Annotated in this window: 54 protein-coding genes, 2 tRNA genes and 1 pseudogene (1 of these 57 running past the window's edge); 19 read left to right on the top strand and 38 right to left on the bottom strand. The window is 65.3% G+C overall.

What is annotated here, in order from left to right:
* Positions 1-45: the final stretch of a M28 family peptidase gene (locus tag C2862_RS21935; RefSeq protein WP_136222628.1), read on the top strand. The gene continues 1,050 nt to the left of window position 1, outside the view; 45 of the gene's 1,095 nt are visible here — the last part of the coding sequence; its start codon lies beyond the left edge, outside the window; its stop codon occupies positions 43-45.
* A 145-nt stretch (positions 46-190) separates the two neighbouring features.
* Entirely contained in the window at positions 191-676 is a 486-nt protein-coding gene (locus tag C2862_RS21930; protein ID WP_136222626.1) for a hypothetical protein, read from the top strand.
* Between the two features lie 20 nt (positions 677-696).
* On the opposite strand, the gene C2862_RS21925 is transcribed toward C2862_RS21930, so the two are convergent.
* The 6 genes from C2862_RS21925 to C2862_RS21900 all read right to left on the bottom strand — a co-directional run bounded on the left by C2862_RS21925 (position 697) and on the right by C2862_RS21900 (position 6,101).
* Positions 697-773: transfer RNA gene (locus C2862_RS21925), tRNA-Arg, on the bottom strand.
* Positions 774-840: 67 nt separating this feature from the next.
* Positions 841-917: transfer RNA gene (locus tag C2862_RS21920), tRNA-Pro, on the bottom strand.
* A gap of 78 nt (positions 918-995) precedes the next feature.
* Positions 996-2,333: a phosphoglucosamine mutase gene (gene glmM / locus C2862_RS21915; RefSeq protein ID WP_136222624.1), complete on the bottom strand. Its 1,338-nt coding sequence runs from the start codon at positions 2,331-2,333 to the stop codon at positions 996-998.
* A gap of 22 nt (positions 2,334-2,355) precedes the next feature.
* Positions 2,356-3,192 carry a dihydropteroate synthase gene (folP, locus tag C2862_RS21910; protein ID WP_136222622.1) on the bottom strand — a complete coding sequence of 279 codons (837 nt, stop codon included), beginning with the start codon at positions 3,190-3,192 and terminating at the stop codon, positions 2,356-2,358.
* A gap of 123 nt (positions 3,193-3,315) precedes the next feature.
* On the bottom strand, positions 3,316-5,202 hold the full coding sequence (ftsH, locus tag C2862_RS21905; protein WP_136222620.1) for an ATP-dependent zinc metalloprotease FtsH: 1,887 nt from the start codon (positions 5,200-5,202) through the stop codon (positions 3,316-3,318).
* Between the two features lie 212 nt (positions 5,203-5,414).
* Positions 5,415-6,101: an RlmE family RNA methyltransferase gene (locus C2862_RS21900; RefSeq protein WP_136222618.1), complete on the bottom strand. Its 687-nt coding sequence runs from the start codon at positions 6,099-6,101 to the stop codon at positions 5,415-5,417.
* Between the two features lie 42 nt (positions 6,102-6,143).
* On the opposite strand from C2862_RS21900, the gene yhbY reads away from it, so the two are divergent.
* A complete protein-coding gene (yhbY, locus tag C2862_RS21895) occupies positions 6,144-6,614 on the top strand; it encodes a ribosome assembly RNA-binding protein YhbY (RefSeq protein WP_136222616.1) in 471 nt (156 codons plus the stop codon).
* Positions 6,615-6,662: 48 nt separating this feature from the next.
* On the opposite strand, the gene C2862_RS21890 is transcribed toward yhbY, so the two are convergent.
* The 14 genes from C2862_RS21890 to C2862_RS21825 form a co-directional block, all read right to left on the bottom strand.
* Complete coding sequence (locus tag C2862_RS21890; protein WP_136222614.1) at positions 6,663-7,112, bottom strand: DUF4149 domain-containing protein; 450 nt, start codon at positions 7,110-7,112, stop codon at positions 6,663-6,665.
* Positions 7,112-7,591: a transcription elongation factor GreA gene (greA, locus tag C2862_RS21885; protein ID WP_136222612.1), complete on the bottom strand. Its 480-nt coding sequence runs from the start codon at positions 7,589-7,591 to the stop codon at positions 7,112-7,114. Before greA ends, C2862_RS21890 begins: the two co-directional genes overlap by 1 nt.
* Before the next feature lie 127 nt (positions 7,592-7,718).
* Positions 7,719-10,949 carry a carbamoyl-phosphate synthase large subunit gene (gene carB / locus C2862_RS21880; RefSeq protein WP_136222610.1) on the bottom strand — a complete coding sequence of 1,077 codons (3,231 nt, stop codon included), beginning with the start codon at positions 10,947-10,949 and terminating at the stop codon, positions 7,719-7,721.
* Complete coding sequence (gene carA / locus C2862_RS21875) at positions 10,942-12,129, bottom strand: glutamine-hydrolyzing carbamoyl-phosphate synthase small subunit (protein WP_136222608.1); 1,188 nt, start codon at positions 12,127-12,129, stop codon at positions 10,942-10,944. Before carA ends, carB begins: the two co-directional genes overlap by 8 nt.
* A gap of 333 nt (positions 12,130-12,462) precedes the next feature.
* Positions 12,463-12,870, bottom strand: a complete 408-nt coding sequence (locus C2862_RS21870; RefSeq protein ID WP_136222606.1) for a heme-binding protein — start codon at positions 12,868-12,870, stop codon at positions 12,463-12,465.
* Between the two features lie 17 nt (positions 12,871-12,887).
* Positions 12,888-13,802 carry a patatin-like phospholipase family protein gene (locus C2862_RS21865; protein ID WP_136222604.1) on the bottom strand — a complete coding sequence of 305 codons (915 nt, stop codon included), beginning with the start codon at positions 13,800-13,802 and terminating at the stop codon, positions 12,888-12,890.
* 208 nt (positions 13,803-14,010) lie between these two features.
* Positions 14,011-15,303: a phosphate regulon sensor histidine kinase PhoR gene (gene phoR / locus C2862_RS21860; protein WP_136222602.1), complete on the bottom strand. Its 1,293-nt coding sequence runs from the start codon at positions 15,301-15,303 to the stop codon at positions 14,011-14,013.
* 15 nt (positions 15,304-15,318) lie between these two features.
* Positions 15,319-16,002, bottom strand: coding sequence for a response regulator (locus C2862_RS21855; protein ID WP_136222600.1), 684 nt, complete (start codon positions 16,000-16,002; stop codon positions 15,319-15,321).
* Between the two features lie 3 nt (positions 16,003-16,005).
* Positions 16,006-16,707, bottom strand: coding sequence for a phosphate signaling complex protein PhoU (gene phoU / locus C2862_RS21850; RefSeq protein WP_136222598.1), 702 nt, complete (start codon positions 16,705-16,707; stop codon positions 16,006-16,008).
* A 30-nt stretch (positions 16,708-16,737) separates the two neighbouring features.
* Positions 16,738-17,517, bottom strand: a complete 780-nt coding sequence (pstB, locus tag C2862_RS21845) for a phosphate ABC transporter ATP-binding protein PstB (RefSeq protein ID WP_373888272.1) — start codon at positions 17,515-17,517, stop codon at positions 16,738-16,740.
* 27 nt (positions 17,518-17,544) lie between these two features.
* The gene (pstA, locus tag C2862_RS21840; protein ID WP_136222594.1) at positions 17,545-18,396 is read right to left on the bottom strand and encodes a phosphate ABC transporter permease PstA; all 852 of its coding nucleotides are present in this window, start codon (positions 18,394-18,396) and stop codon (positions 17,545-17,547) included.
* Positions 18,396-19,328, bottom strand: coding sequence for a phosphate ABC transporter permease subunit PstC (gene pstC, locus C2862_RS21835; RefSeq protein ID WP_229467551.1), 933 nt, complete (start codon positions 19,326-19,328; stop codon positions 18,396-18,398). The genes pstA and pstC overlap by 1 nt, the downstream gene beginning before the upstream one ends.
* Positions 19,329-19,487: 159 nt before the next feature.
* Positions 19,488-20,525, bottom strand: coding sequence for a phosphate ABC transporter substrate-binding protein PstS (gene pstS, locus C2862_RS21830; RefSeq protein WP_136222590.1), 1,038 nt, complete (start codon positions 20,523-20,525; stop codon positions 19,488-19,490).
* A 576-nt stretch (positions 20,526-21,101) separates the two neighbouring features.
* Positions 21,102-21,422 carry a PilZ domain-containing protein gene (locus C2862_RS21825; RefSeq protein WP_136222588.1) on the bottom strand — a complete coding sequence of 107 codons (321 nt, stop codon included), beginning with the start codon at positions 21,420-21,422 and terminating at the stop codon, positions 21,102-21,104.
* A gap of 320 nt (positions 21,423-21,742) precedes the next feature.
* Here C2862_RS21825 and C2862_RS21820 point away from each other — a divergent pair, with 320 nt between their 5' ends.
* A complete protein-coding gene (locus C2862_RS21820; RefSeq protein WP_136222586.1) occupies positions 21,743-21,991 on the top strand; it encodes an Imm74 family immunity protein in 249 nt (82 codons plus the stop codon).
* Between the two features lie 186 nt (positions 21,992-22,177).
* Here C2862_RS21820 and radA read toward each other — a convergent pair whose 3' ends face one another.
* Positions 22,178-23,557, bottom strand: a complete 1,380-nt coding sequence (gene radA, locus C2862_RS21815) for a DNA repair protein RadA (RefSeq protein ID WP_136222584.1) — start codon at positions 23,555-23,557, stop codon at positions 22,178-22,180.
* Entirely contained in the window at positions 23,550-24,656 is a 1,107-nt protein-coding gene (gene alr, locus C2862_RS21810) for an alanine racemase (RefSeq protein WP_136222582.1), read from the bottom strand. Before alr ends, radA begins: the two co-directional genes overlap by 8 nt.
* Positions 24,657-24,794: 138 nt before the next feature.
* On the opposite strand from alr, the gene lplT reads away from it, so the two are divergent.
* Positions 24,795-26,045, top strand: a complete 1,251-nt coding sequence (gene lplT / locus C2862_RS21805) for a lysophospholipid transporter LplT (protein WP_136222580.1) — start codon at positions 24,795-24,797, stop codon at positions 26,043-26,045.
* Between the two features lie 35 nt (positions 26,046-26,080).
* On the opposite strand, the gene C2862_RS21800 is transcribed toward lplT, so the two are convergent.
* Genes C2862_RS21800 through tsaB form a run of 4 tightly spaced genes read right to left on the bottom strand, consistent with a single transcriptional unit; the run spans position 26,081 to position 29,118 of the window.
* On the bottom strand, positions 26,081-27,049 hold the full coding sequence (locus tag C2862_RS21800) for a DUF1853 family protein (protein ID WP_136222578.1): 969 nt from the start codon (positions 27,047-27,049) through the stop codon (positions 26,081-26,083).
* Positions 27,030-27,926, bottom strand: coding sequence for a uracil-DNA glycosylase family protein (locus C2862_RS21795; protein WP_136222576.1), 897 nt, complete (start codon positions 27,924-27,926; stop codon positions 27,030-27,032). The genes C2862_RS21800 and C2862_RS21795 overlap by 20 nt, the downstream gene beginning before the upstream one ends.
* Positions 27,923-28,405 carry a ribosomal protein S18-alanine N-acetyltransferase gene (gene rimI / locus C2862_RS21790; RefSeq protein ID WP_136222574.1) on the bottom strand — a complete coding sequence of 161 codons (483 nt, stop codon included), beginning with the start codon at positions 28,403-28,405 and terminating at the stop codon, positions 27,923-27,925. The genes C2862_RS21795 and rimI overlap by 4 nt, the downstream gene beginning before the upstream one ends.
* Positions 28,402-29,118 carry a tRNA (adenosine(37)-N6)-threonylcarbamoyltransferase complex dimerization subunit type 1 TsaB gene (tsaB, locus tag C2862_RS21785; protein WP_136222572.1) on the bottom strand — a complete coding sequence of 239 codons (717 nt, stop codon included), beginning with the start codon at positions 29,116-29,118 and terminating at the stop codon, positions 28,402-28,404. Before tsaB ends, rimI begins: the two co-directional genes overlap by 4 nt.
* Before the next feature lie 90 nt (positions 29,119-29,208).
* On the opposite strand from tsaB, the gene C2862_RS21780 reads away from it, so the two are divergent.
* Complete coding sequence (locus tag C2862_RS21780; protein ID WP_136222570.1) at positions 29,209-29,634, top strand: thioredoxin family protein; 426 nt, start codon at positions 29,209-29,211, stop codon at positions 29,632-29,634.
* 3 nt (positions 29,635-29,637) lie between these two features.
* Here the strand turns inward: C2862_RS21780 and C2862_RS21775 are convergent, their stop codons facing one another.
* Positions 29,638-30,450, bottom strand: coding sequence for a substrate-binding domain-containing protein (locus tag C2862_RS21775; protein ID WP_136222568.1), 813 nt, complete (start codon positions 30,448-30,450; stop codon positions 29,638-29,640).
* A gap of 93 nt (positions 30,451-30,543) precedes the next feature.
* On the opposite strand from C2862_RS21775, the gene C2862_RS21770 reads away from it, so the two are divergent.
* Positions 30,544-31,638, top strand: coding sequence for a substrate-binding domain-containing protein (locus tag C2862_RS21770; protein WP_136222566.1), 1,095 nt, complete (start codon positions 30,544-30,546; stop codon positions 31,636-31,638).
* A complete protein-coding gene (locus C2862_RS21765; RefSeq protein WP_136222564.1) occupies positions 31,635-32,777 on the top strand; it encodes a putative sulfate/molybdate transporter in 1,143 nt (380 codons plus the stop codon). The genes C2862_RS21770 and C2862_RS21765 overlap by 4 nt, the downstream gene beginning before the upstream one ends.
* A 4-nt stretch (positions 32,778-32,781) precedes the next feature.
* Here C2862_RS21765 and C2862_RS21760 read toward each other — a convergent pair whose 3' ends face one another.
* From C2862_RS21760 to C2862_RS21745, 4 genes are all read right to left on the bottom strand, one after another.
* Entirely contained in the window at positions 32,782-35,097 is a 2,316-nt protein-coding gene (locus C2862_RS21760; RefSeq protein WP_136222562.1) for a molybdopterin cofactor-binding domain-containing protein, read from the bottom strand.
* Positions 35,057-38,218 (bottom strand): EAL domain-containing protein, encoded by a 3,162-nt coding sequence (locus tag C2862_RS21755; RefSeq protein ID WP_136222560.1) that lies wholly within the window; start codon positions 38,216-38,218, stop codon positions 35,057-35,059. Before C2862_RS21755 ends, C2862_RS21760 begins: the two co-directional genes overlap by 41 nt.
* An 80-nt stretch (positions 38,219-38,298) precedes the next feature.
* On the bottom strand, positions 38,299-38,520 hold the full coding sequence (locus C2862_RS21750) for a DUF1289 domain-containing protein (protein WP_136222558.1): 222 nt from the start codon (positions 38,518-38,520) through the stop codon (positions 38,299-38,301).
* Positions 38,501-39,070, bottom strand: a complete 570-nt coding sequence (locus C2862_RS21745) for a DUF1415 domain-containing protein (protein ID WP_136222556.1) — start codon at positions 39,068-39,070, stop codon at positions 38,501-38,503. The genes C2862_RS21750 and C2862_RS21745 overlap by 20 nt, the downstream gene beginning before the upstream one ends.
* Positions 39,071-39,508: 438 nt before the next feature.
* Between C2862_RS21745 and C2862_RS21740 the strand changes: the two genes are divergently transcribed.
* Entirely contained in the window at positions 39,509-40,834 is a 1,326-nt protein-coding gene (locus tag C2862_RS21740) for a transglycosylase SLT domain-containing protein (RefSeq protein WP_136222554.1), read from the top strand.
* A gap of 421 nt (positions 40,835-41,255) precedes the next feature.
* Entirely contained in the window at positions 41,256-42,857 is a 1,602-nt protein-coding gene (locus C2862_RS21735) for a DEAD/DEAH box helicase (RefSeq protein WP_136222552.1), read from the top strand.
* Positions 42,858-42,911: 54 nt separating this feature from the next.
* On the opposite strand, the gene C2862_RS21730 is transcribed toward C2862_RS21735, so the two are convergent.
* Positions 42,912-43,175, bottom strand: a complete 264-nt coding sequence (locus tag C2862_RS21730; protein ID WP_136222550.1) for a hypothetical protein — start codon at positions 43,173-43,175, stop codon at positions 42,912-42,914.
* Between the two features lie 191 nt (positions 43,176-43,366).
* On the opposite strand from C2862_RS21730, the gene senB reads away from it, so the two are divergent.
* The 3 genes from senB to C2862_RS21715 all read left to right on the top strand — a co-directional run bounded on the left by senB (position 43,367) and on the right by C2862_RS21715 (position 46,746).
* Positions 43,367-44,347: a selenoneine biosynthesis selenosugar synthase SenB gene (gene senB / locus C2862_RS21725; protein ID WP_136222548.1), complete on the top strand. Its 981-nt coding sequence runs from the start codon at positions 43,367-43,369 to the stop codon at positions 44,345-44,347.
* A gap of 22 nt (positions 44,348-44,369) precedes the next feature.
* Positions 44,370-45,425, top strand: a complete 1,056-nt coding sequence (gene selD, locus C2862_RS21720; RefSeq protein ID WP_136222546.1) for a selenide, water dikinase SelD — start codon at positions 44,370-44,372, stop codon at positions 45,423-45,425.
* A 169-nt stretch (positions 45,426-45,594) separates the two neighbouring features.
* Positions 45,595-46,746, top strand: coding sequence for a GGDEF domain-containing protein (locus C2862_RS21715; protein ID WP_136222544.1), 1,152 nt, complete (start codon positions 45,595-45,597; stop codon positions 46,744-46,746).
* Between the two features lie 3 nt (positions 46,747-46,749).
* Here C2862_RS21715 and C2862_RS25380 read toward each other — a convergent pair whose 3' ends face one another.
* From C2862_RS25380 to egtD, 4 genes are all read right to left on the bottom strand, one after another.
* Entirely contained in the window at positions 46,750-46,926 is a 177-nt protein-coding gene (locus C2862_RS25380; protein WP_168710141.1) for a hypothetical protein, read from the bottom strand.
* Positions 46,927-47,034: 108 nt separating this feature from the next.
* Positions 47,035-47,991: a YihY/virulence factor BrkB family protein gene (locus C2862_RS21710; protein ID WP_136222542.1), complete on the bottom strand. Its 957-nt coding sequence runs from the start codon at positions 47,989-47,991 to the stop codon at positions 47,035-47,037.
* Complete coding sequence (egtB, locus tag C2862_RS21705; protein ID WP_136222540.1) at positions 47,988-49,196, bottom strand: ergothioneine biosynthesis protein EgtB; 1,209 nt, start codon at positions 49,194-49,196, stop codon at positions 47,988-47,990. Before egtB ends, C2862_RS21710 begins: the two co-directional genes overlap by 4 nt.
* Positions 49,197-49,216: 20 nt before the next feature.
* Entirely contained in the window at positions 49,217-50,200 is a 984-nt protein-coding gene (egtD, locus tag C2862_RS21700) for an L-histidine N(alpha)-methyltransferase (protein WP_229467549.1), read from the bottom strand.
* Between the two features lie 161 nt (positions 50,201-50,361).
* On the opposite strand from egtD, the gene C2862_RS21695 reads away from it, so the two are divergent.
* From C2862_RS21695 to C2862_RS21670, 6 genes are all read left to right on the top strand, one after another.
* Positions 50,362-51,234 (top strand): putative selenate ABC transporter substrate-binding protein, encoded by an 873-nt coding sequence (locus tag C2862_RS21695; protein WP_136222536.1) that lies wholly within the window; start codon positions 50,362-50,364, stop codon positions 51,232-51,234.
* A 16-nt stretch (positions 51,235-51,250) separates the two neighbouring features.
* Entirely contained in the window at positions 51,251-52,063 is an 813-nt protein-coding gene (locus C2862_RS21690) for a phosphonate ABC transporter ATP-binding protein (protein ID WP_136222534.1), read from the top strand.
* A gap of 2 nt (positions 52,064-52,065) precedes the next feature.
* Entirely contained in the window at positions 52,066-52,902 is an 837-nt protein-coding gene (locus C2862_RS21685; RefSeq protein WP_136222532.1) for an ABC transporter permease, read from the top strand.
* Complete coding sequence (phnE, locus tag C2862_RS21680; protein WP_136222647.1) at positions 52,902-53,684, top strand: phosphonate ABC transporter, permease protein PhnE; 783 nt, start codon at positions 52,902-52,904, stop codon at positions 53,682-53,684. Before C2862_RS21685 ends, phnE begins: the two co-directional genes overlap by 1 nt.
* 10 nt (positions 53,685-53,694) lie before the next feature.
* Positions 53,695-54,357 carry an ABC transporter ATP-binding protein gene (locus C2862_RS21675; RefSeq protein ID WP_136222530.1) on the top strand — a complete coding sequence of 221 codons (663 nt, stop codon included), beginning with the start codon at positions 53,695-53,697 and terminating at the stop codon, positions 54,355-54,357.
* A gap of 191 nt (positions 54,358-54,548) precedes the next feature.
* Positions 54,549-54,836 (top strand): hypothetical protein, encoded by a 288-nt coding sequence (locus C2862_RS21670; protein ID WP_056339789.1) that lies wholly within the window; start codon positions 54,549-54,551, stop codon positions 54,834-54,836.
* Positions 54,837-54,972: 136 nt separating this feature from the next.
* On the opposite strand, the gene C2862_RS25375 is transcribed toward C2862_RS21670, so the two are convergent.
* Complete coding sequence (locus C2862_RS25375) at positions 54,973-55,620, bottom strand: hypothetical protein (protein WP_168710139.1); 648 nt, start codon at positions 55,618-55,620, stop codon at positions 54,973-54,975.
* A gap of 40 nt (positions 55,621-55,660) precedes the next feature.
* Positions 55,661-55,952 (bottom strand): annotated as a pseudogene (locus C2862_RS25370) (hypothetical protein); the annotation flags it as partial.

The raw sequence follows: 55,952 nt of genomic DNA, 5'->3' as shown, positions 1-55,952 counted from the left end.
GCAAGCAAGTACCTGGGTATCTGGCAAGGCCGCAACACCAAATAAGTTTTCAGGGGCGCCGCCGGCGCCCTTGCCGTTTCCCCGCCGTGTCGGGGACCGGATTTGTAACAGTTTGTTCGAACTGCGAACTGGCTAACATATCGATGTCACATTTGCGCCCACAATCGACCTCATGAACAGCGGAGGCCCGATGAGCACAGTACGACATACATTCAAAACGACCGTTCCGGCTTCCTCCGAGGAAGTCTGGGCCTGGTCAACCTCGATCAAGGGCATCAAGGCCGAGATGTGGCCTGTCCTCAAAATCACTTTCCCGAAAGGCATGACCCATATCGGCGAAGACACCACGCTGGACAAGCCGCTGTGCCGCTGCCAGTTCCTGCTGCTCGGGCTATTCCCGATCGACATGTCGAAGCTGACCTTCGCCGAACTCGAGCCCGGCCGCCGTTTCGTCGAGCAATCCCCGCTGCTCTCGATGCGCTCCTGGCGCCACGAACGCATCGTTACGCCGACGGCGGGCGGCACCCTGGTCACCGACAACCTCACCTTCAGGCCGCGCGTGGCGGGCCCGATCGTCGGCTGGTTCGTGAAAAAATTCTTCGAGCACCGGCACGCGGTGCTGGCAAAGTCCTTCGGCACGGTGGCAACGAAGGCGGCGCCGGGCCATGTGGTCTGAATAAGAACGGGAGAGTGCATTGGCCTGCCCAGCTGGGTTCGAACCAGCGACCCTCAGCTTAGAAGGCTGATGCTCTATCCAACTGAGCTATGGGCAGAGAGACGTCAAGGAATCCTGACGCGGAAATGAAAACGGACCGTCGAAGACGGCCCGTTCGTAATGCTTGGTCGGAGTACAAGGATTCGAACCTTGGACCCCCTGGTCCCAAACCAGGTGCGCTACCGGGCTGCGCTACACTCCGAATGCTTTGATGATACTCGCCGGAGCGCGGCGCGTCAATGCAAGGAGAGCAATAGTCGGTTGCAGCCAGGGCTGAGCGTCAGGCCGCGAGCTTGTCGGCGATGCGGCGCGCCATGCTGTCGGCCATGGCGGCATCCTTCGCCTCGACCATCACGCGGATCAGCGGTTCGGTGCCCGAAGCGCGGATCAGCACGCGGCCGTTGTCGCCCAGCTCGCGCTCGACGGCTTCCTTTTCCGCAACCATGGCGCTGTCCTTGGTCCAGTCGAAACCGGGCGTGACGCGCTTGTTGATCAGGGTTTGCGGGTACAGGGTCAGCTCGGCGCAGCAGGCTTCCAGCGACTTGTTGCTGCGTTTCAAGGCCGACAACACCTGCAGGGCCGAGACGATGCCGTCGCCCGTGGTGTGCTTGTCGAGCGCCAGCAGGTGGCCCGAGCCCTCGCCGCCCAGGATCCAGCCGCGTTCCTGCATGACTTCCAGCACGTAACGGTCGCCGACCTTGGCGCGGGCGAAGCCGATGCCGAGTTCCTTGAACGCCACTTCCAGTGCCATGTTCGTCATCAGGGTGCCGACGGCGCCATCCACCTGGCCGGTCGACATGCGGTCGCGCACCATCAGGTACAGCAGCTCATCGCCGTTGTAGACCCGGCCATTGGCGTCGACCATGATCAGGCGGTCGGCGTCGCCGTCGAGCGCGATGCCGAGGTCGGCCTTGTGCTCGACCACCGCGGCGGACAGCGCTTTCGGTGCGGTGGCGCCGAAGCCGGCATTGATGTTGAAACCGTCGGGGGTAGCACCGATCGACACGACTTCGGCGCCCAGTTCGTGGAACACGTGCGGGGCGATGGCGTAGGCGGCGCCGTGGGCGCTGTCGACGACGATCTTCAGGCCGCGCAGGTCGAGTTCGTTCGGGAAGGTGCTCTTGCAGAATTCGATGTAGCGGCCCTGGGCGTCACGCAGGCGCGTCGCACGGCCCAGCTTGTCGGATGGTACGCAATCCATCGGCTGGTCGATTGCCTCTTCGATGGACAGCTCGACGCTGTCCGGCAGCTTGGTGCCGTGCGCCGAGAAGAACTTGATGCCGTTGTCCTGGAACGGATTGTGCGAGGCGGAAATCACGACGCCGGCCTGCAGGCGCAGCGCGCGGGTCAGGTAGGCGATCGCCGGCGTCGGCATCGGGCCGGCCAGCATCACGTCGACGCCGGCGGCGGAGAAGCCCGCTTCCAGCGCGGCTTCCAGCATGTAGCCGGAAATGCGGGTGTCCTTGCCGATCAACACGGTCGGACGGCTGCCTGCGGCATAGTCCTTGGCCAGCACCTTGCCGGCGGCGTAGCCGAGGCGCATCACGAAGTCAGGGGTAATCGGTGCCACGCCAACCTGACCGCGAACGCCATCCGTACCAAAATATTTGCGTGCCATGCTTCTTCTCTTTATTGTCAGTTTAATCAATAGTGGCCGCGCGCCAGACTTTCAGCGCATCGACCGTCTCTGCTACATCATGTACCCGCAGGATTTTAGCGCCATGCGCAAAAGCAGCCAACGCGCCAGCAATGCTACCAGGCAAGCGTCCTTCAACGGGACGGCCGGTGACCGCCCCGATCATCGATTTGCGCGACAAGCCGATCAGGACCGGAAAGCCGAGTTCCTCTTCGATGCGGTGCGTTGCACGCAATAAAGCGTAGTTGTGCTCGACCGTCTTGCCGAAGCCCAGGCCCGGATCGACGCAGATACGCTCGCGCTCGATACCGGCCGCCAGCAGCGCACCGATGCGTTCGCGCAGGAAGGCGATCACCTCCGCCACCACGTCCTCGTACTGCGGCTCAGCCTGCATGTCCTGGGGCGTGCCCTGCATGTGCATGATGCACAGGCCGCAGTCGCTGTCCTTGACGGCCTCGATCGCGCCCGGTGCCCTGAAACCATTGATGTCGTTGATCATGTCGGCGCCGGCGATGATGGCCTCGCGCATGACCTGGGGCTTGCAGGTATCGACCGACAAAGCCCGCCCTACTTCCTGCAGCGCATAGATCGCCGGCATCACGCGGCGCAGTTCTTCCTCGACCGGCACGCTCGGTGAGCCGGGACGGGTCGATTCGCCGCCGATGTCGATCAGGTCGACGCCGTCGCGCACCATCTCCTCGGCCCGCGAAATGGCGAACTCGAGCGTGCCATAACGGCCGCCATCGGAAAAGGAATCGGGCGTGACATTCAGGATGCCCATGACGAGGGGGCGCTGTTCCAGCCGGAAGCTGAAACGGCCGCATTGCAAGAGGTGACGCATAGTAAAAACGGGAAAGTGGAAAGACAGCGGAACGACGCCTGTTAACGAGCAAAAGACATCCAAATGGATGTCTTTTGCAGGGAGGTGCTAGGCGATCAAGCGCAAGATCGAGTCAAACTGCGGTCAGGCCGGTGCCGTGGCGTTGGTGGCGACGCCGCCCGAACCGCTGTCGCCAGGCGGCGTGCGCTTGGTCAGCAGGCCGGCTTTCGGCGGACGCGGCTCGCGGCCGGCCATGATGTCGTTGATCTGCTCGGAATCGATGGTTTCCCACTCGAGCAGGGCCTTGGTCATCATTTCGACCTTCTCGCGATTCTCTTCCAACAGGCGCCGCGACAGCGCGTACTGGGTATCGAGGATGGCGCGGATCTCGGCGTCGACCTTTTGCTGGGTCGCTTCCGAAATGGTCTTGGTGGCGCCGCCGAAGAAGCCTTCGTTCTCGCTGTCTTCGTAGACCATCACGCCCATGCTTTCGGACATGCCGAACCGGGTCACCATCGAGCGCGCCAGCTTGGTTGCACGGGCAAAGTCGTTCGAGGCGCCGGTCGACATCTGGCCGACGAAGATCTCCTCGGCAATACGGCCACCGAACAGGATCGAGATTTCTTCCAGCATCTTGTCCTTGTAGCCGGACAGGTTGTCGTGCTCAGGCAGCTGCCAGGTCAGGCCCAGCGCAAAGCCGCGCGGCATGATCGTAACCTTGTGCACCGGATCGGCCTTCGGCAGCAGCTTGGCGACGACCGCATGGCCCGACTCGTGGTAAGCCGTGTTGCGGCGCTCTTCCTCGCGCATGACCATCGACTTGCGCTCCGGACCCATGTAGATCTTGTCTTTCGCGTCTTCGAAGTCGCCCATCTCGACCAGGCGCTTGTTGCGGCGCGCGGCGAACAGGGCTGCCTCGTTGACCAGGTTGGCCAGGTCCGCGCCCGAGAAACCAGGGGTACCGCGGGCCAGGATGTCGGCCTTGACGTCGGCGCCGATCGGCACCTTGCGCATGTGCACGTTCAGGATCTGTTCGCGGCCGCGGATGTCCGGCAGGCCCACCATCACCTGGCGGTCGAAACGGCCCGGGCGCAGCAGCGCTTTATCGAGCACGTCGGCGCGGTTGGTGGCGGCGATCACGATTACGCCCGAGGTGGCTTCGAAGCCGTCCATTTCGACCAGCAGCTGGTTCAGCGTCTGTTCGCGTTCGTCGTTACCGCCGCCCATGCCGGCGCCGCGGTGACGGCCGACGGCGTCGATCTCGTCGATGAAGATGATGCAAGGCGAGTGTTTCTTGGCGTTCTCGAACATGTCGCGCACGCGGGACGCACCCACGCCGACGAACATCTCGACGAAGTCGGAACCCGAGATCGAGAAGAACGGCACTTTCGCTTCGCCGGCGATCGCACGCGCCAGCAGGGTCTTGCCGGTACCCGGAGGACCGACCATCAGCACGCCGCGCGGAATGCGGCCGCCCAGTTTCTGGAACTTGGTCGGGTCTTTCAGGAAGTCGACGATCTCGCTGACTTCCTCCTTCGCTTCGTCGCAACCGGCGACGTCGGCGAAGGTGACGCTGTTGTTGGTTTCATCGAGCATGCGCGCCTTCGACTTGCCGAAGGAGAAAGCGCCGCCCTTGCCGCCACCCTGCATCTGGCGCATGAAGAAGACCCAGACGCCGATCAGGAGCAGCATCGGGAACCAGGAGATGAAGATCTGTTGCAGGAAGGACGGCTCTTCCGGCGGCTTGACGTCGAAGCGCACGCCGTTCTCGCGCAGGTCGCCGATCAGGCCGCGGTCGAGGACGGTCGAGGTGGCGCGCACCTTGGTGTCGTCGGTGCGCGTGGCGGTCACGTTCAGGCCTTCGATCACGACATCCTTGACGCGGCGCGCTTTCACATCGTCGAGCAGCTCGGAATAAGCGATGGTCTTGCTGCCACCGGCCGGGCTATGATTGTCGAACTGCTTGAACAGCATGAACAACAGCAGTGCGACTACCACCCAGATGGCAGATTTGGAAAACATATTATTCACGAAAACTCCTCCGATGCGAATCGCACCAATACCGATTTGAGATTGCCGATTTTACTCGCGATTACCCGCGATTTTACTAGCAACATGCGGGCCGTGCCACGCACAGACCGCCATGATGCCATATTGCCACCTTTTCCACCTCGACAAGCGCGTAGAAGTGTCCGCGACACATGGAAACGGAAGCGTCACGCGGTGCATGTGCGGCTGCGATCTCAAATATCAAGGGCCGCGCCGTCGTCCTGTGCGGATTTGTACTCGACAGGATTCTTCAGACCACGGCCGAGCAAGAAAATTTCCGACGATTTGTCGCGGCTTGCCTTGGGTTTGATTTGTTTGACCGTTTTGAACTCAAGCCGGAACTTCTCCACGATCTGCGTGAAGCCCATATCCTTAAAGCACTTGACCAACAATGCGCCACCGGGTTTCAGGTGCATTTGAGAAAACTCAATCGCGAGATCGATCAAATGTTCCATCCGGGCAGCGTCCGCCGTCGGAATGCCCGACAGATTGGGCGCCATGTCGGAAAGCACCAGGTCGGTACGGCGGCCTTCGAGCACGGCTGCTAGTTGGTCCAAAACAACATCTTCGCGGAAGTCGCCCTGGATGTAATGCACGTCGGCGATCGGTTCCATCGGCAGGATGTCGAGGCCGATGATGGTGCCGTTGATGCCCCCACCCTCCTTGCCGGCCAGCTTGCGCCGCGTGTACTGGGCCCAGCTGCCGGGAGTGCAGCCGAGGTCGACGATCACCTGCCCCTGCTTGATGAGTTTTTCCGCCTCGTCGATTTCTTTCAGCTTGTAGGCGGCACGGGCGCGGAAGCCGTCTTTCTGCGCCTGTTTCACGTAAGGGTCGTTAATATGGTCGTGCAACCAGTTTTTGTTTAATTTGTTCTTGGCCATTCGCGTAGAATACTGCTTTTATCGGTTCATCTAAAAATTATTATGCTTACACTTACACCCGTCGAACGCAGCGCGCTGCGCGCGGAAGCCCATGGCCTGAAGCCTGTGGTCATGATCGGCGAATCGGGCCTGACGGAATCCGTGATGAAGGAAATCGCGGCCAGCCTCGACGCACACGGCCTGATCAAGGTCCGCGTCTTCGGCGACGAGCGCGAAGAACGCGTCGCCATCTACGAACAGATCTGCGAAGAACTGGGCGCCGCCCCGGTCCAGCACATCGGCAAACTGCTGGTCCTGTACCGCCCGAAGAAGGAAGCGGTCAAGGAACGCAGCAGCAAGGCCGGCAAGGGCATGCGCGAAGTCACCATCGTCAAGGCCAGCGCCAGCGGCACCAAGAAGCCGAGCGTCACCAAGGTCATGATCAAGGGGAACGAACGCGTTACCGCCGGCGGCAACATCAAGCGCGCCAAAACGCGCCAGACCAGCACCAAGAAAAATGCACTGAACAAGTGATCAAGAAACCGGAGAGCTCTCCGGTTTTTTTTCGCCCGCGGAGCCGGTTCAGCGGCTCTTTACCAGCAATATCGCAGCCAGCACGCTTTCGATCAGATGAAACAGCTGCGAGACGCCATGCAGGATGGCGAACTTCGTCCACAGCGGCGAAGCGCGGATGCCCAGCGGTCCGGCCGCCTCGCGCATCTGCGCCATGGCCGGCTGCAGCCCCACGTACATGACCAGCGCACAGGCCAGCATGGCCAGCACCAGCAATTGCAGGAAGCGCCGGCGCCCTCTTTCCAGATCAGGCGAATACTGCAACAGCACCAGCATCAGCGCCGCGCAAATAAAACTGATCCACGCCAGGCGGCGCAGGAAGGCGCCGACGATGTCGCCGGCCACCGGTCCGTGGACACTGCCGAACACCGCCGGCGCGGCGATGTAGCCGAGCACCCACAGGGCGCCCGCCCACAGCGCCGCCACCAATAGCCGTGCTGCGGGCAGGCGGCTGGCCATCAGACGTAGCGGACTTCGAGGATTTCGTATTCGCGCGGGCCGGACGGGGCCTGCACTTCGACCACGTCGCCGGCGTACTTGCCGATCAGGGCGCGCGCGATCGGCGAGGTGACCGAGATCTTGTTCAGCTTCAGGTCGGCCTCGTCGATGCCGACGATCTGGTAGCTCACCTTCTGGCCCGACTCCAGGTCTTCCAGGTCCACGGTCGATGCGAAGACCACACGGCCTTCGGCGTCCAGGGTGGCCGGGTCGATGATCTGTGCGGTGCTCAGTTTGCCTTCGAGTTCGGCGATACGGCCTTCGACGAAAGCCTGGCGTTCCTTTGCGGCGTCGTATTCGGCGTTCTCCGACAGGTCGCCGTGCGAGCGCGCTTCGGCGATCGCGTCGATCACGATGCGGCGTTCCTTGGTCTTGAGCTGGTGCAGCTCTTCCTTCAGCAGTTCGGCGCCGAACTTGGTCAGTGGGACAGTGTTATTCATTTCAACTCAACTTATTGCTCAATTTATTGAATTCGTGGACGTACCAAGTGAAAACCACAGAGGCGCGCAACGCATGTCGCGCGAGCTCTGTGGTTTGACGGTACTACTCAGTGTAGCTTATTGCTGCTTAGTTTAGAGTGTTATGCAGGCCTTGTAAATCGTAGACCCGAATCTCGTTCAGGTGGCGCATACCCTGGATCGCCGCTTCGGCGCCGGCGATCGTCGTGTAGGTCACCACGCGTGCCAGCAGGGCCGAGGTACGGATGGTGCGCGAGTCGGTGATCGCACTGCGCTTTTCCTCGACCGTGTTGATGACCATCTCGATCTCGTGGTTCTTGATCATGTCGACGACGTGCGGACGGCCCTCGATCACCTTGTTCACGGCCAGCACCGGCAGGCCGGCCGCGGCGATCACCGCCGCCGTGCCCTTGGTCGCGGCCAGCGTGAAGCCCAGCGAGACCAGGTCGCGCGCCACCTGCACCGCGCGCGGCTTGTCGGACGCCTTCACCGACAGGAAGACGCGGCCCGATTCCGGCAGCTTGATGCCGGCGCCCAGCTGCGACTTCACGAAGGCTTCGCCGAAGGTCTCGCCCACGCCCATCACTTCGCCGGTCGACTTCATTTCCGGTCCGAGGATGGTGTCGACGCCCGGGAACTTCACGAACGGGAACACGGCTTCCTTGACGCTGTAGAACGGCGGCGTCACTTCTTTCGTAATCCCCTGCTCCGCCAGCTTCTGGCCGACCATGCAGCGCGCCGCCACCTTGGCCAGCTGGATGCCGGTCGCCTTCGAGACGAAAGGCACGGTGCGCGAAGCGCGCGGATTCACTTCCAGCACGAACACCGTGTCGACCGTCTTGCCGTCTACTTCCGACTGCTGGATCGCGAACTGCACGTTCATCAGGCCGACCACGTTCAGGCCTTTGGCCATCAGCGCGGTCTGGCGCTTCAGTTCATCGATGGTCTCTTGCGAGAGCGAGTAAGGCGGCAGCGAGCAGGCCGAGTCGCCCGAGTGCACGCCGGCCTGTTCGATGTGCTCCATCACGCCGCCGATGAAGGTGGTCTCGCCGTCCGAGATGCAGTCGACGTCGACTTCGATCGCGTCGTTCAGGAAGCGGTCCAGCAGCACCGGGGAATCGTTCGACACTTTCACCGCTTCGCGCATGTAGCGCTCGAGGTCGCGCTGCTCGTGGACGATTTCCATCGCCCGGCCGCCCAGCACGTAGGACGGACGCACGACCAGCGGATAGCCGATTTCCTGGGCCAGTGCCAGGGCCTCGACTTCGGTGCGCGCGGTGCGGTTCGGCGGCTGGCGCAGGCCCAGGTCCTGCAGCAGCTTCTGGAAGCGCTCGCGGTCTTCGGCGGCGTCGATCATGTCCGGCGAAGTGCCGACGATCGGCACACCGTTCGCTTCCAGGTCGAGCGCAAGCTTCAGCGGGGTCTGGCCGCCGTACTGCACGATCACGCCGACCGGCTTTTCCAGGTCCACGATCTCGAGCACGTCTTCCAGCGTCAGCGATTCGAAGTACAGGCGATCCGAGGTATCGTAGTCGGTCGACACGGTCTCCGGATTGCAGTTAACCATGATGGTCTCATAGCCGTCTTCGCGCATCGCGAGGGCCGCGTGCACGCAGCAGTAGTCGAACTCGATGCCCTGGCCGATGCGGTTTGGACCGCCGCCCAGCACCATGATCTTCTTCTTGTCGGTCGGCGCCGCTTCGCATTCCTCGTCATAGGTCGAGTACATGTAGGCGGTGTTGGTCGCGAATTCCGCGGCGCAGGTGTCGACGCGCTTGTAGACCGGACGGATGCCGAGCGCATGACGGCGCTCGCGCACCGCGGCCTGGGTGGTATGCATCAGGAAGGCCAGGCGCGCATCCGAGAAGCCCTTTTGCTTGAGCTTGTACAGGGTCGGCTTGTCGAGCGAGTCCAGCTGCTGGTGGTCCAGCCACAGCTCGATGTCGACGATTTCCTTGATCTGGATGAGGAACCACGGATCGATCTTAGTCAGCGCATGCACTTCTTCCAGCGTGAAGCCCTGGGCAAAGGCGTCGCCCACGTACCAGATGCGTTCCGGACCTGGCTCGCCGAGTTCCTCTTCGATGACTTCGCGGTCGCGCGTCTTTTCGTTCAGGCCGTCCACGCCCACTTCCAGGCCACGCAGGGCCTTCTGGAAGGATTCCTGGAAGGTGCGGCCCATGGCCATCACTTCGCCCACCGATTTCATCTGGGTGGTCAGGTGCTTGTCCGCCGCCGGGAATTTCTCGAAGGCGAAGCGCGGGATCTTGGTGACGACGTAGTCGATCGAGGGCTCGAACGAGGCCGGGGTCGCGCCGCCGGTGATCTCGTTGCGCAGCTCGTCCAGCGTGAAGCCGACGGCGAGTTTCGCCGCCACTTTCGCGATCGGGAAGCCGGTGGCCTTCGAGGCCAGCGCCGAGGAACGCGAGACGCGCGGGTTCATCTCGATGACGATCATGCGGCCATCAATCGGGTTGATCGCGAACTGCACGTTCGAGCCGCCGGTGTCGACGCCGATTTCGCGCAGCACCGCGATCGACGCGTTACGCATGATCTGGTATTCCTTGTCGGTCAGCGTCTGTGCCGGCGCGACCGTGATCGAGTCGCCGGTGTGCACGCCCATCGGGTCGAGGTTCTCGATCGAGCAGATGATGATGCAGTTGTCGGCCTTGTCGCGCACGACTTCCATCTCGTACTCTTTCCAGCCCAGCAGCGACTCTTCGATCAGCAGTTCGGAGGTCGGCGAGGCTTCCAGGCCGCGCTTGCAGATGGCCTCGAATTCTTCTTCGTTGTAGGCGATGCCGCCGCCGGTGCCGCCCATCGTGAAGGATGGACGGATGATGGTCGGGAAGCCCATTTCGCGCTGCACGGCGCGTGCTTCTTCCATGCTGTGGGCGATGCCCGAACGTGCCGAACCCAGGCCGATCTTGGTCATCGCGTCCTTGAACTTCGAGCGGTCCTCGGCCTTGTCGATCGCTTCCGGCGAGGCGCCGATCAGTTCGACCTTGTACTTGTCGAGGATGCCGTGGCGGTGCAGGTCGAGCGCGCAGTTCAGCGCGGTCTGGCCGCCCATGGTCGGCAGGATCGCGTCAGGACGCTCCTTGTCGATGATGCGCTCGACGACCTTCCAGGTGATCGGCTCGATGTAGGTGACGTCGGCCATTTCCGGGTCGGTCATGATCGTCGCCGGATTGCTGTTCACCAGGATGACTTTATAGCCTTCGTCGCGCAGGGCCTTGCAGGCCTGGGCGCCGGAGTAGTCGAATTCGGCCGCCTGGCCGATGATGATCGGACCGGCGCCGATGATCAGGATGCTTTTAATGTCACTACGCTTAGGCATTCACTTCTCCTGCATGTTGTTTCTTCTCCTTCGCTTGCATCAGGCCGATGAAGCGGTCAAACAGATAGGCGACGTCGGTCGGGCCTGGCGAAGCTTCGGGGTGGCCCTGGAAGCAGAAGGCCGGCTTGTCGGTACGGGCAAAACCCTGCAGCGAACCGTCGAACAGCGAGACGTGGGTCACGCGGCAGTTCTTCGGCAGCGTTTCCGGGTCAACGGCGAAACCGTGGTTCTGCGAGGTGATCAGGACCTTCTTCGAATCCAGGTCCTGCACCGGGTGGTTGGCACCGTGGTGGCCGAACTTCATCTTCATCGTCTTGGCGCCCGAGGCCAGCGCCATGATCTGGTGGCCGAGGCAGATGCCGAAGGTCGGGATGCCCTGCTCGATTAACTCGGCCGTGGCCTTGATCGCGTAGTCGCAAGGCTCGGGGTCGCCCGGGCCGTTGGCCAGGAAGATGCCGTCGGGATTGAGCGCGAGCGCGTCTGCGGCCGTCGATTCGGCCGGCAGCACGGTCACCTTGCAGCCGCGTTCGGCCAGCATGCGCAGGATGTTGCGCTTGACGCCATAGTCGAAGGCGACCACGTGGTATTGGGGATTGTCCTGCTTGCCGAAGCCTTCGCCCAGTTTCCACTCGGTTTCGGTGAACACGTACGGCTCTTTCACCGACACGACCTTTGCCAGGTCCATGCCCGACAGGCCCGGGAAGGAGCGTGCCAGTTCCAAGGCCTGCGCTTCCGACGGCTGGTTGCCTTGCGTGCCGGTCAGGATCGCGCCGCTCTGGGCGCCCTTCTCGCGCAGCAGGCGGGTGAGTTTGCGGGTATCGATGCCGGCGATGGCGACGACGTTCTCGGCCTTCAGGTAGTCCGACAGCGATTGGGTGGAACGGAAGTTCGATGCCAGCAGCGGCAGGTCACGGATGATCAGACCGGCGGCGTGGACTTTGCTCGCTTCGACGTCGGCGCCGTTGACGCCGTAGTTGCCGATGTGCGGGTACGTCAGCGTGACGATCTGACGCGAGTAGCTGGGGTCGGTCAGGATTTCCTGGTAGCCGGTGATCGCGGTATTGAAGACCACTTCACCGGTCGTGTGACCGGCGGCGCCGATGGAAACTCCCCGAAAAATCGTTCCGTCTGCAAGGGCCAGGATGGCTGGGACGGCTGGGCCAGAAAAAAATGGCGGCAAAGGTAACTCCCAATAAAGTTACCGTAGCTGCGCCACGTCAGACCGGCATCCAAATCCTGCGGACGCGTTAAGCGTTCATAGGGTGGAAGACGTTTTTGAATGAGGAATGGAGGGTAGGCGCTACGGCAAGTAAGTGAATGGCTAAACCTCTCAATTATAGCGCGGAATAAGCTTTGCGGCAATGCACCATCGCGGGATATCGGGGCAAAAACCTGAATTCAGCGTACGGATGAGTCATGCTTTCTCCGTCGCAATTGCGCTGACGCGGTCCATGATACGAGCTTGAACGCGTGCATGGCGCACGCGTCCAAGTCCTGACGGTCACCCCGTGAGTCAGGCGCCCAGCGCTGCGATGCCCGCCTTGGCGATCTGCGCATCCTCGTTCGACTTCACGCCCGATACGCCGACCGCGCCGATCACGTGGCCGTCGACGATCACCGGCACGCCGCCTTCCAGCATGCCCTGGATCGCCGGGGCCGACAGGAAGGACGTGCGGCCGCCATTGATGACGTCCTCGTAGATCTTCGATTCGCGGCGGCCCAGCGCGGCCGTGTGCGCCTTCGCCGGGGCGATGTGGCTCGAGATCGGCGGCGCGCCGTCCAGGCGCTGCAGCCACAGCAGGTGGCCGCCGTCGTCGACGATGGCGAAGGTCACGGCCCAGTTGTTGGACAGCGCTTCGGCTTCGGCGCCGGCGGCGATTTTCTTGACGTCTTCAAGGGTCAGCATCGGTTTGGTCTTCATGGGTTTTCCTTTGGTTGTTATGGTTGCTGTTTGGCTTTCAGCTTCGCTTTAATCTGCGGCATCACGGCGGCGGCGGCCTGCTCGCCGGCGAGGATCGCCAGGTTGCGGCCGGCGAAATCGGCGCTGCCCATCTTGCCCAGGGCCGGCGTGATCACGATGTCGGCTTCCTTCAGCTCGAAATGGTTGAGGCGCTGGCCCATGATGCTGAAGGTCTGCATCAGCACATCGAGCGAGCTGACGGTGGCCTGCGTATCGGCCTGGGTCGAGATATTGACGGCGATGACGAAGTCGGCGCCCATCTTCTCGCGCGTGAATTTCACCGGCACCGGCGCCACCAGGCCGCCGTCGACATAGGTCTTGGTACCGATCTTCACCGGCTGGAACACGGAAGGCACGGCGGACGAGGCGCGCACGGCCATGCCAGTATTGCCCTTGTCGAACATGACGGCTTCGCCCGTCTTGAGGTCGGTGACGACGGCGCCGAAACGCTTGGGCAGCTTTTCCATCGGCCGGTTGCCGACCGCCTTGTTCACGTAGTTCTGCAGCGCCTCGCCTTTCAGCAGGCCGGGACTGCTGGAAAACAGCGGCATGGCCCAGTCCGAGATCGTGGCCTCGTCCATGTCCATCGCGATCTTCTGCAGCGCGAAGCCGTTGTAGCCCGAGGCGTACAGGGCGCCGACCACCGAGCCGGCACTGGTGCCCACCACGATGTCGGCATGGATGCCCTGCGCTTCCAGCGCCTTGATCACGCCGATGTGGGCGAAGCCGCGCGCGGCGCCGCCCCCTAACGCGAGGCCGATCTTGATTTTCTTCGGTGGCGCCGGTGGGGCCTGGACCACGACGGGGGTTGGAGGCGCTGGTGGCGGGGTGCTGCCGCAGGCGGTCAGCAGCAAGGCGCCGAGGGCGATGAGGGAGCTACGTCGAGAGAGCATGTGCGGGATCGAGAAAGACAATTCTCGATTGTACCGCGCCTCCAGGCGATGTGGATGAGGCGGAGCTTAGGGATCGTAGGGTGGGCATTCATGCCCACGCGGTACGGCGTTTGATTTGTGACGGCGGCAAATGCGGCACGCGGCGTCCGCGGACGATGAACGATGTGCGGCATGCCTCGGTACGACCGCGTGGGCATGAATGCCCACCCTACCCGTGCAAAGACGTGTTGGGCAGAGAAGCAATGAAGGTACTCCCCTCCCCCGGCGTCGAACTGATCTTCAGGCGCCCGCCATGGCGCAGCAGCACGTGCTTGACGATAGCGAGACCAAGCCCCGTCCCCTGCGTCTCGCGCGAGCGGCTCTTGTCCACGCGATAAAACCGCTCGGTCAGGCGCGAGATGTGCTGGGCGTCGATGCCGATGCCGCAATCCTTCACCGCGAACTGCAAATCATCCACCCCACGGCGCCACGACAGCGCAATGGTCCCGCCCTGCGGCGAATAGCGCACCGCGTTCGAGGCCAGGTTGGCAAAGGCGCTGCGCAACTCTTCCATGCTGCCCATCAGGTCCGGACCGTCGATCTCGACCGTGATCTCGTGGCGCCCGCCGGAGAGCGCGCGCGCCTCCGAAGCCACCGATTCGATCAGGGCCGCGATGTCGACCCGCTCGCGGCGTAGCGGGAACTCGTCGGACTCCAGGCGCGACAGGGTCAGCATGTCCTCGATCAGGCGCTGCATACGCTGGCCCTGCTCCGTCATCAATTTGAGATGCGCCTCGCGCGTGGCCGTGTCCATGCAGGGGTCGGACATGGCGATCTCGAGGAAGCCGACGATCACGGTCAGCGGCGTGCGCAGCTCGTGCGAGGCATTCGCGATGAAGTCGCGCCGCATCGCTTCGATGCGCTCGGTGTCGGTGGCGTCGTGGGTCACCAGGATCTGGCGCCGGTTTTCGAAAGGGATGATCCGGCATTCGATCTTGCGGCCGCGCAGCGACAAGGTCAGCGGCTGCTCGTAGCGCCCGAGGATGATGTAGTCGATGAAGTCCGGATGGCGCACCAGGTTGGTCACGCGCAGGCCCTTGTCGCGCTCGATGGTCAAGCCCAGGTGGCGCTCGGCGGCCGGATTGCACCATTCGAGGAAGAGGACGTCGTCCATAATCGCCACGCCTTCCGGCAGCAGGTGCATGGCCTGGCGAAAGCGCGCCAGCCATTCGGCCAGTTCCTGCTGGTTGCGCTCGTCCTCGCGGCGCAGCCGGTACAGGCGCGCGAACACCTCGGTCCAGGCGCCCCAGCCGTCGGGCAGGCGATGCGAGGCCGGCTCGTCCAGCCACTCGCCCAGGCGGTGCAGATAGGTCAGCTGGACAAACAGGGCGACGACGGCACCAAGCAGCACCAGCGACAGGCCGGCGATCGGCCCGGCCATCCACCAGACCACGCCGCCGGCAACGAACACGGTGGCCAGGCGCAGCAGCGCCGGCACCCAGAACAGCAGTTTGGGATTCATCGGACCTTGAGCTGGTTATTTTTCGGAGAGCATGTAGCCGACGCTGCGCACCGTGCGGATCAGGCCTTCGGCGCCCTTCAAGGCTTTCCTCAGGCGCAGCACGTGGACGTCGACCGTGCGCTCCTCGATGACGGCGTGGTCGCCCCAGACCTTGTCCAGCAGCTGGGCGCGCGAGAACACGCGCTCGCGGTGAGCCAGCAGGAACTTCAGCAGCTTGTATTCGGCGTTGCCGATGTCGGCATTCTGGCCGTCGATGGTGACGGTGCAGCTGGCCGGGTCGAGCACCACGCTCCCGGCGCGCAGCGGCGCTTCGGCCAGGTGCGGGCTTTTCCGGCGCAGCAGCGCGCGCGACCTGGCCAGCAGCTCGCGCGGCGAGAATGGCTTGGTGACGTAGTCGTCGGCGCCCGTGTTCAGGCCCGCCAGCTTGTCCTCTTCCATGCTCTTCGCCGTCAGCATGATCACCGGGATGTCCTGGAAGTCGCGGTCGGCGCGCAGGCGCGACAGCAGGCGCAGGCCGCTCTGGTCGGGCAGCATCCAGTCGAGCAGCATCAGGTCGGGCTTGCCGTGGCGGATGCTGTCCCAGGCCGCGCTCGTGGTGCCGACCGAGGAGATGCTCCAGCCGGCTTCGCGCAGCGAATAGCTCACCAGTTCGACGATCGCCGGCTCGTCTTCCACCAGCAGTACGCTCGTGTTCTGCATGCCTCAGCCTTCCTGGGTTACCGGTTTGCCGGGGTTGCTATGGCGGATGTCGCGGCCTTCGACCACATAGATCACGTATTCGGCGATGTTTTTCGCGTGGTCGCCGATTCGCTCGATGGCTTTCGCCACCCACAGCGTGTCCAGCGCCGAGGAGATCGTGCGCGGGTCTTCCATCATGAAGGTGATCAGGTTGCGCAGGATCGTGCGGAATTCGTGGTCGATGATTTCGTCGCCGGCGATGATGGCCAGCGCCTGCTTGCCGTCCAGGCGCGCAAACGCGTCGAGGGCATCGTGCAGCAGGTCCGAGGTGTTCTTGCCGATGGCGCGGATCATGTCGTAGTGCGCGAAGCTGGTGGCGCCGCGCTCGTGCAGGCCCTTGGCCGTACGCGCGATCTTGCTGGCCTCGTCGCCGATGCGCTCCAGATCGGTGATGACCTTGATCGTGGCCATCACGGTGCGCAGGTCGTTGGCGGCCGGCTGGCGCTTGACGATCAGGTGGCTGCAGGCGTCGTCGAGCGAGACCTCGAGCTGGTTCACGGCGTGGTCGTCCGACATCACCTTGTCGGCGGCGGCGATGTCGCCGACGCGGAAGCAGTTCAGGGCCTGCTCGAACTGGGTTTCCACCATGCCGCCCATCAGGAGAACCTTGGAGCGGATCGCCTCCAGTTCCTGGTCGTACTGTTTAGAAGAGTGCTCGCCAATCATAAACTGCTCCCTAGTGTTCTTTTTTATCGGTCAGCCGAAGCGGCCCGTAATGTAGTCTTGCGTTTCCTTGCGATGCGGGTTCATGAACAGCTGGTCGGTCTCGCCGAATTCCACCAGTTCACCCAGGTACATGTACGCAGTGTAATCGGAGCAGCGTGCCGCCTGCTGCATGTTGTGGGTCACGATGGTGATCGTGTAGTCCTGCTTCAGCTCGCTGATCAGTTCTTCGATCTTGGCCGTCGAGATCGGATCAAGCGCCGACGTCGGCTCGTCGAGCAGCAGCACGTCCGGCTTGACCGCCACACCGCGCGCGATGCACAAGCGCTGCTGCTGGCCGCCCGAGAGCGACAGGCCGCTCTTGTTCAGCTTATCCTTGGCCTCCTCCCACAGCGCCGCCTTCTTCAGCGCCCATTCGACGCGCTCGTCCATCTCGCCCTTCGACAGGTTTTCGTAGAGGCGCACGCCGAAGGCGATATTGTCGTAGATCGACATCGGGAACGGGGTCGGTTTCTGGAACACCATGCCGATTTTCGCACGCAGCATGTTCACGTCCACGCCGGGCTCGAGGATGTTGCGGCCGCGGTACTGGATCGAGCCCTCGGCGCGCTGGCCGGGATACAGGTCGTACATGCGGTTCAGGGTGCGCAGCAGGGTCGACTTGCCGCAGCCCGAGGGGCCGATGAAGGCCGTCACCTGCTTTTCGTGGATGTCGAGCGAGACGTTCTTCAGGCTCTGCGTCTTGCCGTAGAAGAAATTCAGACCGGAGATCTCGATGGTTTTCGTTTTCGACGTCGCTGCCGGGGTTGCCATAGCTTGGGTCATGGGTATCAGGATAAATTAACGCGGCGTCTTCTGGGTGAAGACGGTACGCGACAGGATGTTCAGGAACAGGACGGTAAAGGTCACCAGCAGCGCGCCGCCCCAGGCCAGCGAGCGCCAGTCGTCGTAGGGGCTCATCGCGAACTTGTAGATCACCGACGGCAGGTTGGCCAGCGGCGCGTTCATGTCGGTGCTGAAGAACTGGTTGTCGAGCGCGGTGAACAGCAGCGGCGCGGTCTCGCCCGAGATGCGGGCCAGGGCCAGCAGGATGCCGGTGATGATGCCGGCCTTGACGGCGCGCAGGCGCACCAGCATCGCCACCTTCCAGCGCGGCGCGCCGAGGGCGAAGGCCGCTTCGAGCAGGCTGTTCGGCACCAGGCGCAGCATGTTGTCGGTGGTGCGCACCACCACCGGCACCGCGATCAGGGTCAGCGCGATGGTGCCGGCATAGCCCGAGAAGTGCTGGACCTTCGCCACATACAAGGCATACACGAACAGGCCGATCACGATCGAGGGCGCCGAGAGCATGATGTCGGTAACAAAACGGGTGATCTGGCCGAAGCGGTTGCGGTCGCCGTATTCGGCGAGATAGATGCCGGCCAGGATGCCGACCGGCGTGCTGACCAGGGTCGACAGGCCGACCATCATCAGGCTGCCGACGATGGCGTTGCGCAGGCCACCGCCCTCGCCGCCCGGCGCCGGCGTGTCGCCCGTGAACAGCGAGCCGGACAGGGCCCCGAGGCCGTTGGCCAGCAGGGTCCACAGGATCCAGGCCAGAAAGGCCAGGCCGATGCCCATCGCGACCACCGACAGGAAGATGCCGATACGGTGGCCGAGCAGGCGCTTGCGGTAGACAGGATTGGTGGACATCATTTCGTGCCTTCCTTGCGCGACATATTCGCCAACATCAGTTTCGCGGCTGACAGCACCACGAAGGTAATACCAAACAGGATCAGTGCCAGCGCGAACAGCGAGGACACGTGCAGGGGCGAGGCCGCCTCCGCGAATTCGTTGGCCAGGGTCGAGGAAATCGAGTTACCCGGCATGAAGAGCGAGGCCGAGAGCTCGTGGGCGTTGCCGATGACGAAGGTGACCGCCATCGTTTCGCCCAGCGCGCGGCCCAGGCCCAGCATCACGCCGCCGACCACGCCGTTGCGGGTGTAAGGCAGCACCACCTTGCGCACGACTTCCCACTTGGTGCAGCCCAGGCCATACGCCGACTCTTTCAACACGGCCGGCACGGTCTCGAAGACGTCGCGCATCACCGAAGAGATGAAGGGAATGATCATCACGGCCAGGATCAGGCCGGCGGTCAGGATGCCGATGCCCATGGTCGGGCCCTGGAACAGCTGGCCGATCACCGGCAGCTGGCCGATGGTCTCTTTCAGGAAGGGCTGCACGTGGTCGGCGAACAGGGGCGCGAACACGAACAGGCCCCACATGCCGTAGATAATCGAGGGCACGCCGGCCAGCAGTTCGACCGCGGTGCCCATCGGGCGGCGCAGCGGGGTCGGGCAGATCTCGGTGAGGAACAGGGCGATGCCGAAGCTGATCGGGAAAGCGACCAGCAGCGCGATCAGCGAGGTGGCGAGCGTGCCCCAGATCGCGATCAGGGCGCCGAACTTGTCTTCGACCGGGTCCCATTCGACGGTGTTGATGAAGCCGGCGCCGAACTCCTTGAAGGCCGGCGCCGCGCCGATCGCCAGCGAGACGATGATGCCGACCAGGGCCAGCAGCACGCTGGCGGCGAACAGCAAGGTAATTTTATGAAAGAAAAAATCCTGGATGCGCTGCTTGCGCATGGTCTTGCGCAGTGCGGCCTGCTGGAGGTCGACGGCGGCCTCGTCCCGGGCCGGCTTGTCGATGGCGACGGATGGTTGTGCGCTCATGTGGTGTTCTTATGGAGTGTGCTGCGAAGGACGCCGCCGCGGTTCAAGCGGCGTCCGTTCCGGTTCATGCGCTTACCAGACCGCCTTGCCGGCCGCGTCCTTGACGTTGGCGCGCCAGGCGTCCTGCACCAGCTTGGTGACGGCGTCGGGCATCGGCACGTAATCCAGTTCGGCCGCCGCGGCGTCGCCGTTCTTGTAGGCCCAGTCGAAGAACTTCAGCACTTCCTTGCCCTTGGCCGCATCGGCTTGCGCCTTGTGCACGATGATGTACGAGGCGCCGGTAATCGGCCAGCTGGCCTTGCCCGGCTGGTCGGTCAGCACCACGGCGAAGCCCGGTGCCTTGGCCCAGTCGGCGCTGGCGGCCGCCGCCTTGAAGGCCTCGTCGCTTGGTTGCAGCCAGGCGCCGTCGCGGTTCTGGAGCTGGGTATGGGACATTTTGTTCTTCTTGGCGTAGGCCCACTCGACGTAGCCGATGCCGCCCTTGATGCGCTGCACGTTGGCGGCCACGCCTTCGTTACCCTTGCCGCCCACGCCGGTCGGCCACTTGACGGCGGTACCGGCGCCAACTTTCAGCTTCCAATCCGGGCTCGCCTTGGACAAGTAGTCGGTGAACAGGAAGGAAGTGCCCGAGCTGTCGGCGCGGCGCACGACGGTAATGTCGTCGGCCGGCAACTTCACGCCAGGATTCAGCGCGGCGATCGGCTGGGCGTTCCACTTGGTGATCTTGCCGAGGAAGATATCGGCCAGCACGGCACCGCTCAGCCTGACCTGGCCCGGGGCGACGCCCGGCAGGTTCACGATCGGCACCACGCCGCCCATCACGGCCGGGAACTGGAACAGGCCGGCGGCGGCGAGTTCATTGGCGGGCAACGGCATGTCCGAGGCGCCGAAGTCGACGGTTTTCGCCTTGATCTGCTTGATGCCGGCACCCGAGCCGACCGACTGGTAGTTCAGGCCATTGCCGCTGGCGGCCTTGTACATTTCCGCCCATTTGGCGTAGATCGGATAGGGGAAGGTGGCGCCAGCGCCCGTCAGGTTGACGGCTTGGGCAGAGGCTGCGAAGGTGGTGGCGGCAAGTGCAATCGAAATGAGCCAGGGCTTCATGCGCATGTCAGGTTCCTTTGTGTTGGGGCGCGGGCTGCGCCCCGGTATTGCTGCGCAGTCTAGCGGCCGAATATGACAAGTTGATGACATCGAAAGATTTGCATGTCATGAAACCGATGACACGGCCCGGGACCTGTCATATTCGTGTGACAGCCCGGTTTCAGGTCGATGACACGGGCTACGTATGTACAGTGGCGCCATAGTGCCGCGATGCAGCAAGCCGCGGCACACGATTGGTCCTGTCTATACGGGATGGCCTTGCCAGTGCCGGGCGAACCCGGCCGCAAATATAGGGCCCGGCCGCTCTTGTAAATACACTGGGGGCTGCTATGCTCAAAGTGTAGTTATTGCATGGAGGGGATGCTGAAGAGCGTTTTGCAACTATGTTGAACCTGTTTGTGTTTGCCATTTTATCGGGCATGGTCGGCCTGATCGCCTACGAGATCTTCCAGGAGATTGGCGGCAGTTCCGGCGCCCTGCATGATCACTATCACGAATAGTGCCCAACCCGCTTCGCGGGACCAGTAAAAAAGCGGCGAGGCCTCAGGGCGCTCGCCGCTTTCGTTTGTATGACTGGATGCTCTACTTCAAATAGCGCGAGATTGCCGTCAGCGCACCCAGTTCCAGGTTCAGGAACTGGCAGCCGACCTTGAATTCGCCATTGCTGAGGATGCAATACTGGGTACGGGCCTTCGACTGGACGGGCACGAGCTTGCCCTCGACCAGCAGATCGAAGCGCAGCTGCACGTTCTGCCCGGCCTGGAGCGGCTGCGGCACGGTAATGCTGACCCCGTTCGCGCTGAGGTCGGTGGTACGTCCAAGGACCGGCGCGGCGCCTTCGACGGCGAGCATGGCCCGGGTTTTGAGGATCTTGCGCTGGGACTGCCTTTGTTCTGTGTGCACGGTTCGCTGATGACGATGAGTTCGAGGCGCAATTATATGCAAGATGGGTCAAGCCCGTCAGTCTCAGCTTTGTTAATGAACACGTCCTGATCAATGGCGGTGGTGCCGGCGTGCCCATGCAGCACGGCGAGCAACAGAACCGCTCCCACATGAGTACGGGTCAATATCCGTGGCTAACTGCCGAGTATGATCGTGCTGGGCTTAAGCTGGCGTAGGTCGAGTCATTGCATCGAAACCGTCCTCTAGGTTTAACAGCCTGTCGTCTCAGGTGAGCAGTATCGGTTTAACCAGCACCAACAAATTATTGAGGAGTCTGCCCGATGATATTAAACATCACCCGTGGCCACATCTGGGTCAAGCTCGGTGAAAGGACCGCATCGATTCCTGGCGAAATGCTTTTCCCTAAAGACGGCAAAATGGGCTTTGTAGTCTATAGGGATCAAATTGATTACTGGGAGCCAAAAGAGGCGAAAGAGTCGATTTCCAGCAGTGACATTACTGCCATAATCGACGACATCCAAGCTAATTTCCGTCAGAACGGCCACGAGCTGCAGATAGAGCCAGATTGACAGGCATGAGAACGTTTGCCTCAACTTATAGCGGAGACATGATGGCGCCCCATCGCATCCTTGCGCCAATATGTCTCGGTCAGCGTGCTTGACACCCAAAGCCTCGCTGCTACGGCGTACTTGGGGATGTCATCAAGCACTCCGCGAAGCAAACCCCACACTGGTACGGGCCTATGCCCGATGTCCTTAATCTAGCTCGCGCAGCTTGGTAAACGCCTGGTCGATGCGCTCGACCGCGATGATGTTCATCCCCTCGATCTTCTGCTTGGGCGCATTCCCCTTCGGGATCAGCGCGATCGAAAAGCCGAGCTTGGCCGCTTCCTTGAGGCGCTCCTGCCCGCGCGGGGCCGGACGGATCTCGCCGGCCAGGCCGACTTCGCCGAACACGACCAGGCCGCGCGGCAGCGCCTTGTTGCGCATCGAGGAGTTGATCGCCAGGAGTACGGCCAGGTCGGCCGCCGGTTCCGCGATCTTCACCCCGCCTACGGCGTTGATGAACACGTCCTGGTCGAAGGCGGCGATGCCGGCGTGACGGTGCAGCACGGCCAGCAGCATCGCCAGGCGGTTCTGTTCCAGGCCGACCGACAGCCGGCGCGCGTTCGGCAGGTGGCTGGCGTCGACCAGCGCCTGGATCTCGACCAGCAGCGGCCGCGTGCCTTCCTGGGTCACCATCACGCAGGAGCCGGGCACCTGGTTGTCGTGCTGCGACAGGAACAGGGCCGACGGATTCGACACGCCTTTCAGCCCCTTCTCCGTCATCGCGAACACGCCCAGCTCGTTCACGGCGCCGAAACGGTTTTTGATCGCGCGCACCAGGCGGAAGCTCGACTGGGTATCGCCTTCGAAGTACAGCACGGTGTCGACGATGTGTTCCAGCACGCGGGGACCGGCCAGCGCGCCCTCTTTCGTCACGTGGCCGACCAGGATGATGGTGACGCCGGTCTGCTTGGCCACGCGCGTCAGCTGGGCCGCGCATTCGCGCACCTGCGAGACCGAACCCGGCGCCGCGGTGAGCGCATCCGAATACAGCGTCTGGATCGAGTCGATCACGGCCACTTCGGGCTTCAGGTCGGCCAGCGTGCCGAGGATTTTTTCCAGCTGGATCTCGGCCTGCAGTTTCAGGTCCTTGGCTTCAACCTGCAAACGGCGCGCGCGCAGCGCGATCTGGGCGCCGGATTCCTCGCCACTGACATATAAAGTGCTGCGCGTCGCGGCGAGATTCGAGAGCGCCTGCAGCAACAGGGTCGACTTGCCGATGCCGGGGTCGCCGCCGATCAGCACGACGCCGCCCGCGACCAGGCCGCCGCCCAGCACGCGGTCGAATTCCTCGATCCCGGTGCCGAAGCGCGGCACGTCGACGGCTTCGATGTCGGCCAGCGACAGCACAGGCGCCGTCTGCGCCAGCGCCTTGTGATTGACCGTCTGCGACATGCGGTTCACGCCGGCGGATTCGACGGTCGTCTCGACCATCGTGTTCCAGGCCTTGCAGTCGGCGCACTGGCCGGTCCAGCGGCTCGCGACGCTGCCGCACTCGCTGCAGACGAACTGGGTCTTTGCCTTAGCCATGGGTTCCCAACCTTCCTTCCCTGACGCGTACGCGCGGCGCGAGTGCGCACATCAATTCGTACCCGATGGTACCCGACATGGAGGCGACTTCGTCGATCGGCAAGCCGTCTCCCCACAAGGTGACCTGGCTGCCGACGCGTGCGTTGCGAATCGGCGTCAGGTCGACCGTCATCATGTCCATCGAGACGCGCCCCACGACGCTGGTGCGCACGCCGTCGACGATCACCGGCGTGCCGTGCGGCGCATGGCGCGGATAGCCGTCGGCATAGCCGCAGGCGACCACGCCGACCTGCATCGGACCCGGCGCCTCGAAGCGGCTGCCATAACCAACCGTGTCGCCCGCCACCAGGTTCTGGATCGCGATGATTTCGGAAGTGAGCGTCATGGTCGGGCGCAGGCCGAAGTCCTGGGCCGTGCGTCCGCCCGGCGTGCCGCCGTAGAGCATGATGCCGGGACGGACCCAGTCGTTCTGCAGCTCGGCCTGCAGCACCGCCTGGTGCAGCACGCCGCCGGAATTCGACAGGCTGCGCTCGCCCTCCAGGCCCTGCGCGCCGCCGACGAAACGCTCGACCTGCTCGGCCACGGACAGGCGCGGATGTTCGAGTTCGTCGGCGTTCGCGAAGTGGGTCATCAGGGTGATGTTGCGTATGCCGGGAATCGCGCGCAGGCGTTTATAGGCCGCCGCGTACTCGTCGGGCTTGAAGCCGAGCCGGTTCATCCCGGTATTCATCTTGAGGTGGACGTCGATCGGGCGGTAGAGCTGGGTGTATTCGAGCAGCTTGATCTGCTCGACGCAGTGCACGGTGCTGTTGATATTGTGCTCGGCCAGCAGCGGCACGTCGGAAGCGTCGAAGATCCCTTCCAGCAGCAGGATCGGCTTGATCCAGCCCAGTTCGCGCAGGCGCAGCGCGTTTTCCGTCTCGATCAGGGCCAGGCCGTCGGCCTGCGCGAAGCCTTTCATGCCGCGTTCCAGGCCATGTCCGTAGGCGTTGGCCTTGACCACGGCCCAGACCTTGGCCTCGGGTGCGCAGGCGCGCGCGCGGGCGAGGTTATGCTGCATCGAATCGAGATGGATGGTGGCGCAGAGGGGGCGTGGCATGGCGGAATTCGGTCGAAAAGACGTTTAGGCGAAAGGTTCTATTTTACTGGATGAGGGTAGTTCCTGCCCGTCCGTTTCTTTGGCTTGCCGTTCTTTCATGGTATAAAGCAACCCACACTTGTTTTCAGACTCACTCGAATGAATCGTGGTTTTTATACCATCATGGCGGCGCAGTTTTTCTCGTCGCTGGCAGACAATGCGCTGCTGTTTGTAGCCATTGACGTGCTGGTGTCGATGAACGCTCCGGCATCGCTGACGCCGCTGCTCAAGCTTTCATTCGTGCTGTTCTACGTTTTGCTCGCCGCTTTCGTGGGCGCCTTCGCCGATTCGCTGCCCAAGGGCCGCGTGATGTTCATCGCGAACCTGATCAAGGTCTTCGGCTGCGGCCTGATGTTCCTGACCGTGCACCCGCTGCTGGCCTATGCCGTCGTCGGCTTCGGCGCGGCCGTGTATTCGCCGGCCAAGTACGGCATCCTCACCGAGCTGCTGCCGCCGGAAAAACTCGTCGCCGCCAACGGCTGGATCGAGGGCCTGACCGTCATGTCGATCATCTTCGGCACCGTGATGGGCGGCGCCCTGGTCAGCGCCAAGGGTTCGGAACTGCTGCTGGGCCTGGGCGTGCCTGGCATCGACACCACCAGCGAGGCGGCGATGGCCGTGGTGGTCGCCATCTACATCCTGGCCGCCCTGTTCAACCTGCGTATTCCCGATACCGGCGCCCGCTACGAGCACCAGGAACGCAATCCGATGAAGCTGATCGCCGACTTCGCGAACTGCTCGGCCACGCTCTGGAAGGACAAGCTGGGCCAGATCTCGCTGGCCGTGACGACCCTGTTCTGGGGCGCGGGCGCGACCCTGCAGCTGATCGTGCTGAAGTGGGCCGAGCGCTCGCTGGGCATGCCGCTCGATAAGGCGACGAGCCTGATCGGCGTGGTCGCGATCGGCGTGGCGGTCGGCGCGGCGCTGGCGGCCAAGGTGATCCCGCTGCGCAAATCCCTGACCGTGATCCCGATGGGGATCTTCATGGGCCTGGTCGTGACCGTCATGGTGTTCGTCCACGACGTGATCATCGCCTACCCGCTGCTGGCCCTGATCGGCTTCCTGTCGGGTTTCTTCGTGGTGCCGATGAACGCGCTGCTGCAGCACCGCGGCCACGTGCTGATGTCGGCCGGCCACTCGATCGCGGTGCAGAACTTCAACGAGAACCTGTCGATCCTGACCATGCTGGCGCTGTACGCGATCATGATCACGCTCAACCTCGACCTGGACGTGATCATCGTGCTGTTCGGCCTGTCGATCGCAGGGATCACTTACCTCATCATGCGCCGCCATCATCGCAACCAGGCGCAGCATGATTCGCTGGCGCTGATCGGGGAACACAAGCACTGATGGGCAGGTAAATTATATTTGCAAAAATATAATATTTACCAAACAATATTTCGCATATTATCCTTGGCACTGCGGGCTTCCGCCCGTTCGCGCCAGTCGTTCGGGACGATGAATCCGCGTTCGACTTCTTCCACCAAGCCCGGCGTCTTGCGCACCACCGCCACCAGCACTGGCGAGGCATTGGTCTCGAACTGGGCCTCCAGTTCCGCATGCAGCTGGGCGCGATTCAGGAGCCAGGTCGCCTGGGCGGCGCGGAACGGCGCCAGCCACTGCAGCTTGGGCAGGATCAGGAAGGCGTCGGCGCCCAGCGTGTCGAGTTCTCCCAGCGCGCACCAGAAGCCGCGGCAGTGGCCGGCCGTGATGCCGCTCATCGCCGGCCAGCTCCCCGCCGGATAAAACAGCCAGCCTTTGACCAGCGCCCGCGCCGTGGCCACGGGACGCGGCAGCAAGGGCTGCGCGGCCGGATGGGCGCCCAGTTCCAGCTGGCGGCCGAAGATCTTCCTCATCTTGGCGCCCAGGCTGTCGGCCAGGTTGGGGCCGACCAGGGCGTCGAACTGCTGGCCTTCCTCCCCTTGCAGCAGGTAGAACTTGGTGGCGAATTCGATGTGTTCGACGGCGTCCGGGCCTGCATCGAGCAGGAAGTCGAACTCGCCGACGGTGTCGTTGCGATTGGCCCGGATCTGCAGGCCATGTGCGACCAGGCGGCCCTGTTCCTGGAAATAAAAGGCCATCAGCTTTTCGGCGTAGAGGCCGAGGCGCGTGTAGACGCGCGGACCTAGCGCGGCATCGAGGCGGGAAGGATCGTAGTCGAGGTCGCGCAGCCAGCGCTCGATTTCCGGCGTGACGGGACCGGTCGACGCAATCCGTCCTTGCCAGTGCGGCGCGTCGGCATCGAGCAGGTCGGGCGAATCGAGCAGCCAGGCCAGCGCGCGCACCCGGGCGCGCCGCAGGTGGCCCCAGCGGCGGTGGAAAGCGGCCTGGTAGCTATCGGACGCGTCCCGCATCTGAAGCTCGCGTGGCGGCGGCACGTGCGCGGCACAGGTCCGTCCAGGCCAGCGCCTTGTCGCCGCCGCGGCGCAGCAGCTCGCCCGGATGCAGGGTCGCCACCAGCGGCAGGTCCCTGAAGGCGTGGATTGCGCCGCGCGAGCCGGCGAGCGGCTCCTGCAGCGGCTTGCCGAGCAGGCCATTGGCCGCGATCTGGCCCAGGGTCAGCACGAGGCCGGCGCCGCTGAGATGCAGCTCGCGTTCCAGGAAAGGACGGCAGGCCGCCGCTTCCTCGCTGGTGGGCGCACGGTCGCCGCCGTTGGCGGACAGCGGCCGGCATTTCACCAGGCTGGTGACGTACACGTCCTCTTTGCGCGTCAGGCCGACCGCGCCCAGCATGTTGTCGAGCAGCTTGCCGGCTTCGCCCGCGAGCGGCGCGCCGACCGCTTCGTCGGCGGCGCTGGTGGCGCCGGCGGCGACGAACCAGCGCGCCTTGGCGGGTCCCGCTCCGTAGACCGGCTTGCGTCCGGCGCAGTCGCCACAGCGCGTGCAGCGCGCAATCGCAGCGCGCAGCTCGTCCCAGTCCATGGCGGCGATCGCCTCCAGGCTGTCGCCCTGCTCTTCCTCGCTTGGTGCCGGTGGCGGCGTCGGCGCCCAGGCGCTGGGCGCCGGGGCCGCGGTCATCGGGACCTCGCCCCAGGCCGGATCGCGCGGTGGCGGCGGCACGAAGGCGGGTGCAGGTTTCGATACAGGTTCGGGTGCCGGCGCGGCCGGCGCCTCCGCCTCGGCTTGCACTTCCTCCGGCTGCGCCTCCTCAGGCGGCGCATGGCGCGCACGCCAGATCGGCGCGATGCCCATCTCGGCCAGGAAAACCTCGTCGCGTTCGCTCAAGCTCATAGTGCGTGCCTCATCACGATGGCGTCCTCGCGTTTGCCCTCATGGGCCGGATAATAGCCCTTGCGCCGGCCGATCTCCTCGAAGCCGTAGCGCTTGTAGACGGCCAGCGCGCGTTCGTTCGAGGGGCGTACTTCCAGCAGCACGGATTCGGCGCCCATTTCCCTGGCCCGCGCGCACAGCGTGTCGAGCAGGTAGCGTCCGAGGCCGGTGCCCTGGCGCTTGCCGGCCACGGCGACATCCAGCAGGTGCGCTTCGTCGAGCGCATACATCAGCAGGAAATAGCCGGCCAGTTCTCCGTCTTTCGCGCGCAGCAGCCAGGCATCGTAGCCCGCCTGGATCGAGTCGCTGAAGTTGGCGCGGCTCCAGGGATGCGGGAAGACGCTGCATTCCATGGCATGGACTTCGTCGACCTCGTCCATCGTCATCGGGACCAGCGTCAGGCCGGCGCCTGCCCTTGCGCTTGCGCTGGAATCCTTCATTGCGCCGTCCCTTCGGCCTTGGCCGCATTGATCGCCTGGCGCTCGGCGCTGGTGTAGGCGACCTTGTTGCGCAGGTAGAGCGGCTGGGCCTGGGCGGCCGGCACCGCCTGTCCGCGCGCGAATGCCGCGGCGCCGATGCGCGCCAGGTCGCGCGCGTGCGGCACGATGGCGGCGTCCGCCTGCGCCGCGAAGTCCTTGCCTGCAAACGCGTCCGGATAGGCGGCGAAGCCGTTGCCGCAGGCGGCCAGGCCTGCAAGCATCTGCGGCGCCACCGCGTCGGGCGCCGACAATGTCGGTTCGATGACCGTCTGCCAGGTGCCGTCGAAACGGTATTGCGCCCAATAGACTTCGTTCATGCGCGCGTCCAGCACGGCCAGCACCTCGGTCGCACCGCTCGCGGCGCGGCAGGCCTCGGCCATCGCTTCCAGGGTGACCAGCGGCAGCACCGGCAGCCCGGCGCCGAAGGCCAGGCCCTGGGCCACGCCGCAGGCCGTGCGCACGCCGGTGAAGGAGCCGGGACCGGCGCCGAAGGCGATCGCGTCGACGTCGCCCAGCGTAAGCTCAGCTTCAAGCAGCAGTTCCTGCACCATCGGCAGCACGGATTGCGAATGGGTGCGCACGCCGCCGGACTGGCGCGACAGTACAAGGTCGCCGGAGAGCAGCGCGCAAGAGGCGAGTTCGGAAGAAGTTTCGATGGCAAGGATGATAGGCATGCGCTATTTTAACCCGCCGTGCCTGGCCCCGGCCATGGTCCGCATGGCCCCGGATACCGCCATATGGCCGAATCCGGGTAGAATCCGCCCATGCATTCCCTGACCCTGGACACCACCAACCGCGCCCAGCTCGCCGCCGCCATCGAGGACGGCCGCTGGGTCGTGGCCTGCCTGTGCGCCGCCTGGTGCGGCACCTGCGGCAGCTACCGCGCCGCCTTCGAGGAACTGGCCGCGCGCCACCCGGACAAGACCTTCGCCTGGATCGACATCGAAGACCAGGCCGACGTGGTCGGCGACCTCGACGTCGAGAACTTCCCGACCTTGCTGCTGCAGCAGGGCGACACGGTCGCCTTCTTCGGCACCACCCTGCCTGACGCCGCCCTGGCCGAACGCCTGGTACAGGCCCAGGCCGAACTGGCGCCTGAAGAACTGGCGCGCCTGGCCGCGTCGAGCCAGGAGAGACGCGACTGGCAGCGCGACTGCAATCTGCTTAGCCTGCTCGAGCAGGCCGGCTAAGCCTTACTGCGCCTTGTACGACGGGAAGAACACCTGCTGGCCCTCGACCTTGAAGGCGCCGATCAGCTTCTGGCCCTCGCTTGATGTGATCCACTCTACCAGCTGCATCGCGCCCTTGTAGTTCACGCCCTTCGACTTCTCCGGATTGACGGCGATGATGCCGTAGGGATTGAACATCTTCGGATCGCCCTCGACGGCGATCTGCAGGCCGGTCCTGGCGCGGTAGGTGACGTAGGTGGCGCGGTCGGTCAGGGTGTAGGCGCGCAGTTCGGCGGCCATGTTCAAGACCTCGCCCATGCCCAGGCCCGCCGACACGTAGGCGCTGCCTTGCGGCTGGGTGCCGGCCTGCTTCCAGTAGGCCTTCTCCATCACGTCGGTGCCGGAATTGTCGCCGCGCGAAATGAACTTGCTGCCGCTGGCGGCGATCTTCTTCATCGCGCCCAGCACGTCGCGGCTGCCCTTGATCCCGGCCGGGTCGCTTTCCGGCCCGACGATGATGAAGTCGTTGTACATCACGTCGCGCCGGTTCACGCCATGGCCTTCGGCGACGAACTTGTCTTCAAGCGTGCGCGCATGCACCAGGGTGACGTCGACGTCGCCGTTCTTCGCCAGTTCCAGCGCCTTGCCGGTGCCGACCGAGATCACGTTGACCCTGGCATTGGCCCTGGCTTCGAATTTCGGCAGCAGGTATTGCAGCAGGCCGGAGTTCTCGGTGCTGGTCGTGGTCGACAGGCGGATGACCTGCTGGGCCGGCGCGGGCGCGCTTGCAGCCAGCAGCACGCCCAGCACGGCAAGGTATCTCGTCAACTTCAGCATCCTGTTCCCCATTGCGTTGTTATCGATGTGCTATGGTAAGCCGCCCTGAAAAACTTTCAATATGAACAGCTTTGCATAGGTTTATCCCTCGATATGTTGCACGTTAAGCTCGCCTACACCTTCACGCGATCCGCCGGCATGCGGGTGCAGCTGGACAATCCCCTGTTCGACATCCTGTCGGCCATCCATGCCTCCGGCTCGGTCGGCCAGGCGGCGACGCGCCTGCAGCTGTCCTACCGCCACGTGTGGGGCGAGCTCAAACGATGGGAAGCGGCCCTGGAGGCGGAGCTGATCGTCTGGGAACGGGGCAAGCGCGCGCGCCTCACGCCCTTCGGCGAAAAGCTGCTGTTCGCCGAGCAGCGCGCCAAGATGCGGGTTTTTCCCCAGGTTGAGAACCTGGTGGCCGAGATGGAGCGTGAGTTCGCGCTGGCGTTCGACCCCGAGGTGCACGTCATCCCGATGTTTGCCAGCCATGACCTGGCGCTGTCGCGCTTGAAGGAGTTCATGGCGCGCGACGCCGGACTGCACCTCGACCTGCAGTTTCGCGGCAGCCTGGAATGCCTCGCGGCGCTCTCGCGCGGCGAATGCCAGCTCGCGGGCTTTCACGTCAGCGAAGAGCGCGCGCCGGGCAGCATGACCCAGAAGGCCTTCAAGGCGCTGCTCAAGCCGGGCCGCCACAAGCTGATCGCTTTCGTCGGCAGGCAGCAGGGCCTGATGCTCGCTCCCGGCAATCCGAAGCGCGTGACCGGCGTGCAGGATTTGAAGCGCGCCGAGCTGCGCTTCGTGAACCGCGAGAAGGGCTCCGGCACCCGCCTCGAGATCGAACAGCTGCTGGCGAATGCGGGCATCGCCCCGGCCAGCGTCAACGGCTTCGAGCGCGCCGAGCCGACGCATCTTGCGGTCGCGGCCGCAGTCGCCTCGAACGGGGCCGACGTCGGCTTCGGCATCCAGGCCGCCGCCAGCGCCTTCGGCCTCGATTTCCTGCCCCTGATGCGCGAGCAGTACTACTTCGTCTGCCTGAAGGAAGCGCTCGAGCAGCCGGCGATCCGCAAGCTGCGCGAACTCCTGAAGCGCAGCGAATGGCAGGGATTGACAGCCGACCTGCCAGGCTACGACATCGACGGCGCCGGCAACGTCCTCGCCCTCAGCCGCGCCCTGCCGTGGTACGCCTTCCGCAAGCCGAAATGACGGAACGCGCGGCCGGACCGGGCGCGCCGCTGCGCTTCGACCGTGTCGAGTGCCTGGCCGCGTTTGCCGACCTGGGCACCTTCATCCCCTTCGTGCTCGCCTACGTCAGCGTGTTCGACATGGACCCGGCCGGCATCCTGCTCGCCTTCGGCGCCGCCCTGGTCGGCTGCGGCCTGGTGTACCGCACGCCCTTCCCGGTGCAGCCGATGAAGGCGGTCGGCGCGCTCGCCGTGGCCCAGGCGGGAACGGTCACGGGTGCGACCATCGTCGCGGCCAGCCTGGCCAGCGGCGTATTCTGGCTGCTGCTCGGGCTCAGCGGCGCGGCCGGCCGCCTGGCCCGGCTCGTCCCGGGCGCCGTCGTGCAAGGCATCGTGATCGGCCTGGGCGTCTCCTTCATGCTGCAGGGTGCGCGCATGATGGACACGGACTGGCCGGCGGCCCTCGTCGCCCTGCTGGTCGCCGTCGCCCTGCGGCGCAGCCGGCTGTTCCCGGCCATGCTGCTCCTGCTGCTGGGCGGCTTCGCCTACGGCATGGTGCGCAATCCTTCGCTGTGGGAAGTGGCGCAATTCGGCTTCGCGCCGCGCCTGCCCGCGCTGGCCGTCGGAACCCTGGAATGGAAGGACTTCGTGAACGGTGCCCTGTTGCTGGCGCTGCCGCAGTTGCCGCTCACGCTGGGCAATGCCGTGATCGCGGTCACCGGCGAGAACAACCGCCTGTTCCCGCAGCAGCCCACCAGCGTGCGCAAGGTCGCCCTCACGACCGGCGCCATCAACCTGGCGGGCAGCCTGGTCGGCGCGGTCCCGATGTGCCATGGCGCCGGCGGCATGGCGGCCTGCACGGCCTTCGGGGCGCGCACGGGCGGCGCGCCGGTCGTATTCGGAGGGATGCTGCTGGTCCTGGCCCTGTGCTTCAGCGAGTCGATCGCCTTCCTGCTGCAGGCGCTGCCGGCGGCCGTGCTGGGCGCCATCCTGTTCCTGGCCGGCGCGCGCATGGCGGCGGCGAATGCGCCGATGACACAGGATCGACGCGACTGGCGCGTACTGCTGCCGATCGCGCTGACGGCCGGCCTGGCGCTGTGGAACGTAGGCCTGGCCTTCCTGGCCGGGATGACCGTGCACTGGGCCGTGCGCCGGCCGTAAAAATTCAGGCCAGGCGCAGCGGCAGGCTGCGCAGGCGCTTGCCGGTTAGCTTGAACACGGCCGCCGCCACCGCCGGCGCGACCGGCGGCACGCCCGGCTCGCCCACGCCCTCGGGTGCTTCAAGACTCGGCACGATCACCGTTTCCACCAGTGGCGCGCGGTCCATGCGCAGCACCGGATAGTCGCCGAAGTTCGACTGCTGGATGCGGCCGTCCTTGATCGTGATCTCGCCCCCCAGCGCCGCCGACAGGCCGAATACCACCGCGCCTTCCATCTGCTGGGCCACGATGTTCGGATTGACCACCATGCCGCAGTCGATCGCACAGACCACGCGGTGCACGCGGATCTCCGTGCCCTCGACCGAGACCTCGGCCACCTGGGCCACGATGCTGCCGAAGGACTGGTGCACGGCCACGCCATGGGCGCGCCCATCGGGCGGCGTGCCGGCCTTGCCCAGGGCCGCATCCAGCACGGCCAGATGGCGCGGGTGCTCCCTCAAGAGCGCGCGCCGGTAAGCCACGCCGTCCTGCCCCGCCGCGTGCGCCACCTCGTCGAGGAAGCCCTCCTTGAAGAAGGCATTGTGCGAGTGTCCGACCGAGCGCCAGTAGCCGAGCGGCACCGGGCTCTCGACGATGACGTGGGCGATGCGCTGGTTGGCGATCTCGTACTGCATGTCGTACTCGCCCTCGGCCGTGGTCTTGTCCGGCCCCATGCCGGGCAGGCCCAGGTTGCGCGGGAAGTACTGGTGGCCGATCGCGCCGCTGGCCGACTTGTTGTCCCAGGCGAGCAGGCGGCCAGCAGCATCCAGGCTGGCCTTGAAGCGCGCCAGCGCGGCCGGACGGTAGACGTCGTGGGTGGTGTCGTCTTCGCGGGTCCAGATCAGCTGCACCGGCTTGCCGCCGGCGGCCAGGGCCACGGCGACGGCCTGCGCCACCATGTCGCCTTCCAGGCGGCGCCCGAAGCCGCCACCCAGCAGCATCACCTCGATCGTCACATCCTCGCGCGCGACGCCGGCGACTTTCGCCGCGACGTCGACCGCGATGCTCGGCACCTGCGTGGAGGCCCAAAGGTGGACCTTGCCGTCCGCGACCTGGGCGGTACAGTTCACCGGCTCCATCGTCGCATGCGCGAGGAAGGGGGCGCGGTATTCGGCCGTGACGGTTTTCGCCACGCCGCTCACATCTTGCGTGCCGCTTTCGAAATAGGCGTAGCCGGACTCATTGTCGAGGGCATCGGCGAAGCGCTTGAAAATGGACTCCGAGGACAAGGCCCTGCCCTCCTCCTCGTGCCAGCGCACGGTCAGCGCGGCGGCGGCCGTCTTGGCCTGCCACCAGCTGCGCGCGATCACCGCCACTCCCGCGCCGGCGCCGGCGTACTGGCCGGCGCTCGAGGACACATCGACCACGCGCACCACGCCCGGCATCGCCAGTACCGGTTTCGCGTCGAACCAGGCGAGGCCGGCGCCGACCACGGGCGCCATCCTGACGGCCGCGTACAGCATGCCGGGTGGGCGGGCGTCGATGCCGAACAGCGCGCTGCCATCGACCTTGGCCGGCGTATCGGGGCGCGGCACCGATTTTCCGATCAGGCCGAATTCGCGCGGCTCCTTCAGGCGCACGTCGCCGGCGTCAATACCGGCGCCGACCTGCGCTGCGCGCGCGGCCAGGCTGCCGTAGGACGCGCGCCGGCCATCCTTGTGGATCACGAAGCCGTCCTCGGTGCGCAGGTCGGCCGGCTGGGCCTTCCAGGCCTCGGCCGCGGCTTTGACAAGCATTGCGCGCGCCACGGCGCCGGCCTCGCGCATCGGCATCCACGCGTCCTTCACGCTGGTCGAGCCGCCGGTGAACATGATCCCGAGTTCACGCCCGATCTTCCCCAGCATCCACTGGGTGCCGTCCTTCACATTCCCCCGTTCGTCCGGGTGGAATGGCAGGTTCTCGCGCAGCACGGCGAGGTTGCCGAAGATCTTGTCGATCGGCGCGGGCGCGATGCGCACTTTGGCAAGCGGCGCGTCCAGCTCCTCGGCCACCAGCATCGGCAGCGCCGTGTGCACGCCCTGGCCCATCTCGCTGCGGGGCACGACGACGGAGACCGTACCATCAGGCGCGATCGCGATCCAGCCGTTGAGGGCGACCGTACCCTGGGCCACCGGCAGCGGTTCGCTGGTATGCAGGCGCTGGCGCGGCGGGCGCGTGCCCCAGCCGACCAGCAGCGCGCCGCCGGCCACCAGGCCGCCCAGCAGGAAGCGGCGGCGCGAACGCCGTGCGGGTGCTGCCTCTTCAGGTGCCGGCGCCTTCGGTGCCGTGTTCGTGTCTCTCATGCGTGTGACTTCCCCATTCTTGCAGCAGCTCTTCCGGCGCCACCGGCCGGCCGTACAGGTAACCCTGTGCGCGCGCGCAGCCGTGACGCAGCAGGAATGCCGCCTGTTCTTCGTTTTCCACCCCCTCGGCGATCACCGAGAGGTTCATGCTTTTACCGAGCTGGATGATGGCGATCGCGATCGCCTCGTCGTTCGAATCGACCGCGATGTCCTTGATGAAGCTGCGGTCGATCTTCAGCACGTCCACCGGCAGCTGCTTCAAATAGGCCAGCGACGAGTAGCCGGTGCCGAAATCGTCGATCGCCAGGCCGACACCGATCGCGTGCAGCGCGTGGACGAACGCGAGCGCGTCGCCGGTGTTCATGATCACCGACTCCGTCACTTCCAGCTGCAGGCGGCGCGGCGCGAGTCCGGTCGTCACCAGCGCCTGCTCGACCAGCGGCGCCATCGCCCCGCGCTCGACCTGGCGCACCGACAGGTTGACCGCCATCTTCGGCACCTGCAGGCCGGCCTCGTCCCAGCGCAGCATCTGGCGGCAGGCCTCGAACAGCACCCATTCGCCGAGCTGGTTGATGAAGCCGGTGTCCTCGGCCATCGGGATGAAGCGCACCGGACTCACCTGGCCGAGTTCGGGATTATGCCAGCGTACCAGCGCTTCCACCCCAATCAATTTGCCGCTGTCGATTTCGACCTGCGGCTGGTAGTGCAGATAGATCTCGCCGCGCTCGATCGCGCGCCGCAGCAGCGCTTCCATGCGCAGGCGCTCGACGCCCTCGCCGTCCATGGCCGGCGAGTAGAACTGGTAACCGTTGCGGCCGCGCGACTTGGCCTGGTACATGGCGACGTCGGCATTTCGCACCAACAGGTTCGCGTCCTGGCCGTCCGCCGGGAACAGGCTGATGCCGATCGAGCCGGTGACGAAGAGTTCGTGGCTGGCCACCATGAAGGGCTGCTCGAACAGCGCCATCATCTTGGCCGCCACCTGGCGCGCGCCAAACGCCCCGTCCACGTTCTCGAGCAGGACGATGAATTCGTCGCCGCCCAGGCGCGCCAGCGTGTCGCCGTCGCGCAGGCGCTGGCCCAGGGCGCCCGCCACCTGCTTCAGGAGTTCGTCGCCGACGTGGTGGCCGAGGGTGTCGTTGATGTTCTTGAAGCGGTCGAGATCGATGAACATGACGGCCAGCTGCTGGCCTTCGCGCGCCGCGCGGCCGATCGCGTGCAGCAGCCGGTCCTGGAACAGCAGGCGGTTCGGCAGGCTGGTGAGCGGATCGTGGTGCGCCAGGTAGTCGAGCTTTTCCTGCGATTCCTTGAGGCGCGTGATGTCGCTGAAGACGCCCACGTAATGGGTCACCTTGCCGTCGTCGCCGCGCACGGTCGAGACGGTGAGCCACTGCAGCCAGGCCTCGCCATCTTTGCGCGTGCTCCACAACTCGCCGCGCCAGAAGCCGGTGTCGTTCAGCTGGCGCCACATGTTCCAGTACAGTTCCTGGTCGCCGGGGCTGGAGCGCGTCACGTTCCAGGGCTTGCCGACGACTTCCTCCATGGCGAAGCCGGTGATGTAGGTGAAGGCGGGATTCACGGTCACGATGTTGCCGTGCATGTCGACCACCATCACGCCGTCGGCGATGTGCTCCAGCACGGTGCTCGACAGGCGCAGCTTTTCCTCGCTTTCCTTGCGCTCGGAGATGTCGGCGAAGACCCAGACGTTGCCCGCTTCCGGATGGCCGGGATCGATCGAACTGCCGCTCACCAGGCACCACAGCAGGCTGCCGTCGCGGCGCCGGAACTGGCGCTCGTGGCTGGAGTCTTCGCCGCGCGCGAGCAGCGGGAAGAATGCGTCTTCGGCCTTGGCATGCTCGCCGGGCGAGACGAACAGGATCGAGGCCGGCTCGCCTTCCAGCGTGCCCTCGGGATAGCCGAACAGCTGCTCGGTGCGGCGGTTGACCGAGACGATGCGCCGCTCGCGCGTGAAGACCACGCCGAACATGACGTTGTCGAGGATGGCGCTCTGCTCGGCCAGCAGCGCGCCGATGCGCATTTCGTTGTGCTTGCGTTCGCTGATGTCGGAGATGATGCCGTCGACCCAGAAGCCTTCGTCGCCGGGCATGTGCTGCGGCTGGCCGCTTTCCAGCACCCAGCGTTCCTTTCCCTTGGCATCGACGATCCGGTATTCGACTTCATAGCTGGTCCCCGATTGCAGGGCGGCGCGCAGCACCTGGCTGCGCAGGGCCTGGTCCTGGGGCCAGATCAGGCGCGACCAGGCGTCGGTATCGCCCCGCATCAGTTCAGACGCCGGGATGCCGGCGATCTCCTCGATCGCCTCGCTGACGAAATCGATGGTCCCGCGCGCCCGGGCGCGGAACACGGCGCCCGGCACCTGGGTCACGATCGAGCGGAACTGTTCCTCGCGCCGCGCGACGTCGACGAACAAGGTGCGGATCGCGACCCGCATGCGTTCCATTTGCTTGCCGAGGCGTCCCAGTTCGCCGTCGACGTCGAGTACCAGCGGCGTGTCGAAGTCGCCGCGCGAGAGACGGTCGGAGAAGTTGGCGACGGTGCGCAGCGGTGCCTGCAGGCGCCGGCGCAGGAAAGCGAGGATGAGCAGCAGCGAGACCGTGACCTGGACCGCCAGCACCAGCGCATAGTCGCGCTGCTTGCGGCGCAGCTCCTGCTGGCTGCGCAGGTCGTCCATCTCGATCACCAGGTCGCCGATGTGCTGGCCCTGCATCTCCACCCGCCGTTCGGCGCGCAGCACGTGGCCGCGCGCCCGCTCGGGGGCACGCACGTCGATCGCACCGGTACCGGCCTGGCCGCGCACCTGGATGCGCACTACGGACGGGTCGCGCATCACCGAGTCGACCAGCGAGCGTGCGGCGTCGGGATTCATGTTCCAGAGCGACTCGCGCATGCCGAGCGCGAGGATTTCGGCGTTGCGCTGCAGGGTGTCGTTGAGTTCGGCGGCCGTGTTCTGGCGTTCCTGGACCGCGAGCAGGAAGTAGCTGGCCACCAGCGCGGGAATCACGAGGCCGCCGATGACGACCATCAGCATGGCGCCGTACACCGACTTGGTGTACAGCCTGCTTACTCTGGAGGTGAAACCGCGCAAGTCTAATCGTGGCATGGTCGTACCCGCAAAGGTCCCTTGTCAGCCTATCATCGCATAGCCGTGACCGCCCGGGCGGAAAGGCCACCCAAGCGTGCTCAGGTATTGCGGCGCGGGTAGCCGGCGGCCAGGATGCGCTGCCAGACGATCTCTTTCTGCTCGGCCGTCATGGCAACCCACTGGGCGACCTCGACATAGGTGCGGCCGCAGCCGCGGCAGACCTCGTCGAAGGTGGTGGAGCAGACGGCGACGCAAGGCGTGTCCGGACGCGGAGGGAGCGGCTGCGTACCGCCTTCGCCATTAGCGGGCTGGTCCGACATCGAGCTTGTCCCATCCTTCGTGGCCCAGTTTTTCCATGGTCTCGATGTTCTTCTCGAAGATCTCGGCCGCATCCGGGAAGGCTTCGACGGCGCGCTCGATGCTCTCCTCGCGCAGGATCTGCAGGATCGGGTAAGGCGCGCGGTTGGTGTAGTTCTCGATATCGTTCTTGTCGGTATCGGCGAACTGGTACTCCGGGTGGAAGCTGGCGACCTGCAGTTCGCCGTCGAGCTGCATGTCCTCCACGGCGGCATCGGCCACGTCCAGGAATTCGTTGTAGTCGAGGAAATCGTCGAGCACGAAGGGATGGATCAGCAGCGTGGTGTCGACTTTCTCGGCCGGGGTGTCGGACAGGTTCTGCAGCTCGTTCATCAATTCCTCGAGCAGGGCCTCGGGCGTGCGCGCGCTCGATACGACGTAGCGCACCTGCTCCTTGACATACACGGACTTGGCGAAGGGGCAGAGGTTGAGGCCGATGACGGCCTTTTCCAGCCAGTTGCGGGTGGCGGCGATGATGGCGTCATCGTCTGCGTTGAGGTTGGCGGTGCTCATATCAGATAGGTGTTCTCGAAAAGGAAACGCGGTGCAATACGCGGATTGTACGCACAGTTTGCGTGTGCTCATAGGTCAGGTATTCGAGGCGGGTAAGTTGAAAAATGCCGAGCCGGACAGGAAGAGCGATATTTCATTAATGATTCGACAAGCATGCAGTAGCGGCGAGTTGTTTCCACGAGGAATATATTGCCTGAAGGGATTTCAGCATACTCCACTGGAGTACCACGATTGCTACATAGAAAGGAAATCCATATACCCCCTTGATGTGTTATCAAAAGAGTTTCAAGTTAGCAAAAAGGATAGACAAGAAATTTTGTAACTGCCCAGGATTATTACTTGACTGTCTCAACAGCTGCTTCGTACACTGCCCTCTTAATCGTCAGCCCCGCCGTTCTTTAGAGCAACACTGGACGCAACACTGGAAAGCGAAACGACATGACCCGTCAAACCTCAATTGCTGCCGCGCTGGTGCTTCTGTTCTCGGCTCCCTTCGCCCAGGCCATCGACAATGCCCCGGTCAACGCGCTGCAAGGCGCCGCCGTGCTGCGCCCTGCCACCGCCGCCGCCGCGAATGGCGCCGCGAACGGTGCGGCCGTCCTGAAAGTCGACGAATACAAGGAAACCGACGTCTGGGGCCGCATCCGCAGCGGCTACGCGATTCCCGACATCAACAACAACCTGGTCGAACGCCATACCCGCTCCTATAGCGCCAAGCCCGACTACATGGCCCGCATTTCCGGCCGCGCGTCGCTCTACCTGTTCCACGTGGTGCAGGAGCTGGAAAAGCGCGGCATGCCGACCGAACTGGCCCTGCTGCCGGTGATCGAATCGGCCTTCAATCCTCAAGCCCTGTCGACCGCGAGCGCCGCCGGCCTCTGGCAGTTCGTGCCGGGCACCGGCAAGGACTATGACCTCAAGCAGAACATGTTCAAGGACGAGCGCCGCGGCGTGCTGGCCTCGACCGACGCCGCCCTCACCTACCTGCAGCGCCTGTACACCATGTTCGGCGACTGGCAGCTGGCCCTGGCCGCCTACAACTGGGGTGAAGGCAATGTCCAGAAGGCGATCAAGAAGAACCAGGCGCTGGGTAAACCAACCGATTTCGAAAGCCTGGCCGACCTGATGCCGGCCGAGACCCGCAACTACGTGCCGAAGCTGCAGGCCGTGAAGAACATCGTTGCCAACCCGGGCCAGTACAACGTGGTGCTGCCGGTGATCGACAACCAGCCCTACTTCACCGCCATCGACAAGACCAGCGACATCGACCTGGCCGTCGCCGCCCAGCTGGCGGAAATGTCGATCGACGAATTCAAGGCCCTGAACCCGCAGTTCAAGCGTCCGGTCATCACCGGCGACGACCGCACCAAGATCCTGCTGCCCCAGAAGAACGCCGAGAAGTTCCACCTGAACCTGGCGCAATGGGGCCAGGCGCTGTCGAGCTGGACCACGCACCGCATCACCAGCGCCAAGGAAAGCATCTCCTCGCTGGCCTCGAAGTTCGGCACCACGCCGGAAGTCATCCGCCAGGCCAACAATATCCCGATGCAAACCCGCCTGAAGGCCGGTTCGACCATCCTGGTGCCGAAGACCTCGGCCTCGGCCGGTACCGACATCGCCGACAGCATCGTCGATAGCGCCGTCATGGCGCTGGAGGCGGACCGCGGCGACAAGGTGCGCAGCAGCCGTTACAAGACCAAGGCGACGGCCGCGTCGAATTCGCGCGTTTCTCGCAACACCAACAGCCGCCGCAAGCACCGTTGAGCGGCCACGGCCCGGGCAGGATTGCCGGGCCGGACTCCCTTCCGATCCGATGCCGCCTTGCGCGGCGTCGCGCCATTCTTTGCGTTAGCTCAAATCAGCCGTACTGTGCAAGCATTCGCAAACTACTGTATAGTGTCGTTTGTGCGCTGCAATAACTCGACAATACGTCGCCTGCCAGCCCACAACGCAAGCAAGTAAAGCAAGTAACAAACAAGCAGCATCGCAGCCCAGGCCAGCCGTTCCAGGCAGCCTCCCATAAAGCCCTCCCGCCCTGCGTGTCGATCCTTGACACCGTCCCGGCGCAAAGCTTTTGTGCCGAAATTTCTTTCATTCTGAGTCATTTCGTTGTGTTGGTTCGCGTTGCTATTTTGCGCCCGTTCATACTGACGAGCGCCGATCACTACCGAAAGAAAAGCAAACAATGAGTTTTGAAGCACTAGGTCTCCACGCGTCCCTCGTCAAGGCAGTCACCGAAGCCGGCTACCTGAAGCCGACCGCAGTCCAGGAACAGGCGATCCCCGCCGCCATCGGCGGCCGCGACCTGCTGGTCTCGTCGCAAACCGGTTCGGGCAAGACCGCGGCTTTCATGCTGCCGTCGCTGAACAAGTTCGCCAACATCGAACCGGCGCCGATGAGCCGTACCCCTGCGCAGGAAGCGCAGTCGGCCCGTTCGCGCGGCGAGCGCGTCCGTTTCAAGCCAGCCCAGCCGAAGATGCTGGTGCTGACCCCTACCCGCGAGCTGGCCCTGCAGGTCACCACCGCGACCGAGCAATACACCACCTCGATGCGCCGCATCCGCGCCGTCTCGATCCTGGGCGGCATGCCTTACCCGAAGCAGATGCAGCTGCTGTCGAAGAATCCTGAAATCCTGGTCGCGACCCCGGGCCGCCTGATCGACCACATGGAGTCGGGCAAGATCGACTTCTCGCAACTGGAAATCCTGGTGCTGGACGAAGCCGACCGCATGCTGGACATGGGCTTCATCGAGGACATCGAAAAGATCGTTGCCGCCACCCCGGAAACGCGCCAGACCATGCTGTTCTCGGCCACGCTCGATGGCGTCGTCGGCAACATGGCGCGCCGCATCACCAAGGATCCGCTGACCATCCAGATCGCCAGCGGTACCAAGCGCCACGAGAACATCGTGCAGAAGGTCCACTTCGTCGACGACCTGTCGCACAAGAACCGCCTGCTCGACCACCTGCTGCGCGACGAGTCGATGGACCAGGCCGTGGTGTTTACCGCCACCAAGCGTGACGCCGACACCATCGCCGACCGCCTGAACATCGCCGGCTTCGCAGCCGCCGCCCTGCACGGCGACATGCACCAGGGCGCGCGCAACCGCACCCTGGACAGCATGCGCCGCGGCCAGGTGCGTGTGCTGGTGGCGACCGACGTCGCCGCCCGCGGCATCGACGTGCCGACCATCACCCACGTGGTGAACTACGACCTGCCGAAGTTCCCGGAGGACTACGTGCACCGTATCGGCCGTACCGGCCGTGCCGGCCGTAACGGCATCGCCGTGTCGCTGGTGAACCACGCCGAAGGCATGAACGTCAAGCGCATCGAACGCTTCACCAAGCAGACCATTCCGGTCGACGTGGTCGAAGGTTTCGAGCCGAAGCGTTCGGCGCCGGCACGTACCGGCGCCCGTCCGGGCTGGAAGCCGGGCGACGGCCGCAGCGCCGCCAAGCCGGGCCAGCGCAGCTTCAGCAAGCCCTACGGCCAGCGTGAAGGCGCGCCGCGCGAAGGCGGTTACAACCGCGAGGGTGGCTATAACCGCGAGGGTGGCCACAATGCGGCACCGCGTACCGGCGGCTACAACCGCGAAGGTGGCTACAACCGCGACGCGGCGCCACGCACCGGTGGCTATAACCGCGAGGGTGGCCACAATTCGGCACCGCGCGAAGGCGGCTATAACCGCGACGCAGCACCACGCCGCGAAGGCAACGGCGGCTACCGCGGCAACAGCGCCCACCCGCGCTCGTTCGACAACGCGCGCCGCACGTTCGGCGACAACTGATCGTCGTTCGCGTGAATGAAGAAGGCTGCCTCGGCAGCCTTTTTTTCGTCTGTTTCACGCGGCGTTCGGATGCAGGCGTACCTGCCTGCGCCGTTCGGCGCCGAACATCCTCATGCCGAAGCAATGCTCGCGGATGGCGAGCCAGGTTGCGGGAATCACGAGCAGGACGCCTGCGGCGATGCTCGGCGAGGCGACCAGGCGCAGCCAGTCGGTGCGCAGGACCGAGTACAGGAATGCGATGCTCAAGGCCAGCAGGCGGGCGCAGGCACCGGTAATTGCCTGGCGGAGGTCCTTCGTGTTGTCGAGTCGCGCTTTCATACCGCACCATGTCGCATTGCTGTTGAACTGTGCTCATTAAACCCCAGCCCGGCCCCGTTGCGACATGGATGCACTCCTACGCCGGTGTCGGCCAATGTCCAAGCTGCGGATCGGATTCGAAGCCAGTGGGCGGGCAGACAAGACGCCCCGTATAATCGCGAACCGTCCACCTCAGCGCTCGATATCAATCAATGGATCGTCTCCGCATTCTCATCGCCAGCCCCGCGGCGGCAGCCGACAACAACGGCAACTGGCAAACCGCCAGCCGCTGGGCACGCTTCCTGCGCGGCCCCTATGCGGTCACGGTGGCGGGCGGCTGGAGTGTGGACGATCCGGCGCCCGACCTCCTGATCGCCCTGCACGCGCGGCGCTCGGCGCAGGCACTGGCCGGCTTCAAGGCCGCGCACCCCGAGCGTCCTGCCCTGCTGGTACTCACCGGCACCGACCTGTACCGCGACATCGACAGCGTGCCCGAGGCGCGCGCCTCGCTCGAGCTGGCCGACGCCCTGGTCGTGCTGCAGGATGCGGGACTGGCGCGCCTGCCCGCGCGGGTACGCCCCAAGGCGCGCGTCATCTACCAGTCCGCGCCGCCGCTGCGCCCAAGCCCGCCGGCACCGGCCAGGCGCCACCTCGACATCTGCATGATCGGCCACCTGCGCCCGGAAAAGGATCCGCAGACCTTCATGCGCGCGGCTGCCCTGGTCCGGACGCCGGGGGTGCGCCTGCTCCATATCGGCGGCGCGCTCGACCCCACCCTGGAACAGGCCGCACGCGACACCGCGGCGGCCACGCCGCGCTACCGCTGGCTGGGACCGCTGCCCCACGCGCGCACGCGCCAGCGCCTGAAACGCTGCCACGCGATGGTCATCGCCTCGCGCATGGAGGGCGGCGCCAACGTCATCATCGAGGCCGTCAGCAGCGGCGTGCCGGTCCTGGCCTCGCACATCGACGGCAATGTCGGCATGCTCGGGCAGGACTACGCGGGCTATTTCGAAGCGGGCGACGCTCCCGCGCTGGCGGCGCTGATCGAGCGCTGCGTGGCAGACCCGGATTTCGACGCCCTGCTGCGGCGCCAGTGCGCCGCCCGCGCCGGATTGTTCCTGCCGGAGACCGAACGAGCGGCGCTTTCCGACTTGGTGGATAATCTGCTGCCCGCACCCAGGGTAGCTTGACAACTCAATAATGGAACCGAACATGAACGCGCCCGACCAAACCATCAAACTGACTTCCTTTTCGCACGGCGGCGGCTGCGGCTGCAAGATCGCGCCCGGCGTGCTGGCCGAAATCCTCAAGAAGTCGAGCGGCTTCCCGGTGCCGCCCCAGCTGATGGTCGGGATCGAGACCGCCGACGATGCCGCCGTCTATAAACTCAACGACGAGCAGGCCCTGATCGCCACCACCGACTTCTTCATGCCGATCGTCGACGATCCCTTCGACTTCGGCCGCATCGCCGCCACCAATGCCATCTCCGACGTGTATGCGATGGGCGGCACCCCGATCATGGCCCTGGCCCTGGTGGGCATGCCGATCAACAAGCTGCCGGTCGAAACCATCGGCGAGATCATCCGCGGCGGCGAGTCGATGTGCGCCGAAGCCGGGATCCCGATCGCCGGCGGCCACACCATCGACTCGGTCGAACCGATCTACGGCCTGGTGGTCATGGGCCTGGTGCATCCGGATAAAGTCAAGCGCAATGCCGACGCCAGGGCCGGCGACGTGCTCATCCTCGGCAAGCCGCTGGGCGTGGGCGTGCTCTCGGCCGCGCTCAAGAAGGACGTGCTGGGCGCCGATGGCTATGCCGCGATGATCGCCAACACGACCAAGCTGAACAAGCCGGGCCAGGCGCTGGCGGCGATGGAAGGCGTGCACGCGCTGACCGATGTCACTGGCTTCGGCCTGCTCGGCCACCTGCTGGAACTGGCGCGCGGCGCCAGGCTGTCGGCCGAACTCGAGATGGCCGACATCCCGCTGCTGCCGGGCGTGCTGCAGCTGGCCCACGACGGCTATTTCACCGGCGCTTCCGGCCGCAACTGGCAGGCGTATGGCAAGGAGGTGACGCTCTCGGCGAACGTGACGCCGGCCCAGCAGGCCCTGCTGACCGACCCGCAGACCTCGGGCGGCCTGCTCGTGTCCTGCGATCCGGCCGTCGCCGATGCCGTGCTGGCCCTGTTTGCACGCGAGGGGTTCGGCGAGGCGAAGGTCATCGGCCGCATGGTCGCAGGCACCCCGGGCGTGCTGGTCAAAGCCTGATCCGGTTCCCACATATGCATATATCACGGCAACGAAAATGTTGCCGTGTCAATACTTTTATTTTTTGCATGCAAGGTGCATCATTGTTTTTTTAAGAATTGTCGGCTGTATAATGCTCGCTGCCGGCGCAGACCGGACTCGACAGTTCTAACAAAAATCTCCAGAGACAATGCCCACGCAACAGGCCGCTCCGGCGGCGCTCGACCCGCCCCCTCCCCCTGGGCAGACCACCCGCCTGGCCGACGTTTTCCTCGGCACCGACAGCCTGCAACGCCGCACCTTGCAGCTGCTGGGCCTGGCCGCCCTGGTCACCGCCATCATCGTCCTCCTGCTCGTTTACGCGGCCAGCATCGGCGTTGCCGACGTCGTCCAGGTCGCGGTGCTGTCCAGCCTGTTTTTCGTGTTCATCCTCGGCTTTTATGCCGTCATCCGCAGTGGCCTGAACCGGCGCTTCGCCGATCCCACGCTGGCCATGCCGCAAACCATCCTGGCCCAGACCCTGATCGCCGGCGTCTATGCCGTGACGGGGCCGGTGCATGGCGCGACCGTGATCATGCTGTCGCTGGTGATGGTGTTCGGCATGTTCAGCCTGCGCCCGAGCGCCGTGCGCCACGCCAGCGTCTACACGGTGATCCTGATGGGCGTCGTGATGTACTGGTGCACGGACAACCTGCCGCTGCACTATCCGCTGGGCCAGGAGCTCTTCAATTTCGCGCTGACCGCGATCGTGATGCTGGCGATTTCCAAGCTGTCGGGCCAGCTGTCCGATATGCGCACGCGCCTGAAAACGCAGAAGATCGCCCTCGAACAGGCCCTGGGCCACATCAAGGAAATGGCCGCGCGCGACGAGCTGACGGGCCTGCCGAACCGGCGCCGCATGATGACGCTGCTGCAGGAGCACGCGACGCGCCACGCGCGCGGCGGGCCGCGCTTTTTTGTCTGCATCATCGATCTCGACCACTTCAAGAGCATCAACGACACCTACGGCCACGCGGCCGGCGACGCGGTGCTGCGCGCGTTTGCCACCCAGGCCCAGGTCGTGCTGCGCACCACCGACATGATCGGACGCTGGGGCGGCGAGGAATTCCTGCTGCTCCTGCCGGAAAGCGCGCCGGGCGACCCGACCCTGGGCGTGGCGCGCCTGCGCGAGAGCCTGGCCAGCCTGCCAGCCAGCCCTGTCCTGCACGACCTGCGCGTGCAATTCTCGGCCGGGTTCGCGCGCTACGAGGACGGCGAGCCGATCGACCAGGCGATCGAGCGCGCCGACCGGGCCCTGTACGCGGCCAAGTCGGCGGGACGCAACCGCAGCGTCGTGCTCTGAGGATCAGTCGGGCCGGGACGGCCCCTTGTGCGGGACCGGAGGATGGGCGGCACGCCGCACCACGACGGGCTGGCGCAGTTTGTGCAGCTGGCGCGCCAGCATGACCAGTCCAGCCAGCAGCGCGATGAACGCCAGCATGACCGGCAAAGGCAAACCCAGGAAAACGCTCGTTTTATCCATGACCGCTCCGTCGTCTATTGCCCAGCGTTATGCCGGCGCAAGAGCCTACTGTGCCATTGGCCTAATCACGAGAAATTGAGGCGGCGCAAGACGACGCGGGAGAGCGCTTCAGGCGGTCATTGTCAAAGGCGGATGCGCCTCCGGCCTGCCACGCCCGACGCGTTCGTACTCGGCGATCACCTGGGCGCCGAACAGCAGCAGCGTGGCCCCGATCTCGAGGCTGAACATGACGACGATCGCCGTCGTCATCGAGCCGTAGACGACGTTCACCTGGGATAAAGTCGAGAAGTACCAGACCAGCACGTGACGCGCGATTTCCCACAACAGCGCCGCCGTGACGCCGCCCACCAGCGCATGCGAGAGCGACAGGCGCCCGACCGGCATCACGAGATAGATCGAGGTCAGCACCAGGATCTCGCCCAGCAATCCCAGCAGATACAGCAGCGCGCCGGAGACGCCGCCCAGCGACCAGGTGGCGCCGAACAGGCGCACGCTTTCCGTGCCCATCACCTGCAGGGTGCTGGCGACCACGGTGACGAGCATCACGCCCACGCCCAGCGCCAGGATATAGCAGTAAGGCAGCACCGCCGAGACGAGAAAATGGCGGCGCCGGACCGCCACGCGGTGCACGAAGATCACGCTCATCGCGTTTTCCAGCACCGTAAACGCGAAGGAGCTGAAGAACAGCATGGTCACGCCCAGGACCCAGGTGATCACATCCCGGTTGTCGAGGAAGTTGGCGACTTCGGTGACGATCGAGGCCGACTGCCCCGGCACCAGCAGTTCCAGGTAGCGGCGCAGCGTGAGCAGCAGTTCGGCCTGGTCGATGAAGTGCGACAGCGCCACCACCGCCAGCATCAGGAAGGGCACGATCGACAGCAGCGCGTAATAGGCGACCGCGCCCGCCAGCAGCAATCCCTGGTTGGCGCGAAAGCCCTTCAGGACGCTGAGGGTGAAAGCCAGCGGGTGCGACAGGATGTAGGCGTTGGCGCGCCGGTTCAGGATCCGGATACGGGTGCGGCGGATGCGCAGCCGGCGCAAGCGCAAGGGCGCAAGCCCCTTCATTTTGCCAGCCTGATGCCGGTAAATTGCCAGCGCGCGTAGGCAGGAAAGAAATTGCGGTAGCTGGCACGCGCATGTCCGCCTGGGGTCGCGCAGGACGAGCCGCGCAGCACGTACTGGTTGACCATGAACTTGCCGTTGTATTCGCCGATCGCGCCCGGCGCCGCCGCATAGCCGGGATACGGCGCATAGCTGCTGCTGGTCCATTGCCAGCAGGCGCCGAACATTTGCGTCAAGCCTTCGCCGGCGGCGGCCTCCGGATGCAGGCGGCCGGCCTCGATGCTGGCCAGGCGCGCGGCGAATTCCCATTCGGCTTCAGTCGGCAGGCGCGCGCCGCACCAGCGCGCATAGGCGTCGGCCTCGTACAGCGACAGGTGCGTCACCGGACGCGCCGGATCGAGCGGCACTTCCCCGTGCAGGGTGAACTCGCACCAGCCGCCGTCTTCCTGGCGCCGCCAGTACAAGGGCGCCGCCAGCTCGCCGGATGCCACCCGGTCCCAGCCTTCGGCCAGCCACAGGGCCGGGTCGCGGTAGCCGCCGGCCTCGATGAAGGCCGCGTATTCGCCATTCGTCACCAGGCGCGAAGCCAGCTTGAAGGGAGCGACATAGCTGCGGTGACGCGGCAACTCGTTGTCGAAGCAAAAGCCGCGGCCGTCGAAGCCGATCTCGACCAGGCCGCCGTCGAAGTCGATGAATTCCAGCGCGCCCGGATCCCTGTCCGGCGCCATGCCCTCGCCGTCGTAGCCGGGCGCGATCGGGTTCTGCGCCAGCAGGTGCTTGACGTCGGTGAGCATCAATTCCTGGTGCTGCTGCTCGTGCTGCAGCCCGAGCGTGACGAGCTCCGCCAGGGACCCGTCGCCGCTTCCCCCTTCCAGCAGGCGCAGCATGCGCGCGTCGACGTCGGCGCGGTAGGCTTTCACGTCGTCGAGCGAGGGACGGGTGAGCAGGCCGCGCTGGGCGCGCGGGTGCTTGGCGCCGACGCCGTTGTAGTAGGAATTGAACAACACCCGGAAGGCGCTGTGGAAGGGCCGGAAGCCCGGTTCGCGCGGCTCGAGGATGAAGGTCTCGAAGAACCAGGTCGTGTGCGCCAGGTGCCATTTGATGGGACTGGCGTCGGACATCGACTGGGCGCAGCAGTCCTCGTTCGACAGCGGCGCGGCCAGTTGCAGGGAACGTTGGCGCACGGCCTGGAAATCATCGCGCAGCATCGCAGGACTCGATTCAAACCTCAGGCGATCGCCTGGGCATGGATGACGGCGAAGGGACAGCGCGGATCGGTCCACACCCGGGTCGCCTCGAAGCCCGACTGTTCGAGCAGGTCGATGGCGTCGGCCTGGCGGTACTTGTAGCTGTTTTCGGTGTGGATGCGCTCGCCTTCGGCGAAATCGCGCCCGCCGCCCGGCCAGCATACGCGCTGGGCCTGCTTGGCCTCGAGGTGCATCTCGACCCGGCCGGCCGCCTCGTTGTAGAAGCCCACGTGGCGCCACTGTTTGATGTCGAAGTCGCTGCCGAGCAGCTGGTTCACGTGGCGCAGCACGTTCAGGTTGAAGGCGGCCGTGACGCCGAGGGCGTCGTCGTAGGCGGCGTCGAGGGTGGCCTTGTCCTTGGCCAGGTCGATGCCGATCAGCAGGCCGCCGTCCGGCCCGCAGCTCTTGCGCAGGCGGGTCAGGAAGACGCGCGCCTCGGGCGGCGTGAAGTTGCCGAGCGAAGAGCCGGGATAGAAGAACAGGCGGCGCTCGGCACGCACATTCTCAGGGAGTTCCAGCCCGCTGGAAAAATCGAGCCCCAGCGCCTGCATGTCGATCTGCGGGAAGCGCAGGCGCAGGCGCGCCAGGGCGTCGCTGACGAACTCGGTCGAGATGTCGACCGCGACGTACTGCGCCGGGCGCAGCAGCGGGAACAAATCTGCCGCCTTGGCGCAGTTGCCGGCGCCCAGGTCGATCATGGTCGTGCCGATGCCGCAGGCGCGGGCGATCTCGCGGCCGTAGCGCGCGAAGATCCCGGCTTCGGTACGGGTCGGGTAGTACTCGGGCAGCTCGCAGATGGCCTCGAACAGCTTCGAGCCGAGGGCGTCGTACAGGAACTTCGGCGAGATGGTCGCGTGGCGGGCGCCCAGGCCGTCGTACAGCTCGGCCGGCACGTGGGCGCTGGCAGCGCTGGTGGACGGTGCCGCGGCCAGCGCGGGCTTCTCGGTTGTGCAGGACGTCAGCATAAGGTTTATCATTCGTGCCGCCGGGGTGCCGGATGCGCCCCTGCTAGGGAAGATGTTGCTGTTTTTGCTATCATAGCGGAAGTCTGAAATCCTCCGCGTTTGCCAGCCGCGCTAGCGTGCTCGCCGCCCTGCCTTTGTCCTTTACAAGAAGAAAGCTCGCCATGTCCCCATCGACCGTCCTGAAGTCCTTGCTCGCCGCCTGCGCCGCCACCGTCCTGCTGGCCGCCCCTGCCTCCGCCCAGAACACCCCGGGCGTGCTGCGCGTCTCGGCCATTCCGGACGAAGCGCCGACCGAACTGCAGCGCAAGTTCAAGCCGCTGGGCGACTACCTGGCCAAGGCCACCGGCCTGAAGGTCGAGTTCACCCCGGTGACCGACTACGCCGCCTCGGTCGAAGGCCTGATCAACCACAAGCTCGACATGGTCTGGTTCGGCGGCTTCACCTTCGTGCAGGCCAATGTGCGCAGCAAGGGCCAGATCGTGCCCCTGGTGCAGCGCGCCGAAGACGAAAAGTTCCGCTCGGTGTTCATCACGACCCAGCCCGGCATCAACAAGCTGGAAGACCTGCGCGGCAAGACGCTGTCCTTCGGTTCCGAATCCTCGACCTCGGGCCACCTGATGCCGCGCTCGTTCCTGCTGGCGGCCAAGATCAACCCGGACACCGACCTCAAACGCGTCGCCTTCTCGGGCGCGCACGACGCGACGGTGGCGGCGGTGGCCGGCGGCAAGGTCGATGCCGGCGCCCTGAACATCTCCGTCTGGGAAAAGCTGGTCGAAGCCAACAAGGTCGACCCGAAGACCGTGCGCGTGTTCTACACCACGCCGGGCTACTACGACTACAACTGGTCGGTGCACGCCAACATGGCCCCAAGCCTGCAGAAGAAAATCCGCGACGCCTTCCTGGCGCTGGACTCCTCGACCCCGCAAGGCAAGGAAATCCTCGACCTGCAGCGCGCCACCAAGTTCGTGCCGACCAAGGCCGAGAACTACAAGGCGATCGAAGCGGCGGCGAAGAATGCCGGCCTGCTCAAGTAAGACCGTTGGCGGCGTCATGAGTTTCAAGCTCGACAAACTGACCGTGCGTCACCTGGCCGGGAGCCAGGCGGCGGCGCTGCACGCGCTCGACCTGCATGTGCAGCAGGGCGAGCAGCTGGCGCTCATCGGTCCGTCGGGCGCAGGCAAGACCACGCTGCTGTCGACGCTCGCCTGCGCGCACCAGCCGAGCGAAGGCGCGCTGTCCGTGTTCGGCCTCGATCCGTGGGCCCTGCCGCAGGCGGCGCGCCATCGCCTGCGCGCGCGCCTGTTCCTGGCGCCGCAGACGCCGCCGCTGCCGCCGCGCCAGCGCGTGGTGACCGCCGTGCTGGCGGCGCGCCTGCCGGCCTGGAGCCTGGGGCGCGCCCTGCGCTCGCTGTTCAAGCCGGTCGACCCCGACGCCGCCTTCGAGGCCCTGCGCCGCTTCGGGCTGGGCGACAAGCTGTATGCGCGCGTCGACCGCCTCTCCGGCGGCGAACGCCAGCGCTGCAGCCTGGCGCGCCTGCTCTTATCCAGTGCCGACGCCTTCCTGGTCGACGAGCCGATCTCGGCCCTCGATCCGGCGCTGGCGCGCATCACCCTCGCGACCCTGCAGGAAGAGGCGGCCGCGCGCGAGGCCACCCTGGTCTGCAGCCTGCACCAGGTCGAGATGGCGCGCGCGCATTTCCAGCGCATCGTCGGCCTGCGCGACGGCCGCATCGTATTCGACCTGCCGCGCGAACAGGTCACCGATGCCATGATCGCCGCCCTCTACGAGAACGAAAGCACCGTCCCGCACCCGCATCCGCCTCACGAGACGCCCGAACGCATTGCCGTCGGCGCCTGCTTCTGAGCATGGCGGCGCTCTCCCACCCCGCCCTGCACCCCGATCCGGCCTGGCGCGGCCGCCTGCTGGCCTGCGCCGTGGCCCTGCTGGTGCTGTGGCCGGCGCTGGTCTACAGCGAGTTCAAGCCCTGGATCCTGTTCGACCCGCAAAGCCTGGCCGCGGCCGGCGGCTTCCTGTCCGACTTCCTGCATCCGGCGCATTCGCTCGAGTTCCTGGCCATGGTGCTGCGCGAGACCTGGATCACGGTCGCGATTGCCACCGCCGGCCTGGCGCTGGCCCTGCTGGGCGCGATTCCCGCGACCCTGCTGGTGAGCGAGCGGCTGTCGATCTCGCGCCTGGGTACGGGCCGCGTGCGCTGGCCGGCGGCCCTCTTGCGCCAGGGCGTGCGCTGGGTGCTGGTGCTGCTGCGCAGCGTGCCCGAACTGGTCTGGGCCCTGCTATTCGTGCGCGTGGTCGGCCTCGGCCCGACGGCCGGGGTGCTGGCGATCGCCCTCACCTATTCCGGCATGCTGGCCAAGGTGTATGCCGAGATCCTGGAATCGAGCGATGCCCACGCCACCGACGCCCTGCTCGCGAACGGCGCGGCGCGCCTGCCGGCCCTGCTCTACGGCGCCCTGCCGGATGCGGCGGCCGAACTGGTCTCGTACACGATCTACCGCTGGGAATGCGCGATCCGCGGCTCGGCCATCATGGGTTTCGTGGGCGCCGGCGGGCTCGGGCAGCGGATGGATGAATCGACCAAGATGATGGCCGGCGGCGAAGTGGCGACCATGCTGCTCGTGTTCGTGCTGCTGGTGGCTGCGGCCGACCTGGTCTCGACCCTGCTGCGCCGGAGGCTCGGATGATGCGACCATCGCCGCCGCCACGCTCCTGGAGCACGCCGGTCCTGCTGGTACTGCTGCTGGTGCTGGTCGTCGCCAGCTTCGCCACCCTGCGCCTGGACCTGGCCGCCTTCTTCACGCCGGAGGCGGCCGGCACCACGCTGGAATTCCTCGGCGGTTTTACCCCGCCCGAAACGGCTGCGCCGTTTCTGATGAAGACCCTGAACGCGGCGCTCGAGACGCTGTCGATGTCGGCGCTCGGCACCCTGCTGGCCGTGATCGCCGGCCTGGTGCTGGCGCTGCCCGCCAGCGGCCGCTGGGGCGGCGCGGCGCGCGCGCTGGTGCGCGTCATACTCAACGTCCTGCGCTCGATTCCGGAACTGGTCTGGGCCGCGCTGCTGCTGGTCGCCGCCGGCCTCGGTCCCTTCGCCGGAACCCTGGCGCTGGCTGCGCACACGGCGGGCGTGCTCGGGCGCCTGTTCGCCGACGCGCTGGAAAACGCCGAGCCGGCGCCGGAAGCGGCGCTGCGCATCAACGGCGCGCCGGCGCTCAGCGCCTTCTTCTACGCCACCCTGCCCCAGACCCTGCCGCAGATGCTCTCCTACACCCTGTACCGCTGGGAGAACAATATCCGCGCCGCGGCCGTGCTGGGCGTGGTCGGCGCCGGCGGCCTCGGACAGATGCTGAAGTACCACCTGTCGCTGTTCCAGATGCAGAGCGCGGCGACCGTGGTGCTGGCGATGCTGCTGCTGGTGGCCCTGGTCGACGCGATCAGTTACGCGCTGCGGCGCGCCCTCACGAGGTAAAGACAAGACGATGCTCGCACTGGACCGGCTCACCAAGACCTATGGCGGACGCACCGTCCTCTCGAACCTGTCGCACGTGTTCGAAGCCGGCCGCTTCGTCGCCATCATGGGCGAGTCGGGCGTGGGCAAGTCGACCCTGCTGAACCTGATCGCGGGGCTGGACGCGCCCGACAGCGGCCAGGTGATCGTCGACGGCACGCCGATGGCGGCGCTCGACGACGACGCGGCGACGCGCCTGCGCCGCACCCGCATGGGCTTCATCTTTCAGGCCTTCCACGTGCTGCCGCACCTGAGCCTGCGCCAGAACGTGGCGCTGCCGCTGCTCCTGAATCGACACGCTACCGAGCGGGCCGACGCCATGCTGGCGGCGGTGGGCCTGGCCGGACGCGGCGCCGACTTTCCGCGCCAGCTGTCTGGCGGCGAACTGCAGCGCGTGGCGATCGCGCGCGCCCTGGTGCACCAGCCGGCCCTGCTGCTGGCCGACGAGCCGACCGGCAACCTGGATCCGGAAACGGCCGGCGGCATCCTGCGCCTGCTGCGCGCCGAGATCAAGGCGAATGGCGCAGGCGCGATCATGGTCACCCACTCCCACGCGGCGGCCGAGATGGCCGACGAGGTCCTGCTGCTGACGCGCGAAGGACTCAGGCCAGCCCAAGGCATACCTGCTTTTTAGCAACAAATCCCTGCAAGTTCCGTGAGGAAACAAGCAAGTTAGACACTGTTCGCAACGAATAGTGCGGCACCAGCTGCGCGGGCGTAGTAATATCACAACGACCCGTACGCATCAGCCAAGCACAGTAACCACAATCTCGGGCGCTTTCCAAAACGGTCCTGTCCCCTCAAACAAATGTATTGGAGGAGTACATGAACGTACGCCAAAAAAAACAGGAAATGCTGGCCGCGATGCATCGCGCCCGCGCACTCGAGCCGTCGAGTTTCGTGCCGAACAAGCTGCTCGACACCCTCATCGAAAAGATGCACCTCAAAAATGACGCGGAGCTGTGCCGCGTGCTGGAAGTGCAGCCGCCGATCATCAGCAAGATCCGTCACCGCAAGCTGAACGTGGGCGCGACGATCCTGCTGCGCATGCACGAGAAATCGAACATCCCGATCCGCGAGCTGAAGGAACTGACTTCGGCGGCGCTGCACTAGTAGGGCGGGCATGCCCGCGCGTGACGCTCGCATCGTGTTGGCGAGGTCTTTCCTCAAACGAAGCCAACATAACGCATAGTTCACGCGCGGGCATGCCCAGTGAGACCGTGGTCGAGGCCATTGGCCTCGACCACCCCTACGCCTTGCCCGGCGGGCGTCCCGTCTTCAGCTGCGGCAGGCTGTCCTGCACCTGGCGCAGGGTCGCCACATCGAGGCGGCCGACCAGGGCCACGCCGATGCGCAGCAACTCGCTCTTCTTGATCTCGAAGCCGGCCTTCAGGCAGGCCTGCTTCACGCTCGCCAGCACCGCATATTCCCCTTCGGGCATCGTGAAACTGTCGCGCACCAGCACCGGACGCGCCGCTTCCGCTACGGGCGCCGGCGCGGCTTGCGCGGCGCGGCTGCGGCTTGCGGCCGGCGTGTCCTTGGCCGCCTTGACCAGTGCCTTGGCCGCGTTCTTGAGGGCGGCCGCGGGCGTCCTGGCAGGCAGCGCCTTTGCGGACACTTTGGCGGCGGGCTTGGCCGCGGCCTTGACGGCCTTCCTTGCAGGCGCTTTCGCCGCGGCCTTGGCGGCCGGCTTCACTGGGCTCTTCGCCGGCGCGCGGGCGCCCGACTTCACGGCGGTCCTTTTGGCGGACGAGGATTGGGTGGTAGATGCGGCGCCGCCTTTCGTGGCGGCCGCCTTGCTGCGTGCGGGTGCTGTCTTGACTGCGGCCGCGACGGCTTTCGCCCGCGTCGATGCGGCCGTGGCCGCTCCCGTCGCGGGAACCGGTTTTCTGCTCATGGGGTATTCCACTACTTAACAAGGTAAACAATATAGTCGATCAGGCGCATTCGGGATAGAGGGAATGCTTTCGTGCGCAGCCCTCCGCGCGCTGCTGCAGCTCGCGGATCACCCCGGCGCGCAGGCCGGCGCCGACCGGCACCAGCGTCTCGATGCGCAATTCCTCGACCAGGGCCAGCAGCAGCGCAAGGCCGCCCGCCATCTGCGCCGCGCGCGCCGGCTGGTTCGACAGCGCCGCGATGCGCGTGAAGCCGCCCTGCTCGACCATGGCGCGGCGCAGCGCCTGCAGGTTGGCCATGCCGGCGCCGCGTCCGGCGGCCGCATCGGCCCCG

It is taken from the genome of Massilia sp. Mn16-1_5 (assembly GCF_004798585.1).
In the GTDB taxonomy this organism is placed as follows: Bacteria; Pseudomonadota; Gammaproteobacteria; order Burkholderiales; family Burkholderiaceae_D; genus Telluria.
This window is presented reverse-complemented; position numbering and strand designations above follow the sequence as displayed.

Bases quoted from the DNA above. Each gene is read 5' to 3' on its own strand.
- C2862_RS21930 (WP_136222626.1), top strand. From the start codon at position 191: ATGAGCACAGTACGACATACATTCAAAACGACCGTTCCGGCTTCCTCC.
- glmM (WP_136222624.1), bottom strand. From the start codon at position 2,333: ATGGCACGCAAATATTTTGGTACGGATGGCGTTCGCGGTCAGGTTGGC.
- folP (WP_136222622.1), bottom strand. From the start codon at position 3,192: ATGCGTCACCTCTTGCAATGCGGCCGTTTCAGCTTCCGGCTGGAACAG.
- C2862_RS21900 (WP_136222618.1), bottom strand. From the start codon at position 6,101: ATGGCCAAGAACAAATTAAACAAAAACTGGTTGCACGACCATATTAAC.
- yhbY (WP_136222616.1), top strand. From the start codon at position 6,144: ATGCTTACACTTACACCCGTCGAACGCAGCGCGCTGCGCGCGGAAGCC.
- C2862_RS21890 (WP_136222614.1), bottom strand. From the start codon at position 7,112: ATGGCCAGCCGCCTGCCCGCAGCACGGCTATTGGTGGCGGCGCTGTGG.
- greA (WP_136222612.1), bottom strand. From the start codon at position 7,591: ATGAATAACACTGTCCCACTGACCAAGTTCGGCGCCGAACTGCTGAAG.
- carB (WP_136222610.1), bottom strand. From the start codon at position 10,949: ATGCCTAAGCGTAGTGACATTAAAAGCATCCTGATCATCGGCGCCGGT.
- C2862_RS21870 (WP_136222606.1), bottom strand. From the start codon at position 12,870: ATGAAGACCAAACCGATGCTGACCCTTGAAGACGTCAAGAAAATCGCC.
- C2862_RS21865 (WP_136222604.1), bottom strand. From the start codon at position 13,802: ATGCTCTCTCGACGTAGCTCCCTCATCGCCCTCGGCGCCTTGCTGCTG.
- phoR (WP_136222602.1), bottom strand. From the start codon at position 15,303: ATGAATCCCAAACTGCTGTTCTGGGTGCCGGCGCTGCTGCGCCTGGCC.
- C2862_RS21855 (WP_136222600.1), bottom strand. From the start codon at position 16,002: ATGCAGAACACGAGCGTACTGCTGGTGGAAGACGAGCCGGCGATCGTC.
- phoU (WP_136222598.1), bottom strand. From the start codon at position 16,707: ATGATTGGCGAGCACTCTTCTAAACAGTACGACCAGGAACTGGAGGCG.
- pstB (WP_373888272.1), bottom strand. From the start codon at position 17,517: ATGGCAACCCCGGCAGCGACGTCGAAAACGAAAACCATCGAGATCTCC.
- pstA (WP_136222594.1), bottom strand. From the start codon at position 18,396: ATGTCCACCAATCCTGTCTACCGCAAGCGCCTGCTCGGCCACCGTATC.
- pstC (WP_229467551.1), bottom strand. From the start codon at position 19,328: ATGCGCAAGCAGCGCATCCAGGATTTTTTCTTTCATAAAATTACCTTG.
- pstS (WP_136222590.1), bottom strand. From the start codon at position 20,525: ATGCGCATGAAGCCCTGGCTCATTTCGATTGCACTTGCCGCCACCACC.
- C2862_RS21820 (WP_136222586.1), top strand. From the start codon at position 21,743: ATGATATTAAACATCACCCGTGGCCACATCTGGGTCAAGCTCGGTGAA.
- radA (WP_136222584.1), bottom strand. From the start codon at position 23,557: ATGGCTAAGGCAAAGACCCAGTTCGTCTGCAGCGAGTGCGGCAGCGTC.
- alr (WP_136222582.1), bottom strand. From the start codon at position 24,656: ATGCCACGCCCCCTCTGCGCCACCATCCATCTCGATTCGATGCAGCAT.
- lplT (WP_136222580.1), top strand. From the start codon at position 24,795: ATGAATCGTGGTTTTTATACCATCATGGCGGCGCAGTTTTTCTCGTCG.
- C2862_RS21800 (WP_136222578.1), bottom strand. From the start codon at position 27,049: ATGCGGGACGCGTCCGATAGCTACCAGGCCGCTTTCCACCGCCGCTGG.
- C2862_RS21795 (WP_136222576.1), bottom strand. From the start codon at position 27,926: ATGAGCTTGAGCGAACGCGACGAGGTTTTCCTGGCCGAGATGGGCATC.
- rimI (WP_136222574.1), bottom strand. From the start codon at position 28,405: ATGAAGGATTCCAGCGCAAGCGCAAGGGCAGGCGCCGGCCTGACGCTG.
- tsaB (WP_136222572.1), bottom strand. From the start codon at position 29,118: ATGCCTATCATCCTTGCCATCGAAACTTCTTCCGAACTCGCCTCTTGC.
- C2862_RS21780 (WP_136222570.1), top strand. From the start codon at position 29,209: ATGCATTCCCTGACCCTGGACACCACCAACCGCGCCCAGCTCGCCGCC.
- C2862_RS21775 (WP_136222568.1), bottom strand. From the start codon at position 30,450: ATGCTGAAGTTGACGAGATACCTTGCCGTGCTGGGCGTGCTGCTGGCT.
- C2862_RS21770 (WP_136222566.1), top strand. From the start codon at position 30,544: ATGTTGCACGTTAAGCTCGCCTACACCTTCACGCGATCCGCCGGCATG.
- C2862_RS21765 (WP_136222564.1), top strand. From the start codon at position 31,635: ATGACGGAACGCGCGGCCGGACCGGGCGCGCCGCTGCGCTTCGACCGT.
- C2862_RS21760 (WP_136222562.1), bottom strand. From the start codon at position 35,097: ATGAGAGACACGAACACGGCACCGAAGGCGCCGGCACCTGAAGAGGCA.
- C2862_RS21755 (WP_136222560.1), bottom strand. From the start codon at position 38,218: ATGCCACGATTAGACTTGCGCGGTTTCACCTCCAGAGTAAGCAGGCTG.
- C2862_RS21750 (WP_136222558.1), bottom strand. From the start codon at position 38,520: ATGTCGGACCAGCCCGCTAATGGCGAAGGCGGTACGCAGCCGCTCCCT.
- C2862_RS21745 (WP_136222556.1), bottom strand. From the start codon at position 39,070: ATGAGCACCGCCAACCTCAACGCAGACGATGACGCCATCATCGCCGCC.
- C2862_RS21740 (WP_136222554.1), top strand. From the start codon at position 39,509: ATGACCCGTCAAACCTCAATTGCTGCCGCGCTGGTGCTTCTGTTCTCG.
- C2862_RS21735 (WP_136222552.1), top strand. From the start codon at position 41,256: ATGAGTTTTGAAGCACTAGGTCTCCACGCGTCCCTCGTCAAGGCAGTC.
- C2862_RS21730 (WP_136222550.1), bottom strand. From the start codon at position 43,175: ATGAAAGCGCGACTCGACAACACGAAGGACCTCCGCCAGGCAATTACC.
- senB (WP_136222548.1), top strand. From the start codon at position 43,367: ATGGATCGTCTCCGCATTCTCATCGCCAGCCCCGCGGCGGCAGCCGAC.
- selD (WP_136222546.1), top strand. From the start codon at position 44,370: ATGAACGCGCCCGACCAAACCATCAAACTGACTTCCTTTTCGCACGGC.
- C2862_RS21715 (WP_136222544.1), top strand. From the start codon at position 45,595: ATGCCCACGCAACAGGCCGCTCCGGCGGCGCTCGACCCGCCCCCTCCC.
- C2862_RS25380 (WP_168710141.1), bottom strand. From the start codon at position 46,926: ATGGATAAAACGAGCGTTTTCCTGGGTTTGCCTTTGCCGGTCATGCTG.
- C2862_RS21710 (WP_136222542.1), bottom strand. From the start codon at position 47,991: ATGAAGGGGCTTGCGCCCTTGCGCTTGCGCCGGCTGCGCATCCGCCGC.
- egtB (WP_136222540.1), bottom strand. From the start codon at position 49,196: ATGCTGCGCGATGATTTCCAGGCCGTGCGCCAACGTTCCCTGCAACTG.
- egtD (WP_229467549.1), bottom strand. From the start codon at position 50,200: ATGCTGACGTCCTGCACAACCGAGAAGCCCGCGCTGGCCGCGGCACCG.
- C2862_RS21695 (WP_136222536.1), top strand. From the start codon at position 50,362: ATGTCCCCATCGACCGTCCTGAAGTCCTTGCTCGCCGCCTGCGCCGCC.
- C2862_RS21690 (WP_136222534.1), top strand. From the start codon at position 51,251: ATGAGTTTCAAGCTCGACAAACTGACCGTGCGTCACCTGGCCGGGAGC.
- C2862_RS21685 (WP_136222532.1), top strand. From the start codon at position 52,066: ATGGCGGCGCTCTCCCACCCCGCCCTGCACCCCGATCCGGCCTGGCGC.
- phnE (WP_136222647.1), top strand. From the start codon at position 52,902: ATGCGACCATCGCCGCCGCCACGCTCCTGGAGCACGCCGGTCCTGCTG.
- C2862_RS21675 (WP_136222530.1), top strand. From the start codon at position 53,695: ATGCTCGCACTGGACCGGCTCACCAAGACCTATGGCGGACGCACCGTC.
- C2862_RS21670 (WP_056339789.1), top strand. From the start codon at position 54,549: ATGAACGTACGCCAAAAAAAACAGGAAATGCTGGCCGCGATGCATCGC.
- C2862_RS25375 (WP_168710139.1), bottom strand. From the start codon at position 55,620: ATGAGCAGAAAACCGGTTCCCGCGACGGGAGCGGCCACGGCCGCATCG.